68 protein-coding genes and 4 pseudogenes (2 of these 72 running past the window's edge) are annotated in these 57671 nt (G+C 24.7%); 55 read left to right on the top strand and 17 right to left on the bottom strand.

Annotated elements, in window-relative coordinates:
- The 7 genes from mnmE to AC6I4F_RS09445 form a co-directional block, all read left to right on the top strand.
- A protein-coding gene (mnmE, locus tag AC6I4F_RS09475) for a tRNA uridine-5-carboxymethylaminomethyl(34) synthesis GTPase MnmE (RefSeq protein ID WP_497874800.1) crosses the window boundary here: on the top strand, positions 1-1119 show its 3' portion. Its footprint begins 237 nt before the window's first position; 1119 of the gene's 1356 nt are visible here — the last part of the coding sequence; its start codon lies beyond the left edge, outside the window; its stop codon occupies positions 1117-1119.
- A gap of 17 nt (positions 1120-1136) precedes the next feature.
- On the top strand, positions 1137-1982 hold the full coding sequence (locus AC6I4F_RS09470; protein WP_497873757.1) for a TatD family hydrolase: 846 nt from the start codon (positions 1137-1139) through the stop codon (positions 1980-1982).
- Positions 1957-2538 (top strand): DJ-1 family glyoxalase III, encoded by a 582-nt coding sequence (locus AC6I4F_RS09465; RefSeq protein WP_497873756.1) that lies wholly within the window; start codon positions 1957-1959, stop codon positions 2536-2538. The genes AC6I4F_RS09470 and AC6I4F_RS09465 overlap by 26 nt, the downstream gene beginning before the upstream one ends.
- 205 nt (positions 2539-2743) lie before the next feature.
- Positions 2744-3283 carry a hypothetical protein gene (locus tag AC6I4F_RS09460; protein ID WP_497873755.1) on the top strand — a complete coding sequence of 180 codons (540 nt, stop codon included), beginning with the start codon at positions 2744-2746 and terminating at the stop codon, positions 3281-3283.
- A 264-nt stretch (positions 3284-3547) separates the two neighbouring features.
- Positions 3548-3736, top strand: a complete 189-nt coding sequence (locus AC6I4F_RS09455) for a hypothetical protein (protein WP_497873754.1) — start codon at positions 3548-3550, stop codon at positions 3734-3736.
- 1 nt (position 3737) lies between these two features.
- Positions 3738-3923 carry a hypothetical protein gene (locus AC6I4F_RS09450; RefSeq protein WP_281748210.1) on the top strand — a complete coding sequence of 62 codons (186 nt, stop codon included), beginning with the start codon at positions 3738-3740 and terminating at the stop codon, positions 3921-3923.
- 17 nt (positions 3924-3940) lie between these two features.
- Entirely contained in the window at positions 3941-4261 is a 321-nt protein-coding gene (locus tag AC6I4F_RS09445; protein ID WP_497873753.1) for a hypothetical protein, read from the top strand.
- Here the strand turns inward: AC6I4F_RS09445 and AC6I4F_RS09440 are convergent.
- Positions 4248-5474: pseudogene (locus AC6I4F_RS09440) on the bottom strand (IS256 family transposase). The gene AC6I4F_RS09445 and the pseudogene AC6I4F_RS09440 overlap by 14 nt on opposite strands.
- Before the next feature lie 57 nt (positions 5475-5531).
- Positions 5532-6692: pseudogene (locus AC6I4F_RS09435) on the bottom strand (IS3 family transposase).
- A 255-nt stretch (positions 6693-6947) separates the two neighbouring features.
- On the opposite strand from AC6I4F_RS09435, the gene AC6I4F_RS09430 reads away from it, so the two are divergent.
- From AC6I4F_RS09430 to AC6I4F_RS09400, 7 genes are all read left to right on the top strand, one after another.
- On the top strand, positions 6948-8510 hold the full coding sequence (locus AC6I4F_RS09430; RefSeq protein WP_497873752.1) for an adenylosuccinate synthase: 1563 nt from the start codon (positions 6948-6950) through the stop codon (positions 8508-8510).
- Between the two features lie 2 nt (positions 8511-8512).
- Positions 8513-9814 carry an adenylosuccinate lyase gene (gene purB, locus AC6I4F_RS09425; RefSeq protein ID WP_497873751.1) on the top strand — a complete coding sequence of 434 codons (1302 nt, stop codon included), beginning with the start codon at positions 8513-8515 and terminating at the stop codon, positions 9812-9814.
- 137 nt (positions 9815-9951) lie between these two features.
- The gene (locus AC6I4F_RS09420) at positions 9952-10290 is read left to right on the top strand and encodes a hypothetical protein (RefSeq protein ID WP_497873750.1); all 339 of its coding nucleotides are present in this window, start codon (positions 9952-9954) and stop codon (positions 10288-10290) included.
- 95 nt (positions 10291-10385) lie between these two features.
- Positions 10386-10706: a hypothetical protein gene (locus AC6I4F_RS09415; RefSeq protein WP_497873749.1), complete on the top strand. Its 321-nt coding sequence runs from the start codon at positions 10386-10388 to the stop codon at positions 10704-10706.
- Between the two features lie 100 nt (positions 10707-10806).
- On the top strand, positions 10807-12390 hold the full coding sequence (metG, locus tag AC6I4F_RS09410) for a methionine--tRNA ligase (protein WP_497873748.1): 1584 nt from the start codon (positions 10807-10809) through the stop codon (positions 12388-12390).
- Between the two features lie 2 nt (positions 12391-12392).
- On the top strand, positions 12393-13007 hold the full coding sequence (locus AC6I4F_RS09405) for a glycosyltransferase (RefSeq protein ID WP_497873747.1): 615 nt from the start codon (positions 12393-12395) through the stop codon (positions 13005-13007).
- Positions 12932-13354, top strand: a complete 423-nt coding sequence (locus tag AC6I4F_RS09400) for a hypothetical protein (protein WP_497873746.1) — start codon at positions 12932-12934, stop codon at positions 13352-13354. Before AC6I4F_RS09405 ends, AC6I4F_RS09400 begins: the two co-directional genes overlap by 76 nt.
- A gap of 63 nt (positions 13355-13417) precedes the next feature.
- Here the strand turns inward: AC6I4F_RS09400 and AC6I4F_RS09395 are convergent, their stop codons facing one another.
- Positions 13418-13939 (bottom strand): ferritin-like domain-containing protein, encoded by a 522-nt coding sequence (locus AC6I4F_RS09395; RefSeq protein ID WP_497873745.1) that lies wholly within the window; start codon positions 13937-13939, stop codon positions 13418-13420.
- 383 nt (positions 13940-14322) lie between these two features.
- On the bottom strand, positions 14323-15015 hold the full coding sequence (locus AC6I4F_RS09390) for an SGNH/GDSL hydrolase family protein (RefSeq protein ID WP_497874799.1): 693 nt from the start codon (positions 15013-15015) through the stop codon (positions 14323-14325).
- 246 nt (positions 15016-15261) lie between these two features.
- Here AC6I4F_RS09390 and AC6I4F_RS09385 point away from each other — a divergent pair, with 246 nt between their 5' ends.
- Entirely contained in the window at positions 15262-16038 is a 777-nt protein-coding gene (locus AC6I4F_RS09385; RefSeq protein WP_497873743.1) for a hypothetical protein, read from the top strand.
- On the opposite strand, the gene AC6I4F_RS09380 is transcribed toward AC6I4F_RS09385, so the two are convergent.
- A complete protein-coding gene (locus AC6I4F_RS09380; protein WP_497873742.1) occupies positions 15992-16897 on the bottom strand; it encodes an IS1595 family transposase in 906 nt (301 codons plus the stop codon). The two genes, AC6I4F_RS09385 and AC6I4F_RS09380, sit on opposite strands and share 47 nt — an antisense overlap.
- A gap of 247 nt (positions 16898-17144) precedes the next feature.
- On the opposite strand from AC6I4F_RS09380, the gene AC6I4F_RS09375 reads away from it, so the two are divergent.
- From AC6I4F_RS09375 to AC6I4F_RS09335, 9 genes and pseudogenes are all read left to right on the top strand, one after another.
- A complete protein-coding gene (locus AC6I4F_RS09375; RefSeq protein ID WP_497873741.1) occupies positions 17145-17414 on the top strand; it encodes a hypothetical protein in 270 nt (89 codons plus the stop codon).
- A gap of 47 nt (positions 17415-17461) precedes the next feature.
- Complete coding sequence (locus AC6I4F_RS09370; RefSeq protein WP_497873740.1) at positions 17462-17740, top strand: transposase; 279 nt, start codon at positions 17462-17464, stop codon at positions 17738-17740.
- 118 nt (positions 17741-17858) lie between these two features.
- A complete protein-coding gene (locus AC6I4F_RS09365) occupies positions 17859-18056 on the top strand; it encodes an IS3 family transposase (protein WP_497873739.1) in 198 nt (65 codons plus the stop codon).
- A 39-nt stretch (positions 18057-18095) separates the two neighbouring features.
- Positions 18096-19212, top strand: a pseudogene (locus AC6I4F_RS09360) (IS3 family transposase).
- Positions 19213-19761: 549 nt separating this feature from the next.
- Positions 19762-20361 carry a deoxynucleoside kinase gene (locus AC6I4F_RS09355; RefSeq protein ID WP_497873738.1) on the top strand — a complete coding sequence of 200 codons (600 nt, stop codon included), beginning with the start codon at positions 19762-19764 and terminating at the stop codon, positions 20359-20361.
- A 191-nt stretch (positions 20362-20552) separates the two neighbouring features.
- Positions 20553-21080, top strand: coding sequence for a 30S ribosomal protein S6 (rpsF, locus tag AC6I4F_RS09350; RefSeq protein ID WP_497873737.1), 528 nt, complete (start codon positions 20553-20555; stop codon positions 21078-21080).
- Between the two features lie 30 nt (positions 21081-21110).
- A complete protein-coding gene (locus AC6I4F_RS09345) occupies positions 21111-21614 on the top strand; it encodes a single-stranded DNA-binding protein (protein WP_497873736.1) in 504 nt (167 codons plus the stop codon).
- Positions 21615-21626: 12 nt separating this feature from the next.
- Entirely contained in the window at positions 21627-21857 is a 231-nt protein-coding gene (gene rpsR / locus AC6I4F_RS09340) for a 30S ribosomal protein S18 (RefSeq protein WP_497873735.1), read from the top strand.
- A gap of 257 nt (positions 21858-22114) precedes the next feature.
- On the top strand, positions 22115-22888 hold the full coding sequence (locus AC6I4F_RS09335) for an IS1595 family transposase (protein ID WP_497873734.1): 774 nt from the start codon (positions 22115-22117) through the stop codon (positions 22886-22888).
- Here the strand turns inward: AC6I4F_RS09335 and AC6I4F_RS09330 are convergent.
- The gene (locus AC6I4F_RS09330) at positions 22866-23000 is read right to left on the bottom strand and encodes a hypothetical protein (RefSeq protein ID WP_497873733.1); all 135 of its coding nucleotides are present in this window, start codon (positions 22998-23000) and stop codon (positions 22866-22868) included. The two genes, AC6I4F_RS09335 and AC6I4F_RS09330, sit on opposite strands and share 23 nt — an antisense overlap.
- A gap of 70 nt (positions 23001-23070) precedes the next feature.
- On the opposite strand from AC6I4F_RS09330, the gene AC6I4F_RS09325 reads away from it, so the two are divergent.
- From AC6I4F_RS09325 to dnaB, 3 genes are read left to right on the top strand one after another with little or no spacing between them, the layout of a single operon-like run.
- The gene (locus AC6I4F_RS09325) at positions 23071-24996 is read left to right on the top strand and encodes a GGDEF domain-containing protein (RefSeq protein ID WP_497873732.1); all 1926 of its coding nucleotides are present in this window, start codon (positions 23071-23073) and stop codon (positions 24994-24996) included.
- 35 nt (positions 24997-25031) lie between these two features.
- Positions 25032-25475, top strand: a complete 444-nt coding sequence (gene rplI / locus AC6I4F_RS09320) for a 50S ribosomal protein L9 (RefSeq protein WP_497873731.1) — start codon at positions 25032-25034, stop codon at positions 25473-25475.
- A gap of 2 nt (positions 25476-25477) precedes the next feature.
- Complete coding sequence (dnaB, locus tag AC6I4F_RS09315) at positions 25478-26818, top strand: replicative DNA helicase (protein WP_497873730.1); 1341 nt, start codon at positions 25478-25480, stop codon at positions 26816-26818.
- A 74-nt stretch (positions 26819-26892) separates the two neighbouring features.
- Here the strand turns inward: dnaB and AC6I4F_RS09310 are convergent, their stop codons facing one another.
- The 3 genes from AC6I4F_RS09310 to AC6I4F_RS09300 all read right to left on the bottom strand — a co-directional run bounded on the left by AC6I4F_RS09310 (position 26893) and on the right by AC6I4F_RS09300 (position 29535).
- Complete coding sequence (locus AC6I4F_RS09310) at positions 26893-27837, bottom strand: hypothetical protein (protein WP_497873729.1); 945 nt, start codon at positions 27835-27837, stop codon at positions 26893-26895.
- A 122-nt stretch (positions 27838-27959) separates the two neighbouring features.
- Entirely contained in the window at positions 27960-28349 is a 390-nt protein-coding gene (locus tag AC6I4F_RS09305) for a hypothetical protein (protein WP_338975671.1), read from the bottom strand.
- Positions 28350-29277: 928 nt separating this feature from the next.
- Positions 29278-29535: a hypothetical protein gene (locus tag AC6I4F_RS09300; RefSeq protein WP_497873728.1), complete on the bottom strand. Its 258-nt coding sequence runs from the start codon at positions 29533-29535 to the stop codon at positions 29278-29280.
- A 486-nt stretch (positions 29536-30021) separates the two neighbouring features.
- Here AC6I4F_RS09300 and AC6I4F_RS09295 point away from each other — a divergent pair, with 486 nt between their 5' ends.
- Positions 30022-30843 (top strand): IS1595 family transposase, encoded by an 822-nt coding sequence (locus AC6I4F_RS09295; protein ID WP_497873727.1) that lies wholly within the window; start codon positions 30022-30024, stop codon positions 30841-30843.
- Here the strand turns inward: AC6I4F_RS09295 and AC6I4F_RS09290 are convergent.
- Positions 30821-31279: a hypothetical protein gene (locus tag AC6I4F_RS09290; protein WP_497873726.1), complete on the bottom strand. Its 459-nt coding sequence runs from the start codon at positions 31277-31279 to the stop codon at positions 30821-30823. The genes AC6I4F_RS09295 and AC6I4F_RS09290 overlap by 23 nt on opposite strands.
- Complete coding sequence (locus tag AC6I4F_RS09285; protein ID WP_497873725.1) at positions 31261-31575, bottom strand: hypothetical protein; 315 nt, start codon at positions 31573-31575, stop codon at positions 31261-31263. The genes AC6I4F_RS09290 and AC6I4F_RS09285 overlap by 19 nt, the downstream gene beginning before the upstream one ends.
- A gap of 312 nt (positions 31576-31887) precedes the next feature.
- Between AC6I4F_RS09285 and rpmE the strand changes: the two genes are divergently transcribed.
- The 9 genes from rpmE to AC6I4F_RS09240 all read left to right on the top strand — a co-directional run bounded on the left by rpmE (position 31888) and on the right by AC6I4F_RS09240 (position 39900).
- The gene (gene rpmE, locus AC6I4F_RS09280; protein ID WP_497873724.1) at positions 31888-32217 is read left to right on the top strand and encodes a 50S ribosomal protein L31; all 330 of its coding nucleotides are present in this window, start codon (positions 31888-31890) and stop codon (positions 32215-32217) included.
- A gap of 178 nt (positions 32218-32395) precedes the next feature.
- On the top strand, positions 32396-34366 hold the full coding sequence (locus tag AC6I4F_RS09275) for a hypothetical protein (protein ID WP_497873723.1): 1971 nt from the start codon (positions 32396-32398) through the stop codon (positions 34364-34366).
- Between the two features lie 14 nt (positions 34367-34380).
- Positions 34381-35406 carry a DHH family phosphoesterase gene (locus AC6I4F_RS09270; protein WP_497873722.1) on the top strand — a complete coding sequence of 342 codons (1026 nt, stop codon included), beginning with the start codon at positions 34381-34383 and terminating at the stop codon, positions 35404-35406.
- A 24-nt stretch (positions 35407-35430) separates the two neighbouring features.
- Positions 35431-36021, top strand: a complete 591-nt coding sequence (locus AC6I4F_RS09265) for a thymidine kinase (protein ID WP_281749194.1) — start codon at positions 35431-35433, stop codon at positions 36019-36021.
- 15 nt (positions 36022-36036) lie between these two features.
- Positions 36037-37134, top strand: a complete 1098-nt coding sequence (prfA, locus tag AC6I4F_RS09260) for a peptide chain release factor 1 (RefSeq protein WP_497873721.1) — start codon at positions 36037-36039, stop codon at positions 37132-37134.
- 17 nt (positions 37135-37151) lie between these two features.
- Positions 37152-37553 (top strand): hypothetical protein, encoded by a 402-nt coding sequence (locus tag AC6I4F_RS09255; RefSeq protein WP_497873720.1) that lies wholly within the window; start codon positions 37152-37154, stop codon positions 37551-37553.
- Between the two features lie 26 nt (positions 37554-37579).
- Positions 37580-38410 (top strand): peptide chain release factor N(5)-glutamine methyltransferase, encoded by an 831-nt coding sequence (prmC, locus tag AC6I4F_RS09250; RefSeq protein ID WP_497873719.1) that lies wholly within the window; start codon positions 37580-37582, stop codon positions 38408-38410.
- Between the two features lie 698 nt (positions 38411-39108).
- On the top strand, positions 39109-39549 hold the full coding sequence (locus AC6I4F_RS09245) for a hypothetical protein (protein WP_497873718.1): 441 nt from the start codon (positions 39109-39111) through the stop codon (positions 39547-39549).
- Positions 39550-39579: 30 nt separating this feature from the next.
- A complete protein-coding gene (locus AC6I4F_RS09240; RefSeq protein WP_497873717.1) occupies positions 39580-39900 on the top strand; it encodes a hypothetical protein in 321 nt (106 codons plus the stop codon).
- 551 nt (positions 39901-40451) lie between these two features.
- Here the strand turns inward: AC6I4F_RS09240 and AC6I4F_RS09235 are convergent.
- On the bottom strand, positions 40452-40742 hold the full coding sequence (locus AC6I4F_RS09235; RefSeq protein WP_497873716.1) for a hypothetical protein: 291 nt from the start codon (positions 40740-40742) through the stop codon (positions 40452-40454).
- Positions 40743-40982: 240 nt separating this feature from the next.
- Here AC6I4F_RS09235 and AC6I4F_RS09230 point away from each other — a divergent pair, with 240 nt between their 5' ends.
- The 3 genes from AC6I4F_RS09230 to AC6I4F_RS09220 all read left to right on the top strand — a co-directional run bounded on the left by AC6I4F_RS09230 (position 40983) and on the right by AC6I4F_RS09220 (position 42529).
- Positions 40983-41528 (top strand): L-threonylcarbamoyladenylate synthase, encoded by a 546-nt coding sequence (locus tag AC6I4F_RS09230; RefSeq protein WP_497873715.1) that lies wholly within the window; start codon positions 40983-40985, stop codon positions 41526-41528.
- 36 nt (positions 41529-41564) lie between these two features.
- The gene (locus tag AC6I4F_RS09225; RefSeq protein ID WP_497873714.1) at positions 41565-42173 is read left to right on the top strand and encodes a hypothetical protein; all 609 of its coding nucleotides are present in this window, start codon (positions 41565-41567) and stop codon (positions 42171-42173) included.
- 83 nt (positions 42174-42256) lie between these two features.
- Positions 42257-42529, top strand: a complete 273-nt coding sequence (locus AC6I4F_RS09220; protein ID WP_497873713.1) for a hypothetical protein — start codon at positions 42257-42259, stop codon at positions 42527-42529.
- Here the strand turns inward: AC6I4F_RS09220 and AC6I4F_RS09215 are convergent.
- A complete protein-coding gene (locus tag AC6I4F_RS09215; RefSeq protein WP_497873712.1) occupies positions 42507-43127 on the bottom strand; it encodes an IS1595 family transposase in 621 nt (206 codons plus the stop codon). The genes AC6I4F_RS09220 and AC6I4F_RS09215 overlap by 23 nt on opposite strands.
- Positions 43128-43136: 9 nt before the next feature.
- Positions 43137-43367 carry a hypothetical protein gene (locus tag AC6I4F_RS09210; RefSeq protein WP_497873711.1) on the bottom strand — a complete coding sequence of 77 codons (231 nt, stop codon included), beginning with the start codon at positions 43365-43367 and terminating at the stop codon, positions 43137-43139.
- Positions 43368-43518: 151 nt separating this feature from the next.
- Between AC6I4F_RS09210 and AC6I4F_RS09205 the strand changes: the two genes are divergently transcribed.
- Both AC6I4F_RS09205 and AC6I4F_RS09200 read left to right on the top strand, forming a co-directional pair.
- A complete protein-coding gene (locus AC6I4F_RS09205; RefSeq protein ID WP_497873710.1) occupies positions 43519-44217 on the top strand; it encodes a hypothetical protein in 699 nt (232 codons plus the stop codon).
- A gap of 82 nt (positions 44218-44299) precedes the next feature.
- A pseudogene (locus AC6I4F_RS09200) lies at positions 44300-44897 on the top strand (SAV1803-related protein).
- A gap of 226 nt (positions 44898-45123) precedes the next feature.
- Here the strand turns inward: AC6I4F_RS09200 and AC6I4F_RS09195 are convergent.
- The 3 genes from AC6I4F_RS09195 to AC6I4F_RS09185 form a co-directional block, all read right to left on the bottom strand.
- Complete coding sequence (locus AC6I4F_RS09195; RefSeq protein ID WP_497874698.1) at positions 45124-45504, bottom strand: transposase; 381 nt, start codon at positions 45502-45504, stop codon at positions 45124-45126.
- Between the two features lie 176 nt (positions 45505-45680).
- Positions 45681-45812: a hypothetical protein gene (locus AC6I4F_RS09190; protein ID WP_497873709.1), complete on the bottom strand. Its 132-nt coding sequence runs from the start codon at positions 45810-45812 to the stop codon at positions 45681-45683.
- A gap of 187 nt (positions 45813-45999) precedes the next feature.
- Positions 46000-46326, bottom strand: a complete 327-nt coding sequence (locus AC6I4F_RS09185; RefSeq protein ID WP_497873708.1) for a hypothetical protein — start codon at positions 46324-46326, stop codon at positions 46000-46002.
- Between the two features lie 449 nt (positions 46327-46775).
- Between AC6I4F_RS09185 and upp the strand changes: the two genes are divergently transcribed.
- The 13 genes from upp to AC6I4F_RS09120 form a co-directional block, all read left to right on the top strand.
- Positions 46776-47420: a uracil phosphoribosyltransferase gene (gene upp / locus AC6I4F_RS09180; RefSeq protein ID WP_497873707.1), complete on the top strand. Its 645-nt coding sequence runs from the start codon at positions 46776-46778 to the stop codon at positions 47418-47420.
- A gap of 68 nt (positions 47421-47488) precedes the next feature.
- Positions 47489-47830, top strand: a complete 342-nt coding sequence (locus tag AC6I4F_RS09175) for a hypothetical protein (RefSeq protein WP_497873706.1) — start codon at positions 47489-47491, stop codon at positions 47828-47830.
- A complete protein-coding gene (locus AC6I4F_RS09170) occupies positions 47831-48637 on the top strand; it encodes a F0F1 ATP synthase subunit A (RefSeq protein WP_497873705.1) in 807 nt (268 codons plus the stop codon).
- Positions 48638-48663: 26 nt separating this feature from the next.
- Positions 48664-48957, top strand: coding sequence for an ATP synthase F0 subunit C (gene atpE / locus AC6I4F_RS09165; RefSeq protein WP_497873704.1), 294 nt, complete (start codon positions 48664-48666; stop codon positions 48955-48957).
- Positions 48958-49008: 51 nt separating this feature from the next.
- The gene (locus tag AC6I4F_RS09160; protein ID WP_497873703.1) at positions 49009-49830 is read left to right on the top strand and encodes an IS1595 family transposase; all 822 of its coding nucleotides are present in this window, start codon (positions 49009-49011) and stop codon (positions 49828-49830) included.
- A 113-nt stretch (positions 49831-49943) separates the two neighbouring features.
- Entirely contained in the window at positions 49944-50471 is a 528-nt protein-coding gene (gene atpF / locus AC6I4F_RS09155; RefSeq protein WP_497873702.1) for a F0F1 ATP synthase subunit B, read from the top strand.
- A gap of 12 nt (positions 50472-50483) precedes the next feature.
- A complete protein-coding gene (locus AC6I4F_RS09150; RefSeq protein ID WP_497873701.1) occupies positions 50484-51026 on the top strand; it encodes a F0F1 ATP synthase subunit delta in 543 nt (180 codons plus the stop codon).
- Positions 51027-51037: 11 nt separating this feature from the next.
- Positions 51038-52621: a F0F1 ATP synthase subunit alpha gene (gene atpA, locus AC6I4F_RS09145; protein ID WP_497873700.1), complete on the top strand. Its 1584-nt coding sequence runs from the start codon at positions 51038-51040 to the stop codon at positions 52619-52621.
- Positions 52622-52649: 28 nt separating this feature from the next.
- Positions 52650-53501 carry an ATP synthase F1 subunit gamma gene (atpG, locus tag AC6I4F_RS09140; protein WP_497873699.1) on the top strand — a complete coding sequence of 284 codons (852 nt, stop codon included), beginning with the start codon at positions 52650-52652 and terminating at the stop codon, positions 53499-53501.
- A gap of 17 nt (positions 53502-53518) precedes the next feature.
- Positions 53519-55081: a F0F1 ATP synthase subunit beta gene (gene atpD / locus AC6I4F_RS09135; RefSeq protein ID WP_497873698.1), complete on the top strand. Its 1563-nt coding sequence runs from the start codon at positions 53519-53521 to the stop codon at positions 55079-55081.
- A gap of 14 nt (positions 55082-55095) precedes the next feature.
- Entirely contained in the window at positions 55096-55413 is a 318-nt protein-coding gene (locus AC6I4F_RS09130) for a F0F1 ATP synthase subunit epsilon (protein WP_497873697.1), read from the top strand.
- A 5-nt stretch (positions 55414-55418) separates the two neighbouring features.
- The gene (locus tag AC6I4F_RS09125; RefSeq protein WP_338961288.1) at positions 55419-55649 is read left to right on the top strand and encodes a hypothetical protein; all 231 of its coding nucleotides are present in this window, start codon (positions 55419-55421) and stop codon (positions 55647-55649) included.
- A gap of 266 nt (positions 55650-55915) precedes the next feature.
- Positions 55916-57671, top strand: partial view of a PTS transporter subunit EIIC gene (locus AC6I4F_RS09120; RefSeq protein ID WP_497873696.1) — the 5' portion only. It continues 305 nt past the right edge of the window; the window shows 1756 of its 2061 coding nt (coding positions 1-1756); the start codon lies at positions 55916-55918; its stop codon lies beyond the right edge, outside the window.

The following is a 57671-nucleotide window of genomic DNA, read 5'->3' as shown; positions in this document are numbered from 1 at the left end:
ACAATTGAAATTAATTGTCATGGTGGAGTGCTAATAACACAAAAAATTTTGCAATTATTACTATCTACAGGTATGAGAATGGCAACAAGAGGAGAATTTACGAGAAGAGCTTATTTAAATGATAAAATTGATTTAATTGAAGCAGAAGCTATTAATGATTTAATTATGGCTGAAAATAATACTATTTTAAAAACCGCTATTAATAGTTTAAGTGGTAAAATAAGAGTACTAATTGATGAATTATCTTCAGAATTACTAAATTTAATTGCTAATATAACAGTTAATATTGATTATCCTGAATACGATGGAGTTGAGGAAAAAACAATTAATAATGTTATTCCTTTAGTTGAAAAATTTTTAAATAAAATAAAAGTTATTAAAGAACATAGTAAAATTACTAAAACTATAAAAGAGGGAATTAATACAGTTATTATTGGAAAACCTAATGTTGGAAAATCTTCCCTATTAAATGCGCTTTTAAATGAAGATAAAGCTATTGTTTCTAATGAAGAAGGAACAACAAGAGATCTGGTAGAAGGCAAAATTAATTTGGGTGATATTAGTTTAAAATTAATTGATACAGCAGGTATACGTCATACTTTAAATGATATCGAAAAAGCAGGTATTGATAAATCACATAAGGCTTTAAACGAAGCAGATTTAATAATATTAGTACTTGATGGTTCAAAAGATTTAAGTGTTGAGGATAAACAATTATTAGGAAAAATAAAAAATAAAAATTACCTTATTGCTATTAATAAAACGGATTTAAGGTTAAAATTAAAATTAGACATTAAAAATAATTTTAATGTGGTAAAAGTTAGTGCAATAATGGGCGAAATTGAAAATCTAATTTTAGAAATAAAAAATAAAATTATAACTACTGAAATTAATTTTGATAAAGAATTACTTTTTGCGAATACAAGACAATTAGCATATTTGGATGAAATTGAACTTAGTATTTCAGAAGCATTAAAAGATTTAAAAAGGAATATTTCAATAGACTTAATTATTGTTCACTTACAAACTGCATGAAATAAGATTTTAGAAATGCAAGGTAAAAAATTTGAAACTGATTTATTAGATGAAATTTTTAAAAGATTTTGTTTAGGAAAATAAAAGGGAAGTTAAAATATATGGCTAATAATGGAATTTTTGATACTCATTGTCATTTAATGTCAAAACATTATGATGAAACAGAAATATTAAAATTATTAACTGATGCTTATTCAGCAGGTGATAGCATTGGTAGTATTTGTAATGTTGGTTTTGACTTAAATACTAGTAAGCAAACTGTTAGTCAAATTTATGAATTTGAGAGTGAAGAAAAAATTCCTAATCTTTATGCAGCTGTAGGTATTCATCCAACAGAAGTAAATACTTGCGATAGTAATACTATTTCAGAATTGAAAAAATTAATAGCAACCGGTAAAGTAGTTGCTATTGGTGAAATTGGATTAGATTATTATCATAAATTTACAGAACCACAATTGCAAAAAAAATGATTTATTGAACAACTAAAATTAGCTAAAGAACATAAATTACCTGTATTATTACATATTCGTAATGCTTTTGAAGATGCTTTTGAAATTATTAAAAAAGAAAATATTACTAATGGTGTTCTTCATTGTTTTACAGGAACAAAAGTAATAGCTGAAAAATTTATAAAACAAGGTTTTTATATTTCTTTTGCAGGTAATGTGACATATAAAAAAGCTTTGAAGTTACAAGAGGTGGCAAAAAATATACCAATTAATAAAATATTAGTTGAAACAGATGCGCCATATTTAACTCCTGAACCAAAAAGAGGCAAAAATCCCAAAGATTGATTAACAATTAATCATCCAGAAAATATAATATTTACAGTTAATAAAATAGCTGAATTAAAGAAGATCCCAAAACAAAGTATTATTAACGCAACTAGGGAAAATGCTATTAATGTTTTTAAATTAAATAATGAATTGAAAAGAAATAATGAGTAATAATGAGAAGTTTAAAGTAGCTATTTTTTTAGCAACAGGCTATGAAATGGGTGAAGTAATAATTACTATTGATCTATTAAGAAGGGCTAATATTGTTATTAATTTAGTAAGTATTGAAAATGACTTAAAAATCAAATCAAGTCATAATGTTTTTATTTTATGTGAAAAGAAAATCAGTGATATTGATTTGTTAAGTTATAAGATGCTAATTTTACCGGGTGGTAAAATTGGAGTAGAAAACTTAAGCAAAAATGAATTATTAAAATCAATTTTAGTTATTTTTGCTAAAGATAGTAATAAGTTTATTGCTGCTATTTGTGCAGCACCCCAAATTTTAGGGCAATTAAATTTAATAGATAACAAAAAAATTACGCATTATCCAGGCACTAATATTGGTTTAAATAAAAGTATTATTTTAGATGAAAAAGTAGTAGTTGATAATAATATTATAACTGGAAAATCAATTGGTGCTGCATTTGAATTTGGTTTAAAGTTAATTGAAGTTTTAGAAAGTAAAGAAATTTCTGAACAAATTAAAAAACAATTAGTTTTTTAATTTTTATTTTTTTATATAAAGTTAAAGTTATTACTTTTAAAATAGTTAATGGCCTATAGTTTTTATACAGTTAAAATAATAATTTTAAATATAAAAAATACATTTTAATCAATAAAAAATATTGTTGACATTTAAAAATGTATTTTTTTATTTTTTTTAAAAATAATAATATAATAAGTGTATAAAAAAGAGGGTTTTTATAAAAATGAAAAAATGATTAAATATTTTAGGAACGATTGGATTAGCAAATTATAGTAAATGAACAGAAAATAATATTAATCCTATTATTCCTACAACACCAACTCCAATAACTACTACAACTACAACAGAAGGTCCTCCATGATTATTGTTAAATAAACAAGAAAATCAGTCATTAATAGATTGAGATACTTATATTAGTTTAAATGCTTATGGTATATCAAATCTTATCAATGGATTAACTGAATTAATTCCTAATAGATTTGAAACTATTCGTAAAATAGCAAATAGGGCTAATGGTGGTTGTTTAATTTCAAGTGGTGTTGCTATGGGTATTAATAATGCTTATGCAGTACCTACTATAGTTGCAGGAATAAGTGAAATTATTCATAATTTATTGCCTATAGAAACTACACATCATAATCAAGAAATGCAAGAAACACCATTTAATAATGAAACCTCACGTTTAATTAATGATAATAGTTTACTATTAATAGTGAAACAAGTAGTCAATATGGTAGTGAAAATATGAGTGAAGTACCATTAAATCATGATAATGCTTCACTAAATTGAGATTATAATCACATGAGTTTATAAAGTAGGTGAATAATTTAATTATATTTTTTATAAAAATTACTTGAATATTATAATAATGAAATTCATACATATAAATAGAGAATGGAACAATTAAATAAAGAAATTGCCTTATTAGTAAGCATTATAAGTAATTCAAAATCGATGATTGAAAGAATTAATGGTGGTCAATTTGATGAATAATTAAAAAATAAATAATTGAAAGGAAAATATTGAAATGAAAGAATTTTTACATGAATTAATAATTATTGGAACAATTGTTGTAACATTAATTTGCAGAGAAATTATTGTTTTATTAAAAAGATTTATCACAACTCCAAAACATGTTAGAGCAAATAACAAAATTATCAAACATCAAAAAAAATTAGCAAAATTAACTGAAAAGATTAATAAAAGAGAAAAATAATATGACAAAAATTGAATTTAATGAAAAATATAGAAAACAAGATATTAGTATTGATAGAGATTTTGATTTACATATTGATAATTGTTTTAAATTTTCTGATATTGATACATTAGAAAATGCAGTTAATGATTATAAAAAATTAATAAGTGAAATGCCACAATTAGTTAAAGATTGATTATTGGGATAAGATTAGGAGAATGTTAAATGTTAGAAAATGAAGATAATGTTCAACAAACAACTGAACCTTTAACTGAAAATAATGCTCAACAAGAAATAGAAAATAAAGTTAATGAAGCAGAAAATAAGTTAAATAAACTTAATCAAGAAATTAAAGAAAAAGAAATAATTAATATATTTAAAAAATATCAAGTTAAAACTGAATTTTATGATTTTTTAAAATTTAAAACAAGTAATATAGAAAATTCAAAAATTGAAGAATATGTAATGGCAAATTTTTTTAGGACTGTTTGAGGCTTTTTAATAATCTGTTTATCTTTGTTTTACAAATTTACTAGTTTAGATTAATTCTATCTTCAAATTTTATCATAAAATGATCAATTGCTGTATTTCAATTTTGAATGAGCATTGTTCATTTTTTTGTTATATTTTCAATTGCTAAGTAAAATATTTTGAAAACTGCCATATCATTTGGAAAAACTTTTTTATTTCTAATAACTTTTCGTAATTGACTATTAACAGATTCAATAGCATTTGTTGTATAAATCACTCTTTTGATTTCTGCATGATAACTAATAAAAATCATTAAATTATCTCAATTTTTATATCACGATTTAGCAATTTGAGGATATTGTTTATTTCATTTACTTTCAAAAGTTTCTAAATCTTGCATTGTTTGTTCTTCACTACATTCACTATAAATTGGTTTTAAATCTGTAACTAGTGATTTTTTATGTTTGTATGAAACATATTTTAAACTATTTCTAATTTGATGAACTATGCATAATTGATGTTCGGTTTTAGGATAAACTGATTGTATTGCTTCTGACATTCCTGTTAAATTGTCACTACAAGCAATAAGAATATCATTTAAGCCTCGATTTTTCATTTCTGTGAAATTAGATAATCAAAAATTAGAACCTTCATTTTCACTAATTCATAAACCTAAAAAATTTTTTTTACCTTCTAAATCAACTCCTAGTGCTATATAAACTTATTTGTTAATAATGCGTTTATCTTGTCGTACTTTAACTACTATACAATCAAAATAAACAATCGGATAAACACTTTCTAATGGCCGATTTTGTCATGCTTTAACATCATCAGTAATTTGACTAATAACACTTTCACTAATATCAGCACCATGATATAACTCTTGTAACTGCATTCTAATATCTGATAAAGTCATGCCTTTGACATATAATGAAAGAACTTGTTGATCAAAACCATCAAATCTTCTTTGTATTTTTGCAACTATTACTGGCTCAAAATTACTATTACGATCTCGTGTTACATTAATATCAATTTTACCTTGTTGGGTTATTAATTTTTTTGAATTTATACCATTGCGAGCATTATCACTATTATTATGTTGATTTTTTTCATATCCTAAATAATTTTGCATTTCAGAATTCAACATTTTTTCAACTAATCTTTTTGTTAATTCTTTATATAAACCTCCCTCTTTAAATACGGTTGTTAAATCCTCAGTATTTTCTAATAATAAATCTACTGCTTTTGATATTGGATCATTATTATTAATATTTTGTTTTTTAGACATACGTAACTCACTATTTCTAGTTATTTAATTTTATTTACTAGAATTAATTAAACATAGTTATTTTTGTAAGTTACACAGATTACTAAACATTACCGACTGTTTTTTGGTAGACAATTGTTCTTGGTGTTTTATGGGGGTTAAGTAGTTTAGAGTGCTCTTGGATTTTTATGTTGTTGTATCAATTTATATAATCAAATAATTCTAATTTTAATTGGATTAATGATGTAAAATTTTTATCATTAATAAACTCTGTTTTGAAAGTTTTGAAAGTTGCTTCAGCAAAAGCCTTATCATAAGGACAACCTTTTTTGCTTAAAGAGCGGGTAATATTGAAGGCTAATAAAAGTTTATCAATAGTTTTATTATTAAATTCATTACCGCGATCGCTATGAAATATTTGAATATTTTTTAAACAACGATTTGAGCACATAAATGCTTGATATAATAATGATGCATCTTTTTTAGTACCTACACTATGTCCAATAATTTCGCGATTGTACAGGTCGATTAATAAGCAAATATAGTTTCATTTACCATTAACTTGAACATAAGTTAAATCACTAACAACAACTTCATTTTTAAGCCTATTATTAAAGTCTCTATTAACAAGATTAGTAATTTGACTATCATTGACTTTATTATGATAATTTTTGTATGATAATTTAGTGTATTTTGATATTAAATTATGTTTATTCATAATTTTTTTAATTTTTCGTCTTGATAAATTCATTTTCTTTTATTTTAGAACAACTTTTAATCTTCTTGTTCCATAAGTTTATTTATTTTCTTTAAAAGCACTAATAACAGTTTCATCATAAATATTATTTTGAATTTTATCTTCTTTTTTCTTGAAATTAAAATAATATGTTGATTTAGAGATTTTTAAAAAACGACACATTGTACGAATTTTATATTTAACTTTATTTTTGATAATAATTTCTATTTTCGGCCTATTATTAGTGCTACTTTCTTTAAAATATCATTTTCCATTCTTAATTGTTTTAATTCTTTTCTTAATTTAATTAATTCATTTTCTTCAACAGAACGGTTATCTTTAGTTTTAAAACTGCCTGAATTAGTAAATTGCTTAATTCAATTATAAGTAGCTGCTCTTGTAACATTGTACTCTTTAGCAAGACAAGACACTGACTTATCACTTTGATATAAAGTTACTATTTGTTTTTTAAATTCATCTGAATATGAGTTAATATTGGCCATAATTATAACTCCTTTCTTTTAACTAATTTGTTCACTTGTCTACGTAATTAGTGTCCAATAAAGTGTAACCCATCCAGTTTGTCAAAATCATCATTATTATCATTTTGAAAACTGTCATTATCAAAATTTCATTTCATTTTTTAAGTTTCTTTTACTATTTTATTTTAATAACAATATTTTAATAATCATTATTAAATAATTATATAATTAATTTATAAATTTATAAATACTTTTTTTGAGTATAAAGGAGACAATATGAAAGCAAAAAAAAATATAATCAAACCAACAATAGAAAAGGCAAAAACTAAAGTTGAACGACTTAATAAAACTATTAAACCAAAAGTTAAATATGTAAAAAAATCAACTAAAGTAAAAACGCAATCAATAAAAACTGACACTGTTAAGCCAATCATTAATAAGATGAAAGTAGATTTTGAAAAATCAAAACATATAATAAAAGAAGAAAATCAAAAAATTGCTAATAAAATTGTCGATACTAAAAATATTTTAATATCAAAAATCGATCAACCAAAACCATTTAAAACTACTGCTATTATTGGTTGTCAATGAGGTGATGAAGGAAAAGGTAAAATAACTGACTATTATAGTCAAAATTCTGATGTTATTGTTCGTTGAAGTGGTGGTGATAATGCCGGACATACAATTGTTTTTGATCATCAAAAATATAAATTAAGTATTATTCCTTCTGGTATATTTAATAAAGATTCATATTGTGTTATTGCTAATGGTTGTGTTGTTAATCCAGAAAAATTAGTGTCTGAAATTGAATATTTAAAATTTGTTGGTTTTAGTTGTCAAAATTTACGAATTTCTGATCGTGCTCATATTATTTTACCTTATCATTTAGCATTTGATAAATATGAAGAAAAAATTAAGGGTGATAAAGCTATTGGAACTACTAAAAAAGGTATTGGACCTTGTTATGCTGATAAAGTTAATCGAATTGGAATTCGAATGGGTGATTTATTAGATAAGGATCGGCTATTAGAATTGATTACTGATAATTTGTTAATTAAAAATAAAATATTAAAAAATGTTTATGGATATGAAAAAGAATTTAATGCGCAAACAATATATAATCGTTTATTAGAATTATTACCATACTTTAAAGATTTAATTATTGATACTGGTCAATTTTTAAATGAACAATTAGTTAGAAATAAAAAGATATTATTTGAAGGAGCACAAGGTACTTTATTAGATTTAGATCATGGTACATATCCTTTTGTAACATCTTCTAATCCAAGTGCTAGTTCAATTGCTATTGGTTCAGGTATTTCTTTAAAAGCAATTAATGAAATTATTGGTGTAACTAAAGCATACAGTACAAGAGTTGGTGCTGGTGGGTTTCCTAGTGAAGTTTTTGGTAAATTAGCAGATTATATTCGTATGACTGGTAATGAATATGGCACAGTTTCAAAAAGACCAAGAAGAATTGGATGATTTGATGCAGTTATTGCTAAGTATAGTGCACAAATTAATGGATTTACTAGTTTAGCTATTATGTTGTTAGACGTGCTTACTGGTATTGAAACATTAAGCATTTGTACGCATTATACTTTAAATGGTGAAATAATTAGATACATACCTTCTCAAATTAATAACTTTAATAAATGTCAACCACATTTTATTACTATGCCTTGATGAAATGAAGATATTACTAATATTACTAGTTATGATGAATTACCAGAAAATGCTAAAAATTATTTAAAAAAAATTAGTGAGTTGGTGGGTGTTCCAATTAGAATATTTTCTGTTGGTCCAGATCGTAAACAAACTATATTTATTAAGGAGTAAAAATGATTGAACGTTACGAAACAAAAGCAATGACTAATATTTGAAATATGAAAAATCGTTTAAACTTATGAATGAATTTTCAAATTGATGTTTGTGAATCATTACAACATTTAAATATAATTCCTCTTAAAGATTTTCAATTAATTAAAAAAAATGCTAAGTTAGATATTGAATTAATGAATAAATTAGAATTAGAAACTAAGCATGATGTAGTTGCTTTTACTAGAATGTTAAGTGCTAACTTAAAAACTGAAAGTCGTTGAATTCATTATGGTTTAACTTCAACTGATATGGTTGATAGTGTCCAAAATCTACAAATAAAATTTTCAAATGAAATTATTGAAAAAGCTTTAATTACTTTAAAATTGAAATTAAAAGATTTAGCGTTTAAATATAAAAATCAATTAGTAATTGGTCGAAGTCATTGTATTTTTGGTGAACCAACTTCATTAGGATTAAAATTTGCTTTATGATACGATGAAATAAATAGACAGTTAGTAAGGTTGGAATTAGCAAGAAAACAAGTTGAAGTTATTAAGATTACGGGTGCTATGGGTAATTTTGTTCATATTTCGCCAAAAGTTAGTGAATTTATTGCCAAAAAATGAAAAATGGAAGTTGACAGTTGTGCTACGCAGGTAGTACAACGTGATCGTTTGATTTTTTTAATTACACAATTAAGTTCAATTGCTACAACAATTGAAAAAATAGCTTTAGAAATTCGTTTGAGTCAACGTAGCGAAGTTAATGAACTTTTAGAGGGATTTTCTATTTCACAAAAAGGTTCAAGTTCAATGCCACATAAAAAAAATCCAATTGGTTCTGAAAATATTTGTGGTTTAGCAAGATTAGTTCGAAGTTATAATAGTATAGTATATGAGAATAATTTATTATGGTATGAACGTGATATCTCACATAGTTCTAATGAACGCATTATGTTACCTGATATTTATCATATATTAGATTTTATTATTAATAGAATGACAAATATTTTAGATAATTTAGTGATTAATACTAGTGCTATGGCAAATAATATTGCTAAAGCTAATGAACTTTATTTTTCACAAGTAGTTTTATTGGCTATTATTAAAAATAATCCAAAAATAACACGTGAAATTGCTTATGATTTTATTCAAAAATGCACTTTAGAAGCACAAAATAAAATGATTAATTTTAAAGATGTATTAATAAAGAATAATATTAATCAATATTTAACTAGTGAACAGTTAAATGAATGTTATAATAATAATATTTTTTTAATAAATGTTGATTATATTTTTAAAAAAGTTTTTAAAGATAAATAATGTTTAATATTAAATTTAATTAGCATTTAATTTTTTAATTTTTGTTTTTTTATTTTATCTAATAATCAATAAATATAAAAGATTAAGAAAATATTGTAATTAGTCACTAGATTATGTCAGTTTAAGGAGTGAAAATTATGAAGAAATACAAAATCGATAATAGTTTTCCTTTTATAGATCAACATTTTAATTTTATTACAAGCCATGATGATAATGAAGAACATTTTTATGATGTTTTAGATGATCTATACTTAAAATATAATGGAGAATTAGATATTAATTTATTAAAAAAGAAATTTAATAAAATAAAAATAATATTATATTATATTAGTAATAAGAAATATAAATGTGAAAAAACATTGCAGTCATATATTAAAAAACAATCTATATTTCTTTCTTATAATATAAATAGTCTTAAAAAATTAGAAATTTTCGAAAAAAAACAAGTAAAATTTTTAAATTTAAAAGTAAATTAGTTAAGTTTTTAACTTTTGGTTATTATAATTTTGAAAAAAAACAAATTAACAAAATAGTATGCGAAAAAGTTAATATAAGTAATCAAAAAGAAGAATTGAAAAAGGTTGGATTAAAAATTTTAAAACTTAATAATATTTTAGAAAAAATAGAAAAAGAAAAAAGAAGACAATGAGAAAAAAATGATCTTTTGAGACATTGATATGATTTTGTAATTTTCTTGAAATTGCAAAATCAACCATTAATGAGTAATGGTAATCAGTATTTACCAATAAATAATTTTGATAATGAAAAAAATAGTGTTATTTCACGCGTAAATAGTGATTATCAGTTTTACTTAAATGTTGATATAGATGCTGTTAACTCTGATAATGTTTTTAATAAAAATCAATATCAACAAAAATGTTCCATTTTATAAAAAAATAAAGATTAATAAAATATTATTAATTTAAATAAGTATTACAATAAATAATACTATTTTAATGTAAAATTATAATTATTAAATTTAGGAGCAAATAATGACAAAAAAATTTTATATTACTACCCCTATTTATTATCCTAGTGCTAAGTTACACTTGGGACATGCTTATACAACAATTATTGCTGATGTTTTATCATGCTATAAGAAAATGCAAGGTTATGAAGTATTCTTTTTAACTGGAAGTGATGAACATGGTCAAAAAATTGCTAAAAAGGCGGATGAAAATAAACAAACTCCACAAAAATTTGTTGATGATATTGTTGTTGGGTTTAAGAATTTATGGAAAAACTTAAATATTGATTATGATAAATTTATTAGAACAACTGATAAAAATCATATTTTAAGTGTTCAGAAAATATTCAGCAAATTATTAAAACAAAATGATATTTATTCGGGAAAATATGAAGGCTCATATTGTATTTCTTGTGAAGAATTTTTGACAGATAGTCAAATTAATAAAAATAATAATACATGTAAAATATGTCAAGGTAATATTACTACTTTATCAGAACCATCATATTTTTTAAAATTGGAAAAATATACTAAACAATTATTAAAATATTATGATGAACACCCATTATTTTTATGACCACTTAATCGTAAAACGGAAATGATTAATAATTTTATTACGCCAGGCTTAGAAAATTTAAGTGTTACTAGAACGAGTTTTACTTGAGGCGTACCAGTATTAGAAAATCCAAAACATGTTATTTATGTTTGAATTGATGCATTAAGTAATTATTTAACAGGATTAGGTTATTTACAAGATGATGACATTAATTTTAAAAATTTTTGACTAGATTCAAATTGTGAAATTGTGAATTTAGTTGGTAAAGAAATTAGTCGTTTTCATATGATTTATTGACCAATTTTATTAATGGCATTAAACTTGAGACAACCAAATCGAATTTTGGCTCACGGTTGAATTACTAATGAAGAAGGAAAAATGTCAAAATCAAAAGGTAATGTTATTGATCCTTTAGTATTAGTAAATCGTTATGGTGCAGATGGATTACGATTTTTTTTAATGAAAGAAATTATTATTGGTCATGATGCAAAATATAGTCATGAATTATTTTTAAATTGTTATAACTCTTATCTTGTTAATGATTTAGGTAATTTGCTTTCGCGAACAGTTACAATGATCATTAAATATTGTGATGGTAAAATTCCCAAAGTTAATTTAAATAAGTTACAACCAGAAGCAATAGAAATAATTAAAATTATTAAAAGTACTATTAATGATTTTAATATTGAAATGGATGAATATCAAATTCATGAAGCAATTAATGTCGTTTTTAAATTAATAACTAGTGGTAATAAATTAATTGATTTAACAAAACCATGATATTTACATAAAAATAATAAAACTATTGAATTACATAATATTTTAAATTTATTAGCAAATATTTTAATTATTAGTAGTGCTTTATTAAGGCCAATTTTGGTTAATAGTTCATTAAAAATTCATGAACAATTGGGTGTCTTAAAAATTACTAAGCCAATAGTCAATATTAACTTGAATGAAGTTTTTAATAAATCTGTTAATAAAAAAGAGTTATTATTTCCAAGATTAAATATTGAAGATGAATTATCATTTTTAAACAATGCATTTAAATAAAATTGGAAATTATCCCCACACTAGTACATGTGGGGATAATTTCCATAGAAAATTTAGAAAATAATGATGTATTAATATTTGAACAAATATTTAAAAGTAATAGATTATCAATTAAAGAAAAACTAAAATCAGCATCAGATTTTATAATAATCTTTATATTAAACCAATATGGAGGCATTTATTTAGATGGTGATGTTGAATTAAAACGTTCAATCCCTAGATTTCTTTATGCTTGTTATGGTATTTTATTAAATATTAAAATTAAAAAAAATGATAATTATAAATTATATTTTGATACAGATTTTTATGATGTAATTGTTGTCACAAATCATTCTAAAATTATTAGTAAGGTCATAAATGAATTAAGAGAAGAATTAGATCAAAAAAATAATCCAACATATGATTTAGGAGAATTGGTAAAAATTCAAAAAATTGTTAATGATATAATTGAAAATAATTTTAAAGAAGAAGAAAAAGAAATATTATATGATGCTAATAGTCAATATATAGGAGTATATTTTCATTGAAGACTTTTAGAAAAATGGCATTTCCATCAGAATTATTTTCTTCTTTTGATATTGGTTATCAACACGGTTCCAATAATTGAAATGAAATAAATGAAACCGAATATAATAAACAAAGAAGATTACAAAAAATATCAGAAGAGTATGTAAAAAAAATAAAAATAATAGAAAACATTTCAATAATGATTACATTTGAGGGTAATTATAGTGAAAAAGATAAATTTTTATTTCAAAAGCATTTTCAAAAACTTAAAGAGATTTATAATGATTATATATGAGTAATAATTAATATTAAAACTGATTTAGGAGAAAATAAGTTAAAAGTTATTGAATGAAGTAATAAAAGTAAAGATGAAATAAATATTGAAGGTAAAAAAAGAGAATACAGTTTAAACTATCAAGCAGAAGAAAATCAAAAAAATACAACAAAATTTTTATAAAAAAATAAAAAATGTATAATTTTTTATACATTTTTGGTGAAAATTAAGAGTTAAATATGAAATTTATTCAGGTTCATAAAACGGAACAATAACTTTTAAAGTATCTGGCTCTTCAGTTTTTAGTAAACATTTGTCAATTTTATAAAGATTACTATTAGACATTGCAATTCAATCCAATAAGTCTTTTTCATAAGCAATTTCTTCATAGAAATCAATTAAGAATCAGTCATAAAATTTCGCAGTTAAATTATCATTATTTTCACGAGCACTTTTAACAAGTTTATTGGTAAAATCAAGTAATTCTTCTTTAGTAGATTTTAATTTTTTTAATGCTTCTTCAATGTTTTTTGTAGTAAAAGTTGGAACTTTAATGTCTTTAATTTCAACTTGAGCATCTTGATCCATTAAATAGTTACAAATTTTACGAATATGAACAACAGCATCAGTTGCTTCTACTTGGAAGAAGCGTGCAAACCCAGGATATCCTTTTTGATTTGCATCATTACTTAATTTAAAACTAAGCATTTGATATTTTAGATGTTCGCTAATATAATCATTTAGTTCATCGTTAATTTTTTTAATCATTAAATACACTTTCTTTCTTGGCTTTATATGTATTATACTACTTTAATACTATATATTAAAATAAATTAAGAATAAAAATATTGTTAATTTATTGTTTTTTAGTTACATTTTTTATGAAGTAAGTTCAGTGAATAGTTCAAGACCAATTTGATCATGTGCTCATTTATTTGGATGAACATAATCAAACAAAAAATTATTATTAATAGTTTCTGTAGTTGTTCCATCAATATATCTTGGATTTAAATTTAAAGTTAAACCGGGAATTGATCATTTTATTGATTCATTAGTAATATTTTTTCCTATTTCTTGTGATTAAGATAATAAATCACTAAAATTAGTTTCTAAGTCAAAAGTTCTGATATTAATATCAGAATTATTTTTCATTAATTCAGTAATTTTATCATTTCATTTGATAAGTAGTTTGCTACTTCTTTAACAGATTGTTTTTCATTAACATATTTTGGAATATTACTAATGTTAGGCACATTGGCAATTATTAAATTTTTAGCACCAGCATTAATTAATGTATCAACAGTTTCAAATTCAGTTGTTATTGCATTATTAATAATTGGCTCTTGTTTTGCTGTTGAATTCTGATCCATAGCAGAAAGCAGATCATTACCACCTATTTCAATAAAAATATCATCATTTTTTTGTATTTTATGATCTTTTAATAATTGATTAGCTTGGTGGTAAATAGAATAATGATTTAAGAATAATTGATATTCTCAACTATGATTTTGTCCGTTTTGTGCTCCACCTACAGCATAGTTATTACCTTTTTGATATCAAGCTGGTAATAGTTCTGTTCCTAGTTTTTTCGCTAAAATACTAGCAGCAACATCGCCATTAGTAAATGAATTGTGATAAAAAGGTTCTTGAAATTTAACTTTATCTATATTTCAAGTATCATAAGTAAAAATATTAGCTAAATTACCATTATCTGATAAACTGTCACCAAGGACATATAATTGTGATTTAACACTTATTTGTTCATTAAAATGTTTTGCTATCATTTCATTTCCAGCAGTTAAAGTTATTGCTGTTAGAGTGATGTTTATTAAAAATGTTTTCATTTGATAAATTTCTTTTCTCATTAAAAATTAATAACTTAACTTAATAGTAAGTTATTAATTTTATATTACCATATTAGTAGTAATTAGTAAATAAGGTTTTATTACAAAAATAAACATTGATTTTAAAGAATGATTATATAAATTTAATGCAATTTTTAAGAATAATTTTATTGTAAAAAAATAAAATGTGTTAATTTTAAATCAAAAGATTGGTTTTTTATAAAATATTAAAAGGTAATAGGAAAAATGAGTAGAAATATAGCAGTAGCAATTGAAAATTTAGTTAATTTGAAAATAGTAGAAGAGTGAGTTTTTCTTTTTGAACAAAAAGTTGAAAAAGAAAAATTAAGAAATTCAGAATATATGAAGTTACACAGCAAAGATATATTTTTTAAATATATGTTTTTTGATGAAGATGAAAAAATTGAAGAAATTGAAAAAGCAGAAAAAAAGATAAAAATAAAATTAAAAAAAATAGAAAAAATTGAAAAAAAATTAAATTTAAAAGATAATATTTTTCAAGTTAGGGTTGTTAAAGAAGCAATACCAGATAAAGATAAAAAAATCGCTTGTTTGCATTTACTTATAGATGATAAAAAAGAAGAAGTAAAATATTTAAAGTTACAAAGATGTAAAATATTAGAAGAAAAAAGTAAAAATGAGAAAAATAATTTCTTATCAAAAGAAGATAGAAAAATACGAGATATTGAAAATAAAATATGAAAAATTATTTTAGATAATTATTTTCAAGATAAAAGTAATAAGAAACTTATATTAAAAGAATATGATGAATATGCAAGTAATTTTAAAAAAACTATTAAAGAATTAAAGATTGGTGATAAAAAATGTTATGATGCATTATTAGATATAGTTACAACCATATATAAAGACGTGTCAAGAGACAAATTATTTTTGGCTTTTATCCCTTTATGTACTATTTTTAAATTTTATCACATAAACGGAGATAAAAGCCTATCTAGGAAATTATCCCCACATGTATATAAATCAAACACAAAATTATAGTTTCAAAACTAGGTATCTTATTGAATTTATATGCAGCTTCATTTGCATATAAATGAATATTGTGTTTTGAAACTTTTATGTGTGTTCGAAAAGTTCGTCGGATGTGTTTTCATGCAGATTCAATCTGGTTTGTGTTTACACCTGTTGATGACACATACCCAACTTCATGATTTACGATTTCATGTTTGTGATAGAAGTTTTTGAAACTTCCATATCCCTTCCAAGAATCCGTAAATAGACAAAACCCAGTAGAAATGTGTTTCAATGCAAATCATAAAAGGTTTTTCTCATCTGCTTTTTTCAATACTTTCACAATTAGTTTGTTGCTGGTTTTCTCATAAAATCCAACAATCAAGGTTTTATTCAACAAGGAAGATCCTTGTTGAATAAAACCTACATGTGAAAGATACATTTCATCCATTTGTGCTGTGCCATCATCAATGAACCCTGCATCTTGATTCCAAATTCTAGTTCTGATTTCATGACCCATTCTTCAAGCTGTTTTATATGTCACACCCAATTCCCTTGCAACATCTGTTGATGGAATTCCATGTTTGGTGTTTATTCATCTAAAGATGAGATAAAACCAAGATGTCAAAGGTGTTTGTGACTTGTGAAAAATGGTGTCATGAAGAATACTAAATGTTTGATGACATTTCAAACATCTTATTCTTCTCAAATCAGAAACATTCAAACTAGAAGAAGCACACCTGATACATTTCATTACTTTCAACTTCGCTATATATTTCAAACAATCGTTTTCATTTTGAAATATGCTATTGAATTCATTTCAATTCATTTTTTCCTCCACACTAGTACATGTGGGGATAATTTCCTTATTTTTAGAAAGAGAAAACATAAAAACTGATGGTTGACAAGATATAAATTTAGATGAAGATTCAACAAAATTACAAAATTTATCTTTAGAAAATAAGTTTAAACCATCTTTGTAGTCAAAAAATAGAAAGAGAATAAAAGATGAAAGAAACTATAGAAAAGATAAATAATGAATTAAAATAATTTTGAAATAAAAATCAAAAAAACATCCTGATATTTGTAAAAATTTAGAGTTATTAGGAATTGTGGTTATAAAAGGTGGTGTTCCTATGATTGGAGGTGCTTTATTTGGTGCTTTAATTGGAGTTGCGGTAGGACCTATTGGTATAACTGTGGGCGTACCTATTGGTATATTACTAGTTTTTAAAGGTGCACTTCTTCAATTTAAACCAAGTATTGATGAAAAATATAACCAAATTAAAAAGACAAAAAAACTAGAAAAATTATTGAAAAGACTAGAAAGTATTGTAGAAGAAGTAAATTTGCAAGAAGAAAATATTATAACAATAGTGGATGGATTACACTTTATTGGACACTAATTACGTAAACAAGTGAACAAATTAGTTAAAAGAAAGGAATTATAATTATGGCCAATATTAACTCATATTCAGATGAATTTAAAAAACAAATAGTAACTTTATATCAAAGTGGTAAGTCATTGTCTTGTCTTGCTAAAGAGTACAATGTTACAAGAGCAACTACTTATAATTGAATTAAGCAATTTACTAATTCAGGCAGTTTTAAAACCAAAGATAACCGTTTTGTTGATGAAAATGAATTAATTAAATTAAGAAAAGAATTAAGACAATTAAGAATGGAAAATGATATTTTAAAGCAAGCAGAACTAATAATAGGCAGAAAATAGAAATTATTACTAAAAATAAAGTTAAATATAAAATTCGTACAATGTGTCATTTTTTAAAAATCTCTAAATCAACATATTATTTTAATTTCAAGAAAAAAAAGATAAAATTCAAAATAATATGTATGATGAAACTGTTATTAGTGCTTTTAAAGAAAATAAAGAAGCTTATGGAACAAGAAGATTAAAAGTTGTTCTAAAAGAAAAGAAAATTAATTTATCAAGACGAAAAATTAAAAAAATTATGAATAAACATAATTTAATATCAAAATACACTAAATTTGGATGGGTTACACTTTATTGAACACTAATTACGTAGACAAGTGAACAAATTAGTTAAAAAAAAGGAATTATAATTATGGCCAATATTAATTCATATTCAAATGAATTAAAAAAACAAATAGTAATTTTATATCAAAGTGATAAGTCAGTGTCTTGTCTTGCTAAAGAGTACAATGTTACAAGAGCAGCTACTTATAATTGAATTAAGCAATTTACTAATTAAGGCAGTTTTAAAACCAAAGATAACCGTTCTGTTGAAGAAAATGAATTAATTAAATTAAGAAAAGAATTAAGACAATTAAGAATGGAAAATGATATTTTAAAGCAAGCAGCACTAATAATAGGCAGAAAATAGAAATTATTACTAAAAATAAAGTTAAATATAAAATTCGTACAATGTCTCATTTTTTAAAAATATCTAAATCAACATATTATTTTAATTTCAAGAAAAAAGAAGATAAAATTGAAAATAATATGTATGATGAAGCTGTTATTAGTGCTTTTAAAGAAAATAAAGAAGCTTATGGAACAAGAAGATTAAAAGTTGTTCTAAAAGAAAAGAAAATTAATTTATCAAGACGAAAAATTAAAAAAATTATGAATAAACATAATTTAATATCAAAATACACTAAATTATCATACAAAAATTATCATAATAAAGTCAATGATAGTCAAATTACTAATCTTGTTAATAGAGACTTTAATAATAGGCTTAAAAATGAAGTTATTGTTAGTGATTTAACTTATGTTCAAGTTAATGGTAAATGAAACTATATTTGCTTATTAATCGACCTGTACAATCGCGAAATTATGTAGGTACTAAAAAAGATGCATCATTAGTATATCAAGCATTTATGTGCTCAAATCGTTGTTTAAAAAATATTCAAATATTTCATAGCGATTGCGGTAATGAATTTAATAATAAAACTATTGATAAAATTTTATTAGCCTTCAATATTACCTACTCTTTAAGCAAAAAAGGTTGTCCTTATGATAACGCTGTTGCTGAAGCAACTTTCAAAACTTTCAAAACAGAGTTTATTAATGATAAAAATTTTACATCATTAATCCAATTAAAATTAGAATTATTTGATTATATCAATTGATAGAACAACATAAGAATCCACAGCACTCTAAACTACTTAACCCCCATAAAACACCAAGCACAAATGTCTACCAAAAAACAGTCCTAAAAAAAGTTGCCATTCCACATTTTTTAAAAAGTAGTTCTAAATCAAAATCAGCAAAATTATAAATAAAAAATGATGTATACTGTGATTGTAATTTGTATTAATCAAGAATGGAAAGGGAAATAATTCTTGTATATTTAAATTAAATAAGCGGCAAGCAAGTTTGAAAGAAAATATAATAATTAATGTGATTACTGTTTATATTAATGTAATTTAATTTGTAGTTTACTTCTCTTTTATTTTTAAAATTTAGTTTATAACTATATGAATTTGATTTATTTGATAACTCTTTAGGTATTAAAAAGTAGTATTATCGTTATCAATAAATTCTATGTTATGATAAATATAGTTATTAAAGGGTATATAGAATCAAGAAAGTGTATTATCAATAATTTCAAAAAATGTAATTGATATTACGTTAATCTTTGAAAATATAAGCAACGAGTTTTAGTAAAAGTAAAATTTAATTTATTAAATGTTTTTTTATTTGGAGGGAGAAAATTTATATATTAAGATAAATTAATTGTAATCATATATTATGGGAGGCAAAAAATGAAAATTGTATTATCTGGTGTAGTTGGTGTTGGTAAGAGCACTATTAGTAGAAAATTAGCAAAATTATTAAAATATAAAATTATGGACGAGCCAGTTACTAGTAATCCCTATTTAGATGATTTTTATCAAAATCCTTTAGAATATGCTTTTAAAATGCAAGTATTTATGTTGATGGCACGAAGTAAACAATTAAAAGAAGCACAAAATTTTAACAATGTTATTTTTGATCGCAGTATTTTAGAAGATCCTATTTTCGTTGAAGTATTAAAAGTTCAAAACAATATGAATGATAGAGATTATGAAGTGTATTTAAATTTTTATAATAATGTTATTATTTCATCACTTTATTTTGATCCACAAATTAAGCCCGATTTAATTGTCTATTTAAAAGCAAATCTTGAAAACACAATTGAACGCATAAACCTTCGTGGTCGTGAATCAGAAAAACATGTACCTCATGAATACTGAAGTTTATTAAATAAAAAATATGAACAGTGATATGAAAAAGAAAAAAATAACTTCAATTTTTTAGTAATTGACACTAATGATTTAACTCCTAAGGAAATAGTGCAAAAAATAATTGATTATATAAAATAAAATTTATTATTGAAATCAAATTTTTATTTAGTCATTTTTTCTCATATTATATTAATAATTATTGTTATTTTTCCTTTACTTTAAAGGTAATTACGTTATAATATTGTATGAGTCAAATATTTAAAAATCAAACTTAATATATTTACTCCTTGCTCATCAGAGCCATATGCCCAAAAGGAGGTCTTCGAACATTGGAAGATTTAAAACAAAAGCATAATTATGAAATTATGTACATCGTTGATGATCAAAATCAAGAAAAAGCACAATTAATTAAAAAAGAATTTTGTGAAATTTTAACTAAAAATGCTGGAAAAATTACTAAAGAACAAGATTCTATTCGTCAATTTGCTTATCCTATTAACAAAAAAGTTAAGGGTCATTATTTTATTATTGAAGTGCTAACTTCACCAGAAAACATTGCTAACTTTAATCGTGTAGCTTTAAATAAACAAAGACAATTAGACGTAATGCGTTTTTTGGTTATTAATTTAGATAGTGAAAAAATTAATAAGTTTAAACCAAAACGTCAAGTAGAATCTAGTTCTTTCTCTCGACCAACAAGACCAGGAAATCGTCCTTCTTATAATCGTGATGAAAATGGTGAAAGAAAACCAAGACCAATCGCTGGTACTGAATCATCTTATCGTACAAAAAATAATTACCAAAATTCAAAAACAAATACTAATAATAATTCATCGAATACTGAACAAAAAGATTAATAAAATCTAAGTTAAAAGTGAGGATAAAAAATGAATATTGTTACATTAATTGGTAGAATCACTCGTGATTTAAAGTTACATCAAACTTCAACAGGAAAACCTTTTACTTTTTTTACACTTGCAGTTAATAATATTCAAAATCAAGTTGATTATATTTCGTGTGTGGCTTGAAATAAAGTTGCTGAAAATATGACTAATTATTTAGTTAAAGGTTCTTTAATTTCAGTTTCAGGAAGACTGTCAGTAAGAAAATCAACCGATCAAAATGGAAAAGAACTATATATTACTGAAGTGGTTGCACAAACTGTTACTTTTTTAGATAATCGTAAAAAAGATAGTAGTGGTAATAATACTAATATTAATTATTCAAAACCAAGAGATGAGAATAAAATTCATTTAGATGATGCTTTTAAAAGTCCTAATTATAGTACTGATATTGCCTTTACTAATACTAATCAGTTTCAAGAAAAAGAAGCTGCTATTCAAAATATAGAATTTGATGAAGAAGATATCATTTGAGATTTAAATAATTAAAGGAGGATAATTATGAACACTGGTAAACCAAGAAATTTTACAAGAAGAAAAACTTGTTTTATTACTAAAAATAATATTACTTATATTGATTATAAAGATATTGAATTACTAAGTAAATTTATGGGTAATAATAACAAAATTTTGCCAGCAAGAACAACAGGTAATAATCCAAAGTATCAACGTTTAATTGCTAAAAATATAAAACGTGCCCAAATCATGGGATTATTAAGATATTCAAGATAAAAAAATTGAGTAAGTTTACAAATCTTACTCAATTTTTATTTATTTTTTTATCTTAAAAATATTTTAATTTTAAATAATAGTTTAAAATTAAAATAAAAAGACCTTAATAGTATTATAATACATAAAAGATAATGGCTGTTTTTAATATTAGTGTTATAGTATAATTAATAATGGAAATTATCCCCACATGTACTAGTGTGGAGGAAAAAATGAATTAAAATGAATTCAATAGCATATTTCAAAATGAAAACGATTGTTTGAAATATATAGCGAAGTTGAAAGTAATGAAATGTATCAGGTGTGCTTCTTCTAGTTTGAATGTTTCTGATTTGAGAAGAATGAGATGTTTGAAATGTAATCAAACATTTAGCATTCTCACAGGCACCATTTTTCACAAGTCACAAACACCTTTGACATCTTGGTTTTATCTCATCTTTAGATGAATAAACACAAAGCATGGTATACCATCAACAGATGTTGCAAGGGAATTGGGTGTGACATATAAAACGACTTGAAGAATGGGTCATGAAATCAGAACTAGAATTTGGAATCAAGATGCAGGGTTCATTGATGATGGCACAGCACAGATGAATGAAATGTATCTTTCACATGTAGGTTTTATTCAACAAGGAAAATCCTTGTTGAATAAAACCTTGATTGTTGGAGTTTATGAGAAAACCAGCAACAAACTAATTGTGAAAGTATTGAAAAAAGCAGATGAGAAAAACCTTTTATGATTTGCATTGAAACACATTTCTACTGGTTGTTGTCTGTTTACGGATTCTTGGAAGGGATATGGAAGTTTCAAAAACTTCTATCACAAACATGAAATCGTAAATCATGAAGTTTGGTATGTGTCATCAACAGGTGTAAACACAAACCAGATTGAATCTGCATGAAAACACATCCGACGAACTTTCCGAACACACATAAAAGTTTCAAAACACAATATTCATTTATATGCAAAAGAAGCTGCATATAAATTCAATAAGATACCTAGTTTTGAAACTATAATTTTGTGTTTGATTTAGATACATGTGGAGATAATTTCCTAGATAGGCTTTTCTCAGCATTTATGTGATAAAATTTAAAAATAGTATATAAAGGGATAAAAGCCTTAATAATATTAGAAGGAAGTGACAAAGTGTTCAAATCGTTAAGAAATTATCATTTAATAATGATTGTTTGATTAGTAATTGAAATTTTAATTGGCTTGACTTATTTTATTGTTAATATTGAGACAGCAGAACAAGTGGTCACTATTACTGTAATTTTAAGTTTAGTTTTAGGTAATTTTATTATTGTTTGTCTTTATATTTTTTTATTTAGTTTATGAATTCGTCATCGTTATATTAACACAGCTGAAATCATAAAATTAAATAATGCACAAGCTTTAACTTTTGGTAGTGTTGGTATGATTGTTTTAGATAGTGATTTATCAATTATGTGAGTAAGTGAATTTTTAGAAGATAAAGGTTTAGGTAGATTAATTGGAAAATCAATTGTTAAACTATCAAGAGATTTAGAACAATTAATTAGTAATAATATTACTCAAATTACACTTAAAATTGAAGATATGCTTTATGATGCTATTTATTTAGTACAAACTAGAACAATTTTGTTACAAGAAACAACTAAATATCATTTCTTATATAATAAATTACAGCAAGAAAAATTAGTTTTTGGTGTAATTAGTATTGATAATTTTTATAATTCTTTACAAAAATTAAGAGTTGAGAATCAAATTCGTGTTGAAGCATTTATTAAAACTGAATTAAATGATTTTGCTAATAATTATTCAGGTTTATTATTAGGTAATATTGAAGATAGTTACAATATTTTACTTTATCAAAATGAATTTAATAAAGCAAGAAATGATAACTTTCCACTTATTAAAAATATTCGAGAAGGTGTTAAAAAATTTAAAGCAGATATTACGTTATCTGCTGGTTTCTCTTATGGTAATGCTATTAGTAAAGATCTATATGATTTGGCTATTGAAAGTAAAGAGTTAGCAGTTTATCGTGGTGGTGATCAAGTAGTTATTCGTGAATTTGGTGGTAATACAGTTTTTATTGGAGGTACTATTGAAGCAAAACAATCAGAATCTAAAATTAATATTAGAATGTTTGCACAATCATTATATAATGAAATAAAATTAGCAGAAAACATTTTAGTTATGGGACATGCGGCTGCTGATTTTGATAGTATTTCTTCAGGAACAGCTATTATTGAAATTGCTAAAAGTTTAAATAAAAGTGCTCATTATGTTATTAATCAAAATGAAGTTGATGAAAAAACATTAAAAATTCTTCATGAACTTGTTCCTGAAAGTTATATTAGTCGTAATTTTATTACAGGTAAACAAGCACTTAAATTTCTTCATTCAAATACTTTATTAATTGTTGTTGATACTCATAATCCGCAACGCGTTGATAGTCCTGATTTATTAAGTAAAGCTGTAAAAATTATTGTTATTGATCATCATCGTGTTTCTGATGAATCAATTAGTAGCACCATTACTTCTTATATTGATGCAGGAACCTCTTCAACAGCTGAAGCAATGACAGAAATTATTTATTATAATGATTTTAATAATATTGAATCAGAATTTTTATGAAATATAATGTTTGCAGGTATTTTAATTGATACTAATAATTTCCAAGTAAGAACAACAAGAAGAACTTTTGAAGCCTGTGGATTATTAACTGATTGAGGCGCTTCTCCTTCTAAAGTTAAAGGATTATTGAAAAATAGTTTAAATGAACTAATTGATAAATTTGCTTTAATTAGTCACGCCCAAGAAATTAAAAAAGGATTTTTAGTTGCTGTTGGTGATGAAAACTTAGAAGTACATACTTCATATTTAGCCCAAATTTCAGAAATGTTGTTAGACTTACGTGATTGTAAAGCATCATTTACTATTGCTTATGATCGTCAAGGACGTGCCTGTTTATCAGCACGAAGCAACGGTGAAATAAATGTTCAAATTATTTGTGAAAACTTAGGTGGTGGTGGTCACTTTAGTGCTGCTGCTGTCCAAAGTAGTAAATTGGGAATTAGAGCATTGTATGATGAATTGGTAAAACTAATTGAAAGTGGCGTATATCAAAGTGAAAGTTCTACTACTGAAAGGTAATAAAAATTATTAAAATAGAAAGTGAGATGTTTACAATGAAAGTTGTACTTTTAACGGATGTTAAAAATTATGGTAAAAAAGGTGAAGTTGTTAATGTTAGTGATGGTTATGGTAAAAATTATTTATTACCTAGAAAATTAGCTGTAATTGCTACATCAGAAGCATTAAAAATTAATCAAAAAGTAATTGAAAATAAAAAAATACAACGAGAAATGGAATTAGAAGATTTACAAAAAATTAAAGAACAATTAGCTTTAATTACTTTACAATTTAAATTAAAAAGTAATAATGGTAAAGTTTCTGGTGCTATTTCTTCAAAAAAAATTTGTGAACAACTAGTGCAAAAATATAACATTAAAATTGATAAACATAAATTTGTTAAATTTAATCATATTAATGAATTAGGTATAACTAACATTAATATTAAATTAGATGTTACAATTATTGCACAATTAAAGGTTGAAGTTTTAGGAGAATAATTATGTCTAACAATGGTCAATATATAAATAATGCAGAAGTTAATGTTTTAAGTGCGATGATTCAATCATCACCAGCATGTGAAAGTGCATTAAATTTATTGGCACCACATGACTTTACAATTAATTCTAATCAAATTATTTTTAAAACAATTACCAATCTTTATAAAAATAATTCTGGTATTGATGTAACAACTATTGCCGAAGAATTAGTTAAGCAAAATAATTTGGATAAAATTGGTGGAATTGAATATTTATCTTCTTTAGTGGCTCAATATATTACTGATGCTAATTTAAAAGAACACATTGATATTTTGATTGAAAGAACTACTAAACGACAATTAGAAAATGCTTTAAAAAATATTGGTAAAGAGTTACAAAGTGAAAAGTCAATTAATGAAGTTTTAATTGCTGCTGAAGCTCAAATTGTACAAGTAAGTAATGAACGTAATCATGAAGAGATGTTGCCAATTAGTGAACACATTGATGATGTGGTAACTAAAATTGAACAACTACAAAAATCAACAGTTAATATTACTGGTACAAGTTCAGGTATTAACAATTTGGATATGATTACTAGTGGTTTTCAACGAGGTGACTTAATTATTTTAGCAGCTAGACCTTCAATGGGTAAAACCGCTTTAGCACTTAATTTTGCTTTAAATGCTGCTAATGAACAATATAATAAAAACGATGTTGTTGTTATTTTTTCATTAGAAATGCCAAAAGATCAATTAATTACAAGAATGATTTCTTGTCAAGGACATTTTGATGCTAATCGTTTACGTAATAAGTCTAAATTTACACAGGCTGATTGAAATCGTATTAGTGCTACTGCTGAGCAATTGAAACAAAAAAGAATTATTATTGATGATACACCTGGTTTAAGAGTTTTAGAGTTGCAAATTAAATTAAGAAAATTAAGTCGTGAAAATAGCATTAAGTTAGTAATTATTGATTATTTACAGTTATTAACTGGTAGAGATAGTGAATCACGTCAACAAGAAGTTTCAAATATTTCTCGTAGTTTAAAAATTTTGGCAAGAGAATTAAGAGTACCAATTGTTTGTTTATCACAATTATCAAGAATGGTGGAGAGACGTGAAGAAAAACGTCCTTTAATGTCTGATTTACGTGAGTCAGGGGCTATTGAACAAGATGCTGATGTAATTATGTTTTTATATCGTGATGATTATTATAAGGAAAAAAATAGCGAAGAACCAACTAGTTCACAAGAAAGTAATCTTGCTGAAATTCTTATTTCTAAACATCGAAACGGCCCGACAGGAAAAGTAGTAACTGTTTTTATTCCAAAATGAGGTAAGTTTGAAAATTATACAGGATAAAAATAATAAAAAACCTAAAATTAAATTTTAGGTTTTTTTAAAAGAAGTTAATAAATTAAATTAATTAGTTTTTATTATCCTTCTGGATTTAAACTTTTAAATAGTTTTCCTTTATTATCACTAATTTTAGTTCCAGCGTAAACAATACCATTGGCATTTAATAAACTATGTACTTCACCACCACTGCTACTTCAACTAAAAATACCAATTGCTACTGTATAGACAACTTTAAATAATCTTCTTTTACCATCAGTAGTTCTTGTTCCAACAAAGATTGTATTATTATCATTAACTAGACTTAAAACTTCACCATTAGTATCTTTTCAGTTAGTTACTACTGTATTTTTACCATCTTCTTTAACTTTATATAAATATTCTTGATCATCACCAGTTTTGGTTCCAATATAAATATTTTCGTTTGTTGAATTAGTTAAACTATAAATTTCACCATTGTTTAGATTTCGTTTTGATAATATTGTTATTGTGTCATCTTTTGTAATTTTAATTAACTTTCCTGTATATACATTATCAACGGGTGTTGTTTTAGTTCCAACATAAATTGTGCCATTGACATTTAGTAAACCACGAACTTCACCATTAGTATCTTTTCAATCAGATAGTGCTGTTATTGTATCATCATCAGTAATTTTAAATAAATTATTTTTGCCATCGCCAGTTTTTGTTCCAACATAGATCGTATCATTAACATTTAATAAACTTTGAACTTTACCATTACTTTCTTTTCAATTTGTTAAAGTTGTTGTTTTGTCTTCTTTTGTAATTTTAAATAAATTACCTTTGTCATCACCAGTTTTGGTTCCTGCATAAATAATATTTTTATTATTAACTAAGCTTTGAATTTCACTATTATTTTCTTTTCAATTTGTTATTTCTTGAAAATTACTTGTTATATTACTTATACATGCAGTGACATTGCTTTTTGTTGCTGCTGTAAATCCTAAAACACCTACAATTGATAGTATACTTTTTAAATTTTTTATAAAATACCCCTTTTTCAAACTTTAACCTCTTTTATAAAATAATTTTACATTATTTCAAAAATAAAATAGTATTTATAATACTTTTGAGTGTTATTTATGAAGTTAATGCAAGTATTTTAGAAAGATATTAAATTAGAAATCTATATTAAATTTTTTTGATTAATATATGAAGTATTTACAAAAGGTTCATTTAATAAATCATTAATTTCTTCGATATTTATGATTTTTTCTGTAGTTATTTCTTGAATTTTATTTCAACTTAAACTTAAAAAATTATTTATTTCAGTATCATTTAATTTTAAAATTTTGCTTATTATTTCCAAAATATTATTTGTTATTTTAACAGTTTTTTTAATTTTTTTATAATATAGTGAAACATCAGCTAGTAATTCTAAGTTACTATAAAATTTATTTTCTTCTTTTTTTGAATTTATAAGTTTTACTAAGAATTCTTTGATTTGATCATTTTTATATTGTTTTTCTAAAATTAATTTAACTTCTAAGTCACATTTTTCATCTTCATCATTCATTGTTATATTGTCCCTTTTTCATTATTATAATTAATAAATTTAGCTTAAATATGCACTATTTATTTGAAGTTTAAAGTGTGCTCCTTCTACAGCATTTTTTGATTCTTCTTTTAAATGAATAGATAAATATATATTGCCATTATTACTATATCAAAAAAATGCTTGAGCATAGATATGAATAAAAACTAAAGGAGTAAGTCAACTGCCATAATAATACATAAATTCTATATTTCAAATTTTGTTTTTTTTCATCATTTGTGTTGTTTGATGTGTTAATTTTTGCTGTATTAACTGATAATTTAGGTCCTGTAATTTGATATGGTAAATTATGTCATATACAGTTTTTATATGTGGCAGTTTCAACTTTAATAATTGATTTATCATCAAAATTTAACAATTGATACTTTTTAATAAATGATTGTCAATTTAAATGATATTTTTTTCAAGACATTATATTGATATTGTCTACAATATTGCCTTCATATTGAGAACTTGTGCCATTAAATCATTCTTCATTTTCGTACAAAGGTTTTGATTTGTGAGGGTTGTTATCAAAAAAAGTCACAAGCGTTAATGTTAATAGTAGTTAATGCACTAAATGTTAAACAACTTAAAATATTTAATATTTTTTTCATTTTAGACCTCTTTAAAATTTTTAAAATTATGGTGACATATTCAAATATATCATTTATTTATTATAATATTTTTACATCTTTTTTGAGTGTATAAAAGGTAATCTATTTTATTTCATTTCAAGGATATATGAAATTATATATGTATAAAATTAATAATGTCACTACCTTATAATTTCTCCAAACACTACTATAAATGAATTAATGAAGTAAAATATTAAATATTTTTCCAATTTTTAAAATTAGTTAGTTGCGTAATATGTCTAAAGTTTTAAAGTATCTAAGATTTATATTTTTTATAATTTATTACTAAAACTTTGACCTTTACTTGTTGAAACTTTGCTATTTTCTTGATTAATAAATTCTATATCTGTTTTATTTCATTGTGAATAAAATGGTATTTCTTTTCATAATATTTTACTTAAAATAGTTTCAGTAAAATTTATAGATGCATTATTTCAATCTTCTGCTACTGTTATTGATTTTTTAAGAATTTCTTCAACTACTTTTGTATATTCTTTAATAATTTTTAATTTCAATGAATCATTTTTCAAACACAAATCAATTATTTTATCACTAAAGTTTTCATAAGCATTTGCTTCAGATTTTAAATTTGGATAGAAAATTAATAATGTCTTAAATTCAAATAATTCATATTTAAAAAAGTCTTCAAATTTTTATTTATTCATGCAAGTCCACATGCTAGCCACTATTTTGAACAACTGTGTTGTGGTTCACTTTTTTAATTCCTTAACACGTGTTGATAATAGTATTAAAGAAAGTTATTAAAAATTTTAAAATTTTACAATTACAAAAAAAGACAAGATTATTTCTTGTCTTTTTCCTTAATAAGTTTGAGAATAATTTTTTAAATGTATCTTTTTTAAAATACGTCGAATATAAATTTAAATTTAAAAGTTAAAGAGAGTAATTTTGTCTAATTTTCATTATTTTTCAAATAATTCATTTTTGGAAATAAGTTACTAATATAAGAATAAATTATGGAAATTATCCCCACATGTACTAGTGTATAGGAAAAAATGAATTGAAATGAATTCAATAGCATATTTCAAAATGAAAACGATTGTTTGAAATATATAGCGAAGTTGAAAGTAATGAAATGTATCAGGTGTGCTTCTTCTAGTTTGAATGTTTCTGATTTGAGAAGAATAAGATGTTTGAAATGTCATCAAACATTTAGTATTCTTCATGACACCATTTTTCACAAGTCACAAACACCTTTGACATCTTGGTTTTATCTCATCTTTAGATGAATAAACACAAAGCATGGTATACCATCAACAGATGTTGCAAGGGAATTGGGTGTGACATATAAAACAGCTTGAAGAATGGGTCATGAAATCAGAACTAGAATTTGGAATCAAGATGCAGGGTTCATTGATGATGGCACAGCACAGATGGATGAAATGTATCTTTCACATGTAGGTTTTATTCAACAAGGATCTTCCTTGTTGAATAAAACCTTGATTGTTGGAGTTTATGAGAAAACCAGCAACAAACTAATTGTGAAAGTATTGAAAAAAGCAGATGAGAAAAACCTTTTATGATTTGCATTGAAACACATTTCTACTGGTTGTTGTCTATTTACGGATTCTTGGAAGGGATATGGAAGTTTCAAAAACTTCTATCACAAACATGAAATTGTAAATCATGAAGTTGGGTATGTGTCATCAACAGGTGTAAACACAAACCAGATTGAATCTGCATGAAAACACATCCGACGAACTTTCCGAACACACATAAAAGTTTCAAAACACAATATTCATTTATATGCAAAAGAAGCTGCATATAAATTCAATAAGATACCTAGTTTTGAAACTATAATTTTGTGTTTGATTTAGATACATGCGGGGATAATTTCCTAGATAGGCTTTTATCTCCATTTATGTGATAAAATTTAAAAATAGTACATAAAGGGATAAAAGCCTTAAATTTAATTAAATTTGATTTTATACTTCTTCCTTTAAATCATATCGAGTTAATATAAGAATACTTAATTGCAATTATTAAGGAAAAATCATTTTTTAAAAATTTAGGTTCATTTTCTAAAATAGGTAAAACTGAATCAATATTTTCAAAATATCATTTTTCATTAATTAAAAAATGATTAAAAGTAAATAAATCATCCCTATCTATTATTAATGGAGATTTTAAAGTATTATCAATATATTCATAAACTTCACTTTCTAAATCAGATTTTAAAGTTTTTATTTTAGGATTATTTTTTTTATCTACTGCTTTTTCTCCTAACTTAAACGTTAATAAAATATTTGTCATTCTTTTTTTAAAAAAATAAAATAAGAATTAATTGTTGGAAAAGTATCCAAAATTTTGTCATTAGAATAATGTTTTTTATATATTTTTTCTGCTTGTGTATGAATATTTTTAAATTCAAAAGAACTTTTATTTTTCTTATTACTAGTAATACCTATAGTAAAACTATTTCCAGTAATTATATTTCTCTTCGATTCATTTTTGATAAATTTTTCTATTGTAGAAAATTTAATTTTTTTTAAATTTTCTTGTTCTTTAAAATACATTTCGGCTAATACTTTAGCCCCATAAACTCCCATATTATTAACCTTTTCTTAAATTATTTTAAAATATACTTTAATTATATTTTAAAAATATAATTTTTAAACTTTTAAAGGAGGTTTTATTCATATAAAAACAATTTTTAAGTTTTAAATTTCAATAAAATATATAATTTAAAAAAAATAAAATTCATGATATCTAGTTAATTGAATTAGAACACATTTTTACAACACAATCTACCAAAATAAAAACTCTATCTATCATTAATATTTATTTGCTTTTTTATATTGTTAATGATATTATTTTTAAGTACTTTTTATTAATAGTAATTTTATAAGTGAGGTAAAACCATGGCAAAAGCAAGCATCCATCCAGAGTATTTTCAAACTAAAGTAACATGTATAACATGTAGCAATAATTTTATAAGTGGTTCAACTAAGGGTAAAGAAATCCGTGTTGATACATGTTCAAGTTGTCATCCATTTTATACTGGAAAACAATCATTTGTTTCAGCAAAAGGAAGAGTTGAACGCTTTAATACAAAAGCAAGTAAACAAGTTGAAACAAAAACAAAAACTGTTGAAATAAACAAAGCAAAACCACAAAATACTAAAACTATTGTATTAGAAACAGCAAAAGATGTTCTAAAACTAAGTGATACTAAACAAGTTAAAAAATAATTTTAATTAAACTAGAAACTAATCATAGTTTCTTTTTTTTATACTCTAAAAATAAAATTATTTACAGACATATTTAACATTAATTAAGTTAAAATATTGTATGTATACAACCCAATAAATATAGAATATAATTTTAATAGTATATGAAATAAAAAACTTTAAGGTAGGGAATGGTTTTATGGAAAAATCATCTGATTTTAATAAATTTGTAATAAGTAAAGGTATTAGATATAATACTGAGCAAACTAGTAACTTTAATTTTAGTATTATTAATTTATCCGTTGAAAAAGCTGTAAAAGATTTAAGTTTTGAAGGAAAATATCCTAGTTGCTTGGCAATTTTTAGTAATGATGAAGATAATATTGAAAAATTAATTAATTCTCTAGCAGGTTCTTCTGCTATTATGGAGGGTAAAATTTTAATTGATGATATTGATGTTACTTATAATAGTATTGGTTTTGAACGAAAAATGGCTTATGTTAGTATGCATTTACAGAGTTGAAATAAATTATTTAGTATTCAACGTAGCTTAGCAAGAACAGCAATTACTAATAAACCTTTTTTACAAGAAATAAGTAATATTAATCAAAAAATTAAGACTGATATTGAAAACTTAAAAAATACAGGTTTAAATTTAGACAGTGGTTATTTTAAAGAAAAATTAATTAATATTATTAAAAATTTTATTAATGAGACACAAAGCACTCGTAATAATTTTATTAAAGAATATCAATATCAAATTAATCATTTTCATAAAAACTTTGCTCAAGAGAAATTTAATTTTGCTGGAAGTGAAAAATTAACAGATATTCTAATTAAAAAATTCACTGCCGAAGAAAAAAATATTATTGCAAATAATAACTTGTTATTTTTACAATCTTTGCAAGATCGTATTTCTAGTTTGGAAAGTTTAGTGGGACCATGTTTTTGTAGATGTAATCCACCAAAAGAAAGAAAATGAGAGTTTCAACTACGAGAAATTAGTTTTGTTATTAAAGAAATAAATAATTATTTAAATAGAGAGATTAGTACTACTAGAAGTGAAATTAGAACTACATTAAAAACTTGTAATAATCATAATCAAAATTTTAATAGTGAACTTAATCATTTAGTTTCATATCAACAAATTAAATGTACTCGTAGTCAAATTGATCAAATTTTAGACCAGTGAATTGACTTAGCAGAAGTACAAAGAATTAAATTTAATATGAAACAAGATTTTGTGGCAATGCAACTTTTACCAGATGAAATGCATTTACTTTTAAAAAATATTAAAGATAAAATTAAAATTTATCATGATAAAATTTTAAAAAATCCACAGTTACAAGATAAAGAAACATATCAACAACAATTACAAACTTTATATTCACAGTTAATTGATGTCCGTGATTTAATTAGTGAAAATATTGTTATGATATTTAAACATTTAGATCTAAGTCATTTATTGTCATTACGTTTAACACAATTAACAATAGTAGAGCGACAAATAATAAAAATCATTCAACAATTAATTGTGCCTACTAAAATTTTAATTTTACATAACCCATTTGAACTTTTAAATGTTGATAATAAAGAACAATTAGCAAATTGAATTAAAAAATTACAAAAATTTTTGAAAATAATTATAATTTTTACAACCAATAATCAAGTTGATATTAATTTATTAGCAACTAATGTTACTGTTATTGAAAATGAAATAATTATTCAACAAGGAAATGTTAGTGAAATCACTGATAAACCATTATCTTTAAATTTATTAAAAGAAATAAATGAACAGCATATTAATATCGCAAAGGGAGAATGAAATGCTCATAATTTATATTTTTATAATGTAAATTTAGGTAAGTTTGGTGCTAAAACCACTTCTACTATTGCTTTTAAATCAAATGCCATTTTGTTTAGTGCAAAGAAACCACGATTTACTTTTTTAAAAAATTCAATTATTATTAATGGTGTTATTAAAAATATTACTAAAGTTAATGATAAAAAAGCATATTTATTGGTTGAAACTACTAAATCAGAACAATTTGAAGTTTTAACCAATAATAATGATAATTTAGAAGTGGGAACCGTTGGTTGAATTATTATTACTAAAAATTCAATTTTTGTTTTTGATGATGAAACAAAACAATTAATTGGTACATGATAGAAAGGATATATAATATGAATAAGTTTAAAAAAGAAGCACAAGCAATTTATGAATTAATAAAAATTAGTAATCCAATTATTATTCATCGTCATATTAATCCTGATGGAGATGCTTTGGGTTCACAATGGGGATTAAAAAAAATTATTGAAGATAATTTTGAAAATAAAAAAGTACTTGTTCCAGGTGAAACAAATGAACATATGGCATCATTATTTCCACAACCAACTTTTGTTAAAAAAGAAGATTATGAAAATGCACTAGTAATAGTCACTGATACAACCAATCGCGAACGAATTAGTGGTGAATTTTGAGAAGAAGGAAAAAAAATAATTAAAATTGATCATCATCCAATTGTTGATAAATATGGTGATATTCATTTAATTGAAGAAAAGGCTTCTGCTGCTTGCCAAGTAGTGGCAAAATGAGCACAAGTATTGAATTTAAAAGTTTCTGCTTTAGCAGCTAGAAATTTATTTCTTGGTTTAGTTACTGATTCTGGTAGATTTTTGTATCGCTCTGTTAATGAAGAAACTTTTCAGATTGCTAGTTTTTTAGTTAAACAAAATTTTAATTTATTAGACTTATATCAAAGTTTATATATTCAAAATTTAAAAATCGCAAAATTGAAAGGATATATATTATCAAATTTTAAAATTACTGATAATGGTGTTGCTTATATAATATTTAACGATAAAATAATTACTGATTTACAAACAAAAATTATTAGTCAAAATAAAATATTAAATATTAAAGGTGAAGTTGTTTTAACTAGAGAAGATTTAACTAGCCAAGTTAATGTAATGTCAAATATTGATGGTATTAAAATTTGATTAATTGCTGCTTATGATCAAATGAATAGTAAAATCAAAGTTAGTGTTCGTAGTGCAAGATGAATAATTAATGATACTATTGCCAAGTTTGGTGGTGGTGGTCATCAGACAGCAGCTGGTGCATATTTACAAAATATTAATGAAGTTGAAAAATTGATTGATAGTTTAGATAAAATTGCTAGTAAATCACCAGAATTAACAAACAATTAAAATTAGAGATGGAGTTGGATATAAATGTATAGTCGTTATAATGAGGGATGAATTGAAGTAATTACTGGTTGTATGTTTGCTGGAAAAACAGAAGAGTTTATGCGACGTATAAATCGTTTACAGTATGCTAAACGCAAAGTGCTAGTTTTTAAACCCAAGGTTGATATTCGTTATGATGCTAAAAAAGTAGTAAGTCATAAAGGGGTATCTATCACAGCGATAGTAATTGATGATCCAATGCAAATATTAAAACATGTAGATAAAGAAATAGAAGCAGTTGCAATTGATGAAGTACAATTTTTTAAACCATCAATTATTGAAGTGATTAAAACATTAGCAAATCAAAATAAGCAAGTTATTGTTGCGGGTTTAGATCAAGATTTTCGTGGTGAACCATTTCCTGTTACTAAAGAATTATTAGCCTTAGCAGAATTTGTAACTAAATTAGATGCTGTTTGTGTAAAATGTGGTAAAGCAGCAACAAGGACACAACGTATTATTAATGGCCGAGAAGCTAGATATGATGATGAAATTATTTTAATTGGTGCGCAAGAACAATATGAAGCTCGATGTCGTAGTCATCATCGTGTCTTAACAAATAATCAGAATAGATAAATCAGGTGTGATATTATGAATGAAAAAACATTAGAACAGTTAATGCAACTTACTAAAAAATATAGTGAAATTGAAAAGCAGTTAGAAAATCCCGAATTAATTCCTCGTGATAAATACACTGAATTAACAAAAGAACATAGTAGATTAGAACCAATTATTGAACGATATTGAAAATATGAAAAAATTAACAAAGAAATTATTGAAGCAAAAAAGGCATTAGCAACCGAACAGGATCAAGAACTTTGTGAAATGCTTAAAATAGATATTAAAGCAAATGAAATAGAATTAGAAAAAGCAGAAAATGAATTAAAACTAACACTAATTCCTAAAAATATAAATGATGATAAAAATGTTATTATTGAAATCAGAGGAGCTGTTGGTGGTGATGAAGCAAATATTTTTGCTGGTGATTTATATCGTATGTATAGTAAGTATTGTGAAATTCAACGATGAAAAATTGAAACTATTGAGGCAAAGGAAGCAATAAATGGTGGATTTAGTTATATTGCTTTTATGGTTAAAGGTAAACATGTATTTGCTAAATTAAAGTTTGAGGCTGGTGGACATCGTGTTCAGAGAGTTCCAAAAACCGAATCACAAGGACGAGTTCATACTTCAATTGCAACGGTTGCTGTATTGCCAGAAGTTAATGAAGTTGAAATTAAAATAAATAATTCTGATTTAAGAATTGATACTTATCGTTCTAGTGGTGCTGGTGGTCAACATGTTAATACTACCGATTCAGCAATTAGAATTACTCATATTCCAACAGGTGTTGTTGTAACTTCACAGGACGGACGAAGTCAACATGATAATAAAGATAAAGCAATGCGGGTATTAAGAGCTAAACTTTATGAAAAAAAAGTTGAAGAAGAACAGGGAAGAATTGGTAATTTAAGAAAAACAGCTGTTGGTAGCGGTGATCGTTCAGAAAAAAATAGAACATACAATTATCCACAAAATAGAGTAACCGATCATCGGATTGGATTATCTTTATTAAAGTTAGATCGTATTATGGAAGGTAATATTGATGAAATTATTATTGCTTTAATTAGTAGTGAACAAAAAGAAAAATTAGAAAATCTTGATGAAAATATTACAGTATTAAAGTAAAAAAGGAAGAAATTATTATGGATTTTAAGATTTTAGACTCTAGAACAAAAATTTTGTTTTTAATATCAGTTATTTTTTTATATGCGACATTAGGAACATTTATTACATTAACTTTTAGTAGTGGTATTATTCACATTTTATTTTTAGTTTTAACATTATGATTTGCTAGTGCATCTATTTTAATTTTTCATTATTTATTATGAAAAAATTTAGAATTTTTACGAAATATTAATGGTAATAATATTAATAATTTTGGTTTTATTATTAGTATTTGTAGTTACATTATTCTTTTTCCAATTATTTGTTTATTAACAATTAGTTTTTTATTTATTTTTAGTATTATTGTTTTAATTCTCGTTGTTAATAATTTAATAAAAAAAACTTCAAGAAATAATAATTCATCTGTTAATTTTCAATAAAATATTTATTTTTGGAGTATAAATTAATGACTTATAGAGATTATCTTTTATTAGCAAAAAAAATTAATAAAAAAAATGAACAAATTAATAAGATAATTTTATTAAAGTTTATTAATAAAGATTTATCTTGATTGTATGCAAATCTTAGTCAAACAATAGCAATAGATTTTTTAGAATCATATTTACAACTAGTTAAAAAATTTGTTGCTTGTTATCCTTTACAATATATTATTGGTTATCAATGATTTCTTGATCATAAGTTTGTTGTTGATAATAGAGTATTAATTCCTCGTAATGAAACTGAAGAACTAGTTAAAAATGTTTTTGTCTATGCACAAAACATTTTTAATAATGATAATTTAAAAGTATTAGATTTAGGGACAGGCAGTGGTGCTATTGCTATTATTTTAGCGTTAAAGAAACCTAATTGAAATATAGTAGCAAGTGATATTAGCAAAGATGCATTAACTATTGCTAAGATTAATAATGATAATTTTAACCTAAAAAATATTAATTTTGTTGAAAGCGATATATTTACAAATCTTAAAAATCATAAATTTAATATTATTATTTCAAATCCGCCATATATTGATGAGACAGCGAATACTTTTTCAAAACATAATTTACAATATGAACCAAAATTAGCTTTATTTGCTGATCATAAAGGATTATATTTTTATGAAGTAATTTTTCAACAATGTCATGCAGTTTTAGAAAAATCTTTTTTATTAGCATTTGAATTTGGTTTTGATCAAAAAGAAGCACTAACTATTCTTATTAAAAAGTATTTACCACAATATAATTACAAATTTATTAAAGATATTAATAATAAATGAAGAATGCTATTTATTTGGTAAACATTATAACATATAAAAATAATTTAAGAACAATAATTTTGTCACTCAAAAGGTGACTATTTTATTTTTTGAAAAGGAAAATCTCATTTAATCTTTCAATTAGGATAACGGGGGCAGTTTTAATGTGGCGTATCATTGAAATATTAAAATATTTTCAGTATTATTGTTCGGTTAATATAGCATTTCTAATGGAAAAATTTAATGTTACATTTCGAACTTTACAAAGAAATATTAATTTTATTAATACAATGTTAATAAAAATTAGTAATTGCAATATTTCCAGAAAGCAAGATTACTTTGTAATTAATGGTGACAATTAAATAGTAGCAATAAATACTTTTGCTTACACAGTTTATCCACATATCAAATGAATATCCTTTTGTTAGAATTAGTAATTTGTTCTTAATATGTGTATGACAAAAAAAATATTTAAGTAGTGAGTGACTTATCAATATAAGTAACACAAATAAGTATAATTTAAAAAAAACATTATTTACTTGAATAACTTTTTCTTTGAACAAAATTTAAGATTAAAATTAAAATTTGAAAATAATAAAGGGTTTCAATTAGATGGTTATAATGACATTTAAGATTTATAACTGCTATTATTATTATAAAAATTATTAGTAAAGATAAAAAAAATTCTCTTAACTAATGATAAAGTCCTAACCTATATATACAAAAAAATAGAAATTATAATGATCAATATCGGTTATAAAAAATATTATGATGATCAACTAATATGATTTTTAACAATTCATGTACGAAAAATTAAACTTAATTTTTTTCTTGAAAAAGATGAACAAATTGAATTTAATTTAAACTTAAGTATAAAAAGAGAAGTCGAACATTTTAGATTAATAATTGATAAAGAGTTTGCTATTGAGTTTGATAAGTTTGAAACCAATTATTTTAATTTCATTTGTTTACTTAATATTAAAGTTGACAGTCAATTATTTCCAAGTGATAATTGATTTAAATTACAATTTAATTATTATAGTGATATTAGTTTTGCCTTGGATGATACTTTTAAAATAGAAAGTGACTACCAATGAGGGCAACAACTCCTTTTTATTATAAATTCGCAATTAAAAAATATTATTTTCCCAATCTTAATCTTTTACAAAATAAATTTTTAATGATTACTTTTCATAAAAGTTTTATAGCAAATGAGAACTGAAACATTCCCTTATATATTCTTAATTGATGACTCCTATGCTAATAAAATTCAAATAACTTCATTTATAAAAGTAAATTTCCCTAATATTTTAATTATTTCCCTAAAAAATAACTTAAGTAATAATTTTAAAAATCATGAACAAAATCAAAAAACTTGTATATTAATTGAAAAAGTAAATATCTATAGTAATTATAATTTAGATAAATATAATAATATTTCTGTTATTAATATTAATGAAAATTCATGAAATTATGAATTAGAAAAAAATATTAATGAAAAAATAAAATGAGTAATGTTAAAAAGAATTTAATATTCAATTGTGGTATTTAATTTTTATATCCAAGAAAAATTTTATAGTATTAAATCTATTTTGTGAGCATTTCAAAAAACATTTATCAAAAAATATAATTTAAATTTAGAATTTTTAGATATTGATGAATGTTCTATAATTAAAAATCATATTTATGAAAAAATATTATTAATAAATCAATTAGTACCTATTCCTAATTACGAGTTCCCTATTATTCTTTTATATATAAAAAACCCTTTGATATTTCAAAACAAATTTAAAATTCATTTTATTTTCATTTTATTTACTAATAAAAAAAATACTCAAAATTATAATTGAATCAATTTGTGAATTTCTTTATTTAAGAAAATGATTAATACTAATATTAAAAGTATTAGTCATATATATAAAATAATACAATCAATCATGACAATTTAATGTTAATTTCCCTTACATTTTTATATAAAATTAATAGTACAAATAAAAAACAAATTATGAAATCATTTATTTTAATAAATTTAATAATGATTATTTAACTAAATTAGCATCAGAAAGATAAATCTTAACTTTCATTATATTTTTGGTAAATAAGAATTAAATTTAATATAATCTATTTCTGCATCTTTAAATTCAGTTTCTAATTTTATAATTTCTTTTTTTATAGTGCTATCTAATTCTTTATTGGGAAAAATCATTTTTGTAAAATCATTATTATTAAATTTTTTATCAATTGTTTTTTCAATGATATTTTGAATACAAATTGTTTCTATTATAAATGGTTTATTATCATTATCTTCATTTTCTTTTCTTATTTTTTCAATTTCTTCATTAGTATGTTGTATTCCTATTTTTCTTTTGGGCATATTTTTTGATTCTCCTTCTATATTTAATTTAATAAAAATCTAATATAAATATTAATCTATATTAAATTAAGATGTTTATTAAACCATTAATTAATGATTTTCCAATCCTTAATTAGTAATTTTAAGGTTTATTTTAAATTACAAATATTATTTATAAGTTTTTTATTCATTATTTTGAAACAACTATTATATTTAAAATAATAGGTGTATAATTTAGTTAAAATTTATAGTGGTGTTTTCATGATAACTTTACAGCAAAATAAAATTAAAGAAATTAGCCAAATCATCGCTAATGGCGAAGTGGTTGCTTTACCAACAGATACAATTTATGGTCTTGTTTGTAAATTTGATGATGACAAAGCTATTAATAAAATTTATCAAATTAAAAAACGTGATTATAGTAAAGAACTGCCAATTTTAGTTGCTAGTTGAGAGCAAGCTAAAAGCATTGGTATAATTAGCGATCAATTACAGTCATTTTTAATAAATAATTTTAGTGCTGGTAAAGTTACTGTTATAGTTTTAAAACAACCTAGTTTAAACACATCATATTGAATAAATAAAAAGACAATAGCAATTAGAGTTATTGCTTCACATTTTATTCAAAAATTAATTAAATTAACAGGGCCTTTAGTAGCTACAAGTTGTAATTTAAGTAATAAACAACCAATTAACGATTATCATAATATAAACTTGCCTAATTTAAGGTATAGAGTAGCAGGTGAGATTTTAACAAATAAACCATCAACTATTTTTAATAGTTTTAATAATAAAATTATTAGATAATAATTAGATAACAGTATTAAAAAAGGAGATAATACTATGAATTGATGAATAATTTTAATTATTATTGCATGCACAACAATATTGATTTTATTAATTGCAATAATTTTATTAATTAAAAAAAATAAACAAAAGAAAATATTAAAAATTACTAAAGATATAAATACTTTATATAAATACTTAAAATTAAAAAAAATAAATACTAAAGAATTACCAGTCTCAATAGAAAAAATTAAAGAAGATATTTATTATAGCGACAAAGTCATTTTAGGAAAGTATGAAGAACTTAATAAGATTTCTGGCCAAAATATTTTGCTAAAAACTGAATATAGTGCTGCCAAAAAATTATTTTTACGTTATAAAATTAAAGACGTTAATCTTATCAAATCATCAGATTTTATACCTTTAAATCAAATAGACTTGTTAATTTCACAAAATAATCTTTATTTTATTGATTCTTTTAAACTACAAATAATATCATTAGTTGATGTTAAAAGTATTACATTTTTTTGAGAAAAAAATAATTATATAAAAAATAAACAAAAATATATTGGTATTGAAATTAATTTTCAAAATAAACGTTTATTTTTTCTTTTTAATAAATATGAAGAAGCAATTAGTTTTGCTGTTCATGTTATTAGTTTATAACAATTATTATTTAATAATTAAAAATTTTGCTTTTTTTGTGAAAATGATATAATTATACAAAATATATTATTAGGAGCAAAATTATGTCAAAAAAACACTTTAAATTTAATAATTGAAAGTTTATTCAATTTTCTGGATTTTTTTTAATTACTTTAGGAATTATTTTTTCTTTTTCTTCTTTTAAAGTTAGCCTATTGTTATATTTTGGTTTAGTATCAGTATTAATAGAACCTATTAATATTTTAAAGGCTTTTATCCCTTTATGTACTATTTTTAAATTTTATCACATAAATGGAGATAAAATCCTATCTAGGAAATTATCCCCACATGTATCTAAATCAAACACAAAATTATAGTTTCAAAACTAGGTATCTTATTGAATTTATATGCAAAAGAAGCTGCATATAAATGAATATTGTGTTTTGAAACTTTTATGTGTGTTCGGAAAGTTCGTCGGATGTGTTTTCATTCAGATTCAATCTGGTTTGTGTTTACACCTGTTGATGACACATACCCAACTTCATGATTTACGATTTCATGTTTGTGATAGAAGTTTTTGAAACTTCCATATCCCTTCCAAGAATCCGTAAATAGACAACACCCAGTAGAAATGTGTTTCAATGCAAATCATAAAAGGTTTTTCTCATCTGCTTTTTTCAATACTTTCACAATTAGTTTGTTGCTGGTTTTCTCATAAACTCCAACAATCAAGGTTTTATTCAACAAGGATATTCCTTGTTTTTTAAAACCTACATGTGAAATATACATTTCATCCATCTGTGCTGTGCCATCATCAATGAACCCTGCATCTTGATTCCAAATTCTAGTTCTGATTTCATGACCCATTCTTCAAACTGTTTTATATGTCACACCCAATTCCCTTGCAACATCTGTTGATAGTATACCATGCTTTGTGTTTATTCATCTAAAGATGAGATAAAACCAAGATGTCAAAGGTGTTTGTTACTTGTGAAAAATGGTGTCATGAAGAATACTAAATGTTTGATGACATTTCAAACATCTTATTCTTCTCAAATCAGAAACATTCAAACTAGAAGAAGCACACCTGATACATTTCATTACTTTCAACTTCGCTATATATTTCAAACAATCGTTTTCATTTTGAAATATGCTATTGAATTCATTTCAATTCATTTTTTCCTCCACACTAGTACATGCGGGGATAATTTCCATTTTAATTTACTATATTTTTATTGGAACAAATAGTTATAAAAAATATTCAATAAAACAAAATAATAATAAGTTAATAATCAAAAATAATTAAGAAATATAAAGTTAAAACTAAGAAGATTAGTTTTTTCGAGAGAATAATAGGTGAAAAACTATGAGAAAAATATTAAAAGTATTTAAAGCGATGTTTTTAACGAGCATTATTTCTTTACCGCTTATTGCATGTGATAAGGTAAATGATGCAAATCAAAAATATGTTGATATTAGTAATATTAATATGGAAGTTACTAATGCTCCTGTTGAATTAAATAAAGATATTTATAATACAGCTTTAATTAAATTTAAAACTAAAGTAAAAACTGAAATTAGTAAATTAGTTCCAGAAGGAAAAAAGCCAGAAAATGGTACTGATTATAAAATAACAATTCTTAATCATAATGATATGTATGCTAAAATTAATAAATTTGAATCACTTACTGTTAATGTATCTGCTTCAAATAATAGTAATTTTTTAAAAGGTAGTTTTAATGCTTGTGTAAAATTAGTACCAAAGGCTAAAGACATTAGTAATATTAATATTGATAAGCAAGAAGAAAAAATTAAAATTAATACCACTACTTTTGGTGAAGCAATTGCTTTACGTTGTTTATCATTAATTGAAAGTAAAATTAACGATATTGTTCCAATAGCAAAACAAGATAGTGACTATGTTGTTAATGTAGAAGGTCATACTTTATCAGAATCTATTAAAACATTTGATGATGTTCATATTAATGTTAATGCTATTGAAGATGATTATCATTTTTTATTACATGGTAGTTTTAGTTTTGTCTTAGCATTTGTTAAAGATTAATTTATATTATTTTGGGTAATAAAAAAGATAAATTAATTTTCATTATTATCATAAAAATAAAGTAGTATAGTATGGGGTAAGCATGTCAGAAGTAGAAAAGTTATTAACAATGAATTATGAAAATGTTTGTAATTTTTTAAAAAATAAATATGGATGTATTTCAAAAAATTATTTTTCAGATGCAACAATGTCTAAGAAATCACAAGGAATAACAAGTGGAAAAGAAGGTTTATATATTCATCATATTGATGAATATAAAGCAATTTTGTTATCTACTCCCAAATGAGCTCAAAAGTCACCATTTGCGTATCAATATGCTGATTGATTAGTTTATTGTAATTTATTAGAAAATTTGGTTTTACATATTAAAATTTTTGAATATCCTCATCCAAATAAACATAATTTTATGGAAGTTGGTGTTGGTGGAATTTATGCTTTTATTATTCGTTAATTAAATGATATTTATAGTGGTATTCAATATAAACAACCATGAAAACAGAAAGTTACTGAAGTTGTTTTACCATTAAAAGAAGATTATTTTAAATGTATTAAAAAATTAGTAGAACTTGGGTTTTCTTATCCTTTGCTTACTTCTTTTAATCATCAATTTGGTACATGAAATAATAGAAATAATAATAAAGTTATATGAAGAAATGAAAAAAATGGGTGTTAAACAGTAACTTTTTTTGGCTTTTATCCCTTTATGTACTATTTTTAAATTTTATAACATAAATGGAGATAAAAGCCTATCTAGGAAATTATCCCCACATGTATCTAAATCAAACACAAAATTATAGTTTCAAAACTAGGTATCTTATTGAATTTATATGCAGCTTCTTTTGCATATAAATGAATATTGTTTTTTGAAACTTTTATGTGTGTTCGAAAAGTTCGTCTGATATGTTTTTATGCAGATTCAATCTGGTTTGTGTTTACACCTGTTGATGACACATACCCAACTTTATGATTTACGATTTCATGTTTGTGATAGAAGTTTTTGAAACTTCCATATCCCTTCCAAGAATCCGTAAATAGACAACACCCAGTAGAAATGTGTTTCAATGCAAATCATAAAAGGTTTTTCTCATCTGCTTTTTTCAATACTTTCACAATTAGTTTGTTGCTGGTTTTCTCATAAACTCCAACAATCAAGATTTTATTCAGCAAGGATCTTCCTTGTTTTTTAAAACCTACATGTGAAAGATACATTTCATCAATCTGTGCTGTTCCATCATCAATGAACCCTGCATCTTGATTCCAAATTCTAGTTCTGATTTCATGACCCATTCTTCAAGCTGTTTTATATGTCACACCCAATTCCCTTGCAACATCTGTTGATGGAATTCCATGTTTGGTGTTTATTCATCTAAAGATGAGATAAAACCAAGATGTCAAAGGTGTTTGTGACTTGTGAAAAATGGTGTCATGAAGAATACTAAATGTTTGATGACATTTCAAACATCTTATTCTTCTCAAATCAGAAACATTCAAACTAGAAGAAGCACACCTGATCATTTCATTACTTTCAACTTCGCTATATATTTCAAACAATCGTTTTCATTTTGAAATATGCTATTGAATTCATTTCAATTCATTTTTTCCTCCACACTAGTACATGCGGGGATAATTTCCCTTTTTTTTATTGTTATTTAATCATAAATAAAAAATGTTAGTAACTTACCAACATTTATTTTTATTAAGTTTATTAAAAAGTTAATTGACAATGATTTTGATTAATTATTGGTAATTGTTCCCTATTAATACTTGTTATATCGTTATTTCTTAATAATGGAGTTTTTTCAGATATTTGTTGTTCGTTATTACTTTCAACATTAATATCAGAAATATTTGTTGGAAAACATTTATCATAAATATTGAAATGGAAGTGCCAATTCCATACCCTAGTTTAGAGCCTAAAAATGCTCCAATAAAAGTTGAACCTGCTATAGTAAACATTATTCCAAAGAGTGCCATTCCTGCTTCTGGATCATGGAAAACTTCCTTATTTTTTGAAATTAAATCATAATAAAAATAACTTATACCACCTAATGCTGTACTACCACCTAATATTCCGCTTGTATATGTAAAGTATTTTTTATTTTCTTTCATTTTTTCTCTTTTCAAAATAAAAAAAATTATTTATTTTAAAATTAAAATAATAGTTTAAAAACTTGTATGAAGTTTTATATTTTAATTTTAACATAAGATTTTTTTTGATAAAAATAAGACAAAAATTACTATTAATAGTTTATTTCAAATATATAATTTTCTATATCAATAAAAGAAATTTATTAAATTTATATTTTAGATTATATTTTTTAAAATAAAAACAAAGTTATTAAAATAAAATTTATAAATTATATTTTTATTTAGTTAATTTTGAACTATAAGAATGTTATTAACAATTAAAAAAATAATTTTTGAATAAATCTTTTATCTTTTTTCGTTATTTTTATTGTTATTTTATTGATTTATAAATTAAAAGGCGTAAAATCTCATATTAGTATATATTTTAAATTATTGAAAATATACGCATTAAAGATAAAGGAGTGTTTTTAGTGGAAAGTAGTAAAAATCTGTTTATTGTTAATCATCCTTTAATACAAGATAAATTAACAAGAATTAGAAATCACTTAATCCAAAAAAAAGATTTCAAAGAGAATTTAAGCGAAATTGCAACGTTAATGGCTTATGAAGTATTTAAAGATATTCCTCTTGATGAAATTGAAGTTGAAACGTTCATTACTAAAGTTATTGGTAAAACATTAACCAAGACAATCATTCTTTCTCCGATTTTAAGAGCAGGATTAGGGATGACAAATGGATTTGAGTATGTGGTACCTAATGCAATTATTAGTCATGTTGGTTTTTATCGTGATGAAGAAACTTTAAAACCACAAAAATATTTTTTTAAATATCCCAAAAATATTAAAAATATAAGTGATGCATTAGTATTTATCTTAGATCCAATGCTTGCTACTGGTGGTACTGCTGATGCTGCTATTAAAGAATTAAAAAAAGTAGGTTTTAAAAACATTACTTTAGTTTCCATTGTAGGAGCACCAGTAGCTATTAAGAAAATTAATCATAATCATCCTGATGTTAAGATTTTTTTAGCAGCGTTGGATAAAGAATTAAATGATGATGGTTATATTGTACCTGGATTGGGTGATGCTGGTGATCGAATTTTTGGAACTAAATAAATATTTTAATGGAAAAAATTAGAAATAACCTTTTTTTTTCAATACTTTTTACAATGTTATGCTATTGATTGTTAATTAATGTAGGATTAATTATAACAGTTATAATTAATACAAACCATTGGTTATTAATTGCTGGATTTAATATTGGTTTTGTAGGAAGTATGATTGGTTTATGATTTTTATATTTATCGTCAAAATTATTAACCAGCGGAATACATTTAAAACAAACCTTAGCATATTTTGGATTCTTATTAAGAATGTTAATTTATGGTTCAATTATAGTTTTGAATATTTTCTTTAATTTTGCTAATATTTTTACTATAATTGCCGGAATGTCAATATTAATGGTTGCTACTATTACTGCAACATTATGTGTATATCAAAAAAATAACTTAAAAGAAGGAATTTAAATGGAAACTTTAGCTGGATTGGAAAGTCGGAACTATTTACAAATTATGTCACAATTGGTAACAATTTTGATAACAACAGTCTTTATCAGTGTTATTAGTTATATTTATTATTATAAAGTAAAACGAATGAAGCCTGATGAAGATCCAAGAGGTATTGTTTTAGTTTTTGAATTAATAATTAAATCAGTTGAGAAAATTGTTGTTGATGTTCTTGGTGTAAAGTATAAAAACCTGACAGTTTATTTGTTATATTTAATGGGTTATATTTTAATTGGTAATTGATTATCGATTATTGGTCTTGAACCACAGTCATCAATGTATACGGTTACTTTATCAATGGCATTAGTTACTTTTATTGGAATATATTATATTGCTATTAAATTTCAGAAACTTTTATTTTTTAAAAAATTTATTATTAACCCTCTAGAATTAATTACTCAATTTGCACCTTTGATTTCTTTATCTTTTCGTTTATTTGGTAATATTTTAGGTGGAAGTATTATTTTGGCAATGCTTTATGAGGTAACTGCTAATATTTGAAGTAATATCCCAATTATTGGTCAGATGAATTTATTAATTGGTGTAATTGGACCATTTTTACATATTTATTTTGATTTATTTGCTGGAAGTATCCAAGCCTTAATTTTTGGGACCTTAACTCTTGTTTATTGGAAGTTACAAATGGAAGAAGGAAGTTCTCATAAGGGAGAACTTACTATTAAATTACCAAAAAAAATTCGTAAACAACAAGCAATAAATCATGAAGAAGAAATTTATACCGAACGTTCAATTATGGAAAAAAAATAAAACACAAAAAGGAGAATTTATTTATTATGGAATTATTAACAACAGTAATGACACATGTCTTTCATTTTTTTAATAATTTAGCAGCTGATCCTAATGGATTGATGAATTTAAAGTTTGTTGGAGCTGGAATTTCAACTATTTCTTGTGCAGGAAGTGGAATTGGTCAAGGTTTTGCTGCTGGTAAAGCTGTTGAAGCGGTTGCCCGTAATCCTGAAGTAGAATCTAAAATTAGAACACAATTTGTTATTGGTGCAGCTATTGCCGAGTCAGGTGCTATTTATGGATTGGTTGTTTCTCTAATTTTAATATTTGTAGCATAAGGTATTAAAAAATAGGAAATTATCCCCACATGTACTAGTGTGGAGGAAAAAATGAATTGAAATGAATTCAATAGCATATTTCAAAATGAAAATGATTGTTTGAAATATATATCGAAGTTGAAAGTAATGAAATGTATTAGGTGTTTTAGTTTTAATTTGAATACTTCTGATTTAAAAAGAATAAGATGTTTGAAATGTCATCAAACATTTAGTATTCTTCATGACACCATTTTTCACAAGTCACAAACACCTTTGACATCTTGGTTTTATCTCATCTTTAGATGAATAAACACAAAGGATGGTATACTATCAACAGATGTTGCAATGGAATTGGGTGTGACATATAAAACAGCTTGAAGAATGGGTCATGAAATCAGAACTAGAATTTGGAATCAAGATGCAGGGTTCATTGATGATTGCACAGCACAGATAGATGAAATGTATCTTTCACATGTAGGTTTTAAAAAACAAGGATCTTCCTTGTTGAATAAAACCTTGATTGTTGGAGTTTATGAGAAAACCAGCAACAAACTAATTGTGAAAGTATTGAAAAAAGCAGATGATAAAAACTTTTTATGATTTGCATTGAAACACATTTCTACTGGGTGTTGTCTATTTACGGATTATTGGAAGGGATATGGAAGTTTCAAAAACTTCTATCACAAACATGAAATCGTAAATCATGAAGTTGGGTATGTGTCATCAACAGGTGTAAACACAAACCAGATTGAATCTGCATGAAAACACATCCGACGAACTTTTCGAACACACATAAAAGTTTCAAAACACAATATTCATTTATATGCAAAAGAAGCTGCATATAAATTCAATAAGATACCTAGTTTTGAAACTATAATTTTGTGTTTGATTTAGATACATGTGGGGATAATTTCCTAGATAGGCTTTTATCTCCGTTTATGTGATAAAATTTAAAAATAGTACATAAAGGGATAAAAGCCAAAAAATATTAAAAAGTAGGTGATTTTATGAATTTTAATTTCAATGATTTAGTATCAGGTGATGATATTGTTAATCAATTATTTCCCAATCTTCCTGTTTTTATTGCTCATATTTTTGCAACATTAATTTTATTAATGGTACTTTGAAGATGAGTTTATGCTCCGTTTCGTAAGGCTTTACATTCGCGACATTTAGTAATTAAAGAAAAACTTGATGATGCTGCTTGCAAGCAATCATTAGCTAATCAAGATCGTGGTGAAGTTAGTCAAATATTAAAAGCTGCTAAAATTGAAGCTCAGGAAATTATTGCTAATGCACAAAATGATGGTTACAATAAGCGTAAACAAATTATTGATAAAGCGCAAGAAGAGAGTATGCGTATTACTAATCAATCAAATCGTGATTTAGTTCGTGCTCGTAAAGAGGCAGAAGCAAAGATTAACGAAGAAATCAAAGTAGTAGCATTAGAAGCAGCTAAAAAAATTATTGGTGCTGAAATGAATGCTAAAAAAAATGAACAATTAATTACTGATTTTATTAAGAATTTGGAATAGTGGTGAAGTTAAATGATAGATGAAGGATTAGCTAATCAATGAAGTAATGGTCTTTTTCAATTAGCAAGAGAAATAAAAAAAATTACTCAATTTGCTGAAGAAAGTAATAAATTAATTGATATTTTTAATACTTATCCAAAATTTATTGATATTACTAGTAGTAGTAATTTAACTATTGAAACACGTAAACAAATTATTAGTGAAACTTTTAAAAATCATATTCAACCATATATGTTAAATTTTTTCTTTTTGTTGATTGATGAACATCATTTCCAGTGTGTTCGTTTCATTTTAAAAGAATTTCGCAAATTATGTAATGAATATCAAGATGTAAACTATGGCATTATTTATTCAGTAATAGAACTTTCAAACCAACAAATAAATCAAATAAAATTGAAAATTGAGAAAGTCATTAAACATAAGATTAAAGTCGTTAACAAGATTGATAAATCATTAATTGGCGGTATTAAAGTTAAAGTACGGAATCAAGTTTTTGATGGTTCAGTTAAAGGTCAAATTGATCAATTAAAACAAGAATTATTAAGTCATGAATAGAGGTAAAACAAATGTCCTTAAACGTTAATCAAATTTCAGAAATTATAAAAAGCCAAATTAAAAATTATGGTAAAAAAATTAGTGCTAATGAGGAAGGCATTGTTGTTACTGTCGGTGATGGAATTGCACTAATTCATGGTTTAGATAAGGTTGTTAATGGTGAATTAGTATTTTTTCCTAAAAGTAATATTTATGGTATGGTTTTGAGTTTAGAAGAAACTTCTGTTGGTGTTATTTTGATGGGGGATGACACGGGTATCAAAGAAGGAGATATTGTTAGTAGAACAGGTATTGTTGTTGAAACACCAGTTGGTAATATGCTTTTAGGAAGAGTTGTTAATGCACTAGGGCAAAAGATTGATGGTAAAGGTCCAATTAAAACTACGAAAACTAGACCGATTGAAAGAATAGCGCTGGGTGTGATGACTAGAAAATCTGTATCAGAACCTTTAGCAACAGGATTATTATCAATTGATGCAATGATTCCGATTGGCAAAGGTCAAAGAGAGTTAATAATTGGTGATCGTCAAACTGGAAAAACAACGATTGCTATTGATACTATTATTAATCAAAAGGGTAAAAATGTTTTTTGTGTTTATGTTGCTATTGGTCAAAAGGCTTCAACTGTTGCTCAAATTGTTGATAAATTAACACAATTAGGGGCAATGGAGTATACAACTATTGTTGCTGCTACTGCTAGTGAAGTTGCTCCTTTGCAATATATTGCTCCTTATACAGGAGTAACTATTGCCGAAGAATGAATGGAAGAAGGTAAAGATGTCTTAATTGTTTATGATGATTTGAGTAAACATGCAGTGGCCTATCGTGCTATTTCTTTATTATTAAGACGACCACCAGGAAGAGAAGCTTATCCAGGAGATGTTTTTTATCTTCATTCACGTTTATTAGAACGTGCAGCTAAATTAAATGAAAAACATGGTGGTGGGAGTATTACTGCCTTACCTATTATTGAAACACAAGCCGGTGATATTTCTGCATATATTCCTACTAATGTTATTTCAATTACTGATGGTCAAATTTTTTTAATGTCAGAATTATTTAATGCTGGAATTCGTCCAGCAGTTGATGTGGGTTTATCAGTTTCACGGGTAGGTTCATCAGCACAAATTAAAGCAATAAAACAAGCAGGTGGAACATTAAAATTAGAATTAGCACAATTTCGTGAATTACAAGCTTTTTCACAATTTGGTTCTGATTTAGATGAAAATACTAGAGCTGTTATTGAACATGGTAAACGTGCCATTGAAATTTTAAAACAAAAACAAAATGAACCATTAAATCAAATTGATCAAGCAATTATTTTATTAGCAATTAAAAATAAGACAATTAAATGATTACCAGTAGAAATGATGGATTCTTTTAAAAAGGAAGTAATAACTTATTTTCAAAAACAACAACGAAAAAGTTATTTAAAATTACAGCAAGATCAAGCGTTTAGTGAAGAGTTACAAGTGAGCATTAGTCAAGGTATTATGCAGGTTGTTTATAATTTGACCAATAAGCTAAATGACTATAATCCTAAAATATATGGTAGTCTTGAAGAATGGGAAACATTAATTAAAACATTCAAATAATGTATTTAGGAAGGTAAGGTGAAATATCATGGCTCAAAGCATGGAACAAATTAGACAAAAAATTAAATCTGTTAATACTAGTTATAAAATTACTAAAGCAATGCAACTAGTATCAACAGCTAAATTAAAAAAAGTAGGTAAAAGAATTGAGATGATTAAACCTTATTATTCTGAAGTTTATGATACATTCAATCAACTAATACCTAAATTAAGTAATTCAATTTATTTAAAAACAAAAGATCAAGTTATTAATAAAACAATATGAGTCGTTTTTAATTCTAATTTAGGATTATGTGGTGGTTTTAATACTAATTTAAATAAATTAGTATTAGAACAATATAAACCACAAGATGAAATAGTTGTTATTGGTAGTAAAGGAGTTTCATACTTTACTAATCATCATTGTAAAATTATGCAATCTTATACTGAAATTAACATTCAATCATCATATAATGATTCACAAGAGATATCTTTGTTGTTACTTTCTAAGTTTAATAATAAAGAAACTGATGCTATTAAAATTGCATATACAAAATATGTAAATACGGTAACAACAATTCCAACAATTATTGATTTATTGCCAATTGTTTCTATTAAAACTAATCAACATAGTAATTTAATTCAAACCGATTTTGAACCAGATGCTAATACTGTTATTAATAGTGCTATTCCTTTATATGTTGGTGCAATTGTTTATGGTGGATTAGTAGAATCACAAGTGTCAGAGCAAGCATTACGAAGATTAGCAATGGAAAATGCTTCAAATAATGCCAAAGAAATGAAAGATAAATTATTAGTAAGTTATAATCGTGCCCGTCAAGGTGCTATTACCCAAGAAATTTCAGAAATTATTGGTGGCGCTGATGCCCAATCATCATAATAAAGGAGTAAACTAAAATGAAAAATGCAACTAGTAAAAAACCTATAACAATTAAAGAAAAAAAAGTTAGTGATAAAAATTCTTTAAAAAATGATAATACTAAAGTTATTGCTAAAGTAAAAGCAAAAGTCACTAAAAAAGTAGTTAATAGCAAAGAAAGTGTTAAAACTAGTAAAAAATTACCAACTAAACGAAATATTGGAAAAATTGTTCAAATTTCAGGTCCAATTATTGATATTCGTTTTAATGATAATAGTTTACCTAATTTAAATAATGCTATTAGTATTGATAATAATGGTCAAAAATTAATTGTTGAAGTTGCAAAACATATTGGTGATGATAGTGTTCGTTGTATTTCAATGGGTCCAACTGAAGGATTACTACGTGGTCTTGAAGCAGTTGATTTAGGAATACCAATTAGTGTTCCTGTTGGTGAAGAAGTTTTGGGTAGACTTTTTAATGTATTGGGTGAAGTCATTGATGAGGGTAAAGAACTTAAAACTAAATTAAAATATCCTATTCATCGTACAGCTCCTAGTTTTGATGAATTACAATCAAAATCAGAAATTTTAGAAACTGGAATTAAAGTTATTGATTTATTAGCACCTTATGCTAAAGGTGGAAAAATTGGTTTATTCGGTGGAGCTGGAGTTGGTAAAACAGTTTTAATTCAAGAATTAATTAATAACATAGCTAAAGAACATTGTGGTATTTCTGTCTTTTCAGGAGTTGGCGAAAGAACACGTGAGGGTAATGATTTATATTATGAAATGCAAGAGTCAGGTGTTATTAGTAAAACTGCTTTAGTGTTTGGTCAAATGTCAGAACCACCAGGTGCTAGAATGCGTGTTGCATTAACTGGTTTAACAATTGCTGAATACTTCCGTGATGAAAAACAGCAAGATGTATTATTATTTATTGATAATATATTTCGTTTTACACAAGCTGGTAGTGAAGTATCAGCCTTATTAGGAAGAATGCCTTCAGCAGTAGGATACCAACCAACATTATCGACAGAAATGGGTGCTTTACAGGAACGTATTGTATCAACAACACGTGGTTCTATTACATCTGTACAAGCAGTATATGTACCAGCCGATGATCTAACTGATCCAGCTCCTGCGACAACATTTACTCACTTGGATGCTAAAATTGTTTTAGATCGTAATATTGCTGCTTTAGGGCTTTATCCTGCTGTTCATCCTTTACAATCTTCATCAAGAATGTTAGATCCTGCTATTGTTGGTCAGGAACATTATGATGTTGCACAAAGAGTTATTGAAACAATTCAACGTTTTTCTGAATTAGAACCAATCATTGGTATTTTAGGAATGGATGAGTTGAGTGAAGAAGATAAAAAAATAGTAGCTAGAGCAAGAAGAATTCGTAATTTTTGTTCACAACCATTTCATGTTGCTGAAAAATTTTCGGGTTTAAATGGTATTTATATTCCTATTAGTCAAACTGTTAATAGTTTTAAACAAATTTTAGATGGTGAATGTGATGATTTACCAGAGCAAGCATTTTTATATGTAGGAACTATTGAACAAGCAATTGAAAAGGCAAAGAAATTTAGATAATTGAAGGTGATAGTATGGCATTAAATCTTAAAATTATTACTCCTGATGGTATTTTTTTCGATGGAGAAGTACAGTGAGTTAATGTTAAAACAACTGAAGGCTATGTTGGTATTCTTGAATGGCATACACCTTTGATTGCTAATATTCAAATATCAAAAATGTCATTTAAAATTAAAGAAAAAATTCGTAATTTAACGATTTCTGGTGGACTTTTGGTAACTGATTTACATATGATTCGTATTATTAGTGATAAAGTTGAATATACATCAATTTTAAAAGAGCAAGAAACAAAGGTATTTGATGAACTTATTAAAAGGGTTAGTGGAGGTTAATAAATATGCATGATTCACATTTAATAAAATGAATAATTGAAATAAGTATTTATCTTTTTAGTTTTATTGCTAGCGGATTTGCTGTAAAAGCAATTCCTTTTAATAAATTTCTTGATCATAAAAGAGTAAAAGAATCATGAATTTTATATATGTTAACAACTTTAGTTTTTACTTATTGTATTGGTACGTTAATTATTAAATTTATTGGTTTAGATATTTGATTTAATTTAAATTAATACTTAAAATTAAAAAAATAAAAATAAGTAAGTGTTTTAAAATATTTACTATTTTTTTAATTACAATATACTATTAAAATTTATAGTAGTTATTAATAATATCTATATAGATTATAAATTTTCTCCGAAATTACTATTATAGTAGTAAAAAAATCGTTTTTATTTATTTTATTGTTGTTTTTACTATTATATATATATATAATATTTTTATCTGTATAGAATAAAATTCTCATCTGTATAGATAAATATAGAATGGAGGTGAAAAAATGAGTAAATTTTTTCATAGTAAACAAACATCTCCTGAAGATAAGAAAAATCCTAGTTTTACTTTTAAAGGAACTTTCAATAAATTAGGTGGCAAAATGTTTGGTAAAATGCAAAACTTATCAAGAGCCATTGTTTTACCAATAGCTACATTACCAATAGCTGGTTTATTGTTAGGAATTGGTGGTGGATTTGCTAGTGCTTTAAAGCAATTACCTAATCATGATAGTCTTGTTGCTATTATTAATATTTTTTCAATTATGCAATCAGCCGGAAACGTTGTTTTTGCTAATTTAGGATTGATTTTTGCTATTTCTATTGCTTTTGGTTTTGCAAAAGCTAGTAAAGGTGTAGCTGCTCTTTCTGGATTTATTACTTTTATTGTTATGACTTCAGTTATTAGTGGCATGTTTTTTTGAAATCCTAAAACAGGAATGTTGGGGTTTGATCCATGAGGTTTAGGTGAAGGTGCAAAGATTACTCCAGAAAGTGGTAAATCTTCTGGTTTATTTTCTTCTGTCTTAGGATTATTTCCTACTTTTGATACTTCAGTTTTAGGTGGCATTCTTGTTGGTTGATTAGTATCAATTGTTCATAATCATTCATACAATATTCGTATGCCAAGAGTATTAGCTTTTTTTGGTGGTGAACGTTTTGTGCCAATTTTAGCTGTTTTTGTTGGAATAGGAATGGGATTAGCTTTTTTCTTTATTTGACCAATGTTATTAATTGCTTTTAGAGAAATTGGTAATGGCTTAGCAGCTGGTATGAATACAGGTCAACTTACTGATGGACAGTTAACTGGTGATAATTTTCATCCGACAGTTGGTGGAGCATTTATTGCAATGTTTTTTGGAATTACTGAGCGTTTATTAATACCAACAGGATTGCATCACGTTCAATATGCGCCTTTCTGATATACTGGAATTGGTGGAAATTGAATTAATGAATCTGGTGATCATTTTGTTGGAGCGTACAATATTTTCTTTGGACAATTTGCTTCTAATGCAGTAGGACACATGAATCAAACACCGGGAACAATGTTTATGAGTGGGCGATTTGCATATATGCAATATGGCTATCCATTTGCAGCTCTTGCTATGTGAATGTTAGCACGACCAGAAAATAAAAAAATGGTTGGTGGTATTTTAGGTTCTGCTGCTCTAACTTCTTTCTTAACAGGAGTTACAGAACCATTATTGTTTTCATTCTTATTTGTAGCACCATTATGTTTTGTTTTCCATGCATTTATGGCAGGAATTAGTTTTATGATGGCGTATTTATTAAATATAGTTGTTGGTCAAGGCTTTGCTGCTGGATTTATTGACTTTTCTTTCTTTGGAATATTACCAAGTATTCTTGGTAAAGAAACAGGATTCTATTGAGTATTTGTTACTGGATTAATTATGGCACCTGCTTATTTCTTTGGGTTCTATTACATTATTAAGTGAAGAAATTACAAAACTTTAGGTCGTGAAGAAGGAGAATTAGCAACCAACTTAGCTTTACAAAGTGTTGAAAGTTCTTTAGATAAGTCTTCAAAAAAAGGTAGAACAAAAGTAGAAAATTTATTACTTGGACTTGGTGGAGCATTAAATATCATTGATGTTAACGCTAAAGATAAAGTATTAGTTGCAACTTTAAAAGATGCAAATATTTATTCAAAAGCTTTATTAAGATTAAGTGGAACTAAAAATATTAAAGTAATTTCCAATAAAGTTGAAATTACCTATCTTGATGGTGCAGAGTCTATTCATA

This window comes from Spiroplasma ixodetis, assembly GCF_059729505.1.
The sequence above is the reverse complement of the archived record's forward strand: the minus strand, read 5'-3'. Positions and strand labels throughout refer to the sequence as shown.